This is a genomic window from Amycolatopsis sp. NPDC114503 (assembly GCF_055633655.1).
The window spans coordinates 469755-525577 of sequence record NZ_JBVKDT010000001.1; the positions used below are offsets into that span (position 1 = coordinate 469755).

The window sequence follows — 55823 nt, forward strand, 5'->3', positions numbered from 1 at the left end:
GGCGTGAAGCGCGAAAGCCTCGACGACGCGCGCAAGTACATCGACGATTTCCTGCGTCTCAAGAAGAAGCTGTCGGACTGCAAGCCGACCTCTTCCACGGGCGTCCCGCAGTCGGGTGCGCCCTCGTCCAGCGTGGCGCCGCCCGGCGGCACGCCTTCGTCGGCGAACCAGCCTGCGGGGAGGGACTGCTCGACGGCGGGTACGCCGCCGACGGGGGGCGGTAACTGATGGGCCAGCCGCTGGCCGACCCGACGTCCGCCCAGTTCGCCACGAATCCGCCGCGAGACCTCCCCAAGCGCAGGGGCACGGAGCTCGCGTTGCTGGCGTTCGCGGCGGGCATCGTCACCCTGGCACTGGTCATCGTCGAAGCCAACCAGGAGCAGGAGCTGACGCTCTCGATCCTGTGGGTGGGACTGGCTTACCTCGGCGTGCTCGCCACGACGCACCTCGCCGTGCGCCGGTGGGCCCCGTACGCCGACCCGGTGCTGCTGCCGTGCGTCGCGCTGCTGAACGGGATCGGGCTGGTGATGATTCACCGGCTCGACCTGGCGAAGGCCGAATCGGCGTTGCAGCGCGGCAAGGAGTACTCGCCGGAGATCACCAAGCAGCTGCTGTTCACCGCGGTTTCGCTGGTGCTGTTCGTGATCGTGCTGGTGGTGGTCAACGACCACCGCACGCTGACCCGCTACAGCTACATCGCCGGCCTGCTCGGGCTCGGCGCGCTCGCGCTGCCCGCGGTGCTGCCCGCCAGCCTGTCCGAGGCGGGCGGCGCGAAGGTGTGGCTGAAGCTGCCGGGCTTCTCGATCCAGCCGGGCGAGTTCGCGAAGCTGCTGCTGATGATCTTCTTCGCGTCGTTCCTGGTGTCCAAACGCGATTTGTTCATGGTGGCGGGCAAGAAGTTCCTCGGCGTGGAACTGCCGCGCGCGCGTGACCTCGGCCCGATCCTGATCGCCGCCGCCGTCGCGATCGGCGTGCTCGTGTTCGAGAAGGACCTCGGCACGTCGCTGCTGTATTTCAGCATTATCCTGGTGATGCTCTACGTCGCGACCGAACGCGCGATCTGGGTCGTGGTCGGGCTGACGTTCTTCGTCGGCGGCTGCCTCATCGCCTACAACCTGTTCGGCCACGTCCAGCAGCGCGTGGAGAACTGGCTCAACCCCACCGGCCCGCGCTACGACGTGCTGGGCGGCAGCTACCAGCTCGCGCAGGGCCTGTTCGGGCTCGGCACCGGCGGCGTCGGCGGCACCGGGCTCGGCGCCGGCCGCCCGGACATCCCGCCCGCCGCGAGCACCGACTTCATCACCGCCGCGATCGGCGAGGAACTCGGCTTCATCGGGCTGGCCGCGGTGCTGATGCTGTACGTGCTGCTCGCGATGCGCGGCATGCGCAGCGCGCTGGCCGTGCGCGACACGTTCGGCAAACTGCTCGGCGGCGGGCTCGCCTTCACCATCGTGATCCAGATCTTCGTGGTCGTCGGCGGTGTCACCGCGCTCATCCCGGAAACCGGTGTCACCGCGCCGTTCCTGTCCTACGGCGGCTCTTCGCTGCTGGCGAACTACATCCTGGTCGCCCTGATGCTGCGCATTTCGGACGCGGCGCGCAGGCCGGCCTCCCGGCCGAAGCCGCAGCAGCCGCAGGCTCCGATCGCCGAGGCGCACACCGTGCTGGTGCGGCGTCCGCCCGCCGAAGGCGACCCGAACGGGAGGACCGCGTGAACGCCCCCCTGCGCAAGGTCGGCATGGCGATGCTCGTGATGATCGTGCTGCTGCTGGCCAACGACACCTACGTCCAGGTCATCAAGGCCGACACGTACCGCACCGACCCGCGCAACCAGCGGGTGCTCTACGACGAGTACTCGCGCCAGCGCGGCCAGATCGTCACGCCGGACGGCACCGTGCTCGCCGGCGTGAAGCCCTCGACTGACAAGTTCAAGTTCTTCCGCACCTACGCCGACGGCCCGATGTACGCCCCGGTCACCGGGTACTACTCGATCAACTACGGCGCGGGCGGGCTCGAGCGCACCGAGGACGACGTGCTGAACGGGTCGGACCCGCGGCTGTTCGTGCGCAGGCTGTCGGACATGGTCACCGGTCGCGATCCGCGCGGCGGCAACGTGAAGCTCACCATCGACCCGAAGGTGCAGAAGGCCGCCTACGACCTGATGACCGACCGCGGCTACACCGGCGCGGTGGTCGCGATGGAGCCGAAGACCGGCCGCATCCTGGCGATGGTGTCGACCCCGTCGTACGACCCGAACCAGCTGGCGACGCACGGCACCGACCAGAACAAGGCGTGGGACGCCTACTCCAAGGACAAGAACAACCCGATGCTGAACCGGGCGATCTCGGAGAACTACCCGCCGGGGTCGACCTTCAAGATCGTCACCGCCTCCGCGGCGCTGGAGAGCGGGATCGGCCCGGACACCCAGATCAGCACCGCGCCGAACGTGCAGCTGCCGGGCACGAACACGACGCTGGAGAACTACGGCGGCGAAACCTGCCCGGGCAACACGTTCAAGGACGCGCTGGCGCATTCGTGCAACGTGCCGTTCGCGACGTTCGCGGGCCAGCTCGGCGCGGACAAGATGAAGGCGACCGCGGCCAACTTCGGCATCGGGCAGAACGACCTGACCGTGCCGATGCGGGTCGTCGGCTCGACCGTCGGCCCGCTCGACTCTCCGGGCGCGCTCTACCAGAGCGGCATCGGCCAGCGCGACGTCCGGCTCACCCCGCTGCAGGACTGCCTGCTCTCGGCGACCGTCGCGAACAACGGCTACGCGATGAAGCCGCAGCTGATCCAGTCGATCCTGGCCCCGGACCTGTCGACGGTCGAGAACGTCGACCCGGAGCAGCTCACCGGCAAGCCCGCGCTGTCGCCGGAGAACGACAAGATCCTCACCGACATGATGATCGCGTCGGAGTCCTTCACCAAGGGCGGCGGCAAGAATGACGCGCTGAAGATCGCGTCGAAGACCGGTACCGCCGAGCACGGCGCCGACTCGAAGAACACCGCGCCGCACGCGTGGTACACCGCGTTCGCGCCGTCGGACAACCCGCAGATCGCCGTGTCGGTCATCGTCGAGAACGGCGGCAACCGCGGTCTCGCCGCGACCGGCGGCACGGTGGCCGCCGAGATCGGCCGTGCCGCCATCGCCGCCCGGCTCGGGGGTGGATAGCAGATGCTGTCCTCGGGTCAGCTGCTGGCCGAGCGCTACAAGCTGACGAACCGGATCGCCGTCGGCGGGATGGGCGAGGTCTGGCAGGCGAGCGACACCCGGCTCGACCGGATCGTCGCGGTGAAGGTGCTGAAGGCCGAACTGTCCGGCGACGCCGAATTCCTGCACCGGTTCCGCACCGAAGCGCGGATGACCGCGTCGCTCAACCACGCCGGAATCGCCGCGGTGCACGACTACGGCGAGACGGTCAACGAGGATTTGTCCATCGCGTACCTGGTGATGGAGTACGTGGAGGGCGATCCGCTGGCGGGCATCCTCGCCAAGCACGGGCGGCTCACCGCGGACTACACCCTCGACCTGCTCGAGCAAGCGGGCATCGCGCTGCAGGCCGCGCACGAGCAGGGCCTCGTGCACCGCGACGTGAAACCGGGCAACATCCTGGTCACCCCGGCGGGCAAGGTGAAGATCACCGACTTCGGCGTGGCCAAGGCCGCCGACGCGGCACCGGTCACCCGTTCCGGCATGGTCATGGGCACGGCGCATTACATCGCGCCGGAGCAGGCGCTCGGCCAGGACGCGGAACCGGCCAGCGACGTCTATTCGCTCGCCGTGTGCGGGTACGAATGCCTCGCCGGGCACCGGCCGTTCCTGTCCGAGAACGCGGTGACAGTCGCGATGATGCACATCCGCGACGTCCCGCCGCCGCTGCCGCCGGACGTGCCGCCGGGCGCGCGGGCGGTCATCGAGGCGACGCTCGTCAAGGACCCCCGCCAGCGGTACGCGAGCGGCGGAGAGTTCGCCGGCGCGATCGCCGCGGTCCGGGCCGGACGCCCGCTGCCCACCCCGCTCGGCCTGGTGAACGCCGCCTACGCGGCGGGGCAAGCCCCAGTGCCGCCGGTTCCGCCCCCAGTGCCGCAGGCGGGCGCCGGCGCGCCGATCGGGCCCAGTTCCAATCCGGCGTTCCGGCCGCTGTCGGCTCCGCCGGGCCCGCCGGTACAGCCGGTCCCGCCGGCCCCGCCGCCGAGGCGGAACCAATGGGGCTGGTGGGTGCTGCTCGCGGTGGTCGTCGTGGTGGTCTTGGTGGCCGTGGCGTTCCTGATCGCGAGAGTGGTGTCGCCCGGCAACGGCGGGACGCCGCGAAGCGTGGACAGCGGGAGCGGACCGACCTCAGCCACCCCGGCCGGTACGAGCGAGGCCCAGGGCCTGCAAGGCATGATGACCACACCTTGGACGGAATGGAACGGCACGAAGCGATGACGACACCCAGACTGCTCTCCAATCGGTACGAGCTGGGCGACACGCTCGGGTACGGCGGTATGTCCGAGGTCCACCACGGGCACGACGTGCGGCTGGGCCGGGAAGTCGCGATCAAGGTCCTGCGCGCGGACCTCGCCCGCGATCCGCAGTTCCAGGAGCGGTTCCGGCGCGAGGCGCAGAACGCCGCCGCGCTGAACCACCCCGCGATCGTCGCCGTGTACGACACCGGCGAGGCGAACACCGACGTCGGGCCGCTGCCCTACATCGTGATGGAGTACGTCGAAGGCCGGACGCTGCGCGACATCGTCAAGACCGAGGGCCCGCTGTCGCAGAAGCGCGCGATGGAGGTCATGGCCGACGTCTGCGCCGCGCTCGACTTCTCGCACCGGCACGGCATCGTGCACCGCGACGTGAAGCCGGCGAACGTGATGATCACGAAGAACGGCGCCGTCAAGGTGATGGACTTCGGCATCGCGCGCGCCATGCACGACGGCCAGTCCGCGATGACGCAGACCGCGGCCGTCATCGGCACCGCCCAGTACCTCTCGCCGGAGCAGGCGCGCGGCGAGTCGGTGGACGCCCGCTCGGACGTCTACGCGGCGGGCTGTGTGCTGTACGAACTGGTCACCGGCGAGCCGCCGTTCACCGGCGATTCCCCGGTGGCGGTGGCGTATCAGCACGTGCGGGAGGACCCGAACCCGCCGTCGTCGGTGAACCCGGCGGTGTCGCCGGAGCTGGACGCGGTCGTGCTGAAGGCGCTGGCCAAGGGCCCGGCGAACCGGTACCAGTCGGCCGCCGAGATGCGCTCGGACCTGGTCCGGACGCTGTCCGGGCAGCGGCCGTCGGCCCCCATGGTGATGTCGGACGACGAGCGCACCCAGGTGATGAACGCCGACCGCCGCCAGCCGGTGGCCTACGACGACTACGCCGACGAGCCGGAAGAGGACCCGCGGGCCAAGCGCCGCCGCCGGATCATCTTCGGGGTGATCGCCGCGCTGCTCGTGGCGGGCGTGGTGCTGCTGATCTTCTGGCTGAGCGGATCGTTCCGCGCCAAGTCCGAGAACGCGCAGATCCCGCCGGTGGTCAACTCGCCGGTGCTGCAGGCGAAGGCGCAGCTGCAGCAGGTGGGCTTCTCGTCGTTCGCGCCGAACAAGACGGTGGTGTGCGGTCCCGAGGCGAACAACCCCGGCGGCCAGACCTGCACCGAGGACCAGATCGACAAGGTCATCGCGATCGACCCGCAGGTCGGCGCGTCGGTGCCGACCACGTCCACGATCACCCTCACCATCGGCGTGAAGCCGGGCAGCACGACGGTGCCGGACCTGCAAGGCAAGTCGGCGGACGAGGCGAAGTCGGCGCTCGAGCAGGCCAAGCTGAAGCTGGGCAACACGACCTCGAAGACCGTCGACAACCCGAGCGACGTCGGCAAGGTCGTGTCGCAGAACCCGACCGCGAACTCCTCGGCCACCGAGGGCACGCCGGTGGACATCGTCGTCGGGTCGGGCGTCTCGCAGAAGAAGGTGCCGAACACGGTCGGCCAGGACTACGCGTCGGCGAAGCAGACGCTGGAGAACGCCGGTTTCCAGGTCCAGCGCAGCGACCAGAACTCGGACAAGCCGAAGGACCAGGTCATCGACCAGCAGCCCAACGGCGGCAACCTGCCCCCGAACAGCACGGTGAAGCTGACCGTGTCGTCCGGTCCGCAGCAGATCCAGATGCCGGACCTGACCGGGATGACCCAGGACCAGGCGACGCAGAAGCTGCAGAGCGTGGGCTGGTCGGGCAGCATCCAGACGCAGACCACGCACAGCGGCAGCGCGCAGCCGAACACCGTGGTGAAGCAGAACCCGCCGGCCGGAACCCAGATCAGCCCGAACCAGACGATCATGCTGACGATCAAGGCCGATGACGGCAGCGGCTCGACGACGTCGAGCTCCGGCGGCATCTTCCCCCCGGGCGGGATCCACAACAACGGCTGATCCGCTCGTAACGGAGGGCCCGCACGGTGCGCACCGTGCGGGCCCTTTTTTCGCGCCGGCCGATCAGTCTTGGTCGAGGAAACTCCGCACGCTGGCAAGCACCTCGTCTACGTCGTGCCCGCCGCCGCAGTCGACGTCCAGCTCCTCTACGGCCCCGGAGCGCTTCACCGTGAGCGACACCTGCCGCCCGTCGCGCTGCCCGCGCAACCAGCCGAAAAGGGACCGGCAGAAGGTGCCCGCCGACCGGCTGCTCACCATCACGACGACGCCGCTTCCGGGCCCGGCGAGCCGCACCCGGCCGGCGAGTTCATCCTCGGCGCCGAGCCAGGAAACCAGCTGCTGCAACTCGTCCGCGGAGCCGTCCACGCTGATCGCGGCGATCCCTGCCGTCACGGATGCTCCCCTCCCGGGCCGAACAGACGGCGCGAGGGTAACCGACTCGCTGCCTAATCTGGAACCCCCAAATCGGCATTTGCCGAATGCAATTTGCGAATTACAGTGCGTGCGGTCGCCGGAAATGCTGCTTGACCAGGGCGGATACGCACATTACCGCACCAAGTGACAGGCGGTCGAAATCGCTGAATTCGCTGTCCGGTGAGAGGTGGATGCCCCAGCCAGCCGGATCGAACAAAGGGGGGAATATTCCAAACTGTGCGGTGCCCGAGTGGTTTGCGTCGAAGAGATTCAAGACCGGCGTGCCGAGACCGCGCCGACCACAATCATGCTCGCCGCCAGCAGCACCACCGACATGCCAATCGCCAACCCCAGCGGGCCGCCATACGGAGTGCCGCTCATGAGCGCCTCCAGCAGCGGATGCACCAGCGGAACCCATTTCCCCAGCAACACCACGCCAAGCACGACAACCGCCGCGAGCACCGTCCACCCGATACGCGACACCAGCAGCCGCGAGCACGGCAGGCCAATCGCGATGCCGACCAGAGCGCACGCCAGATGCGTCGCCAGTCCAGCACTGACGATCTGCCAATGCAGCTGATTCCGATGCGTCCCGGCCCACGCGACGGTCACCAGCGTGCTCACCAAGGTGCAGCCGAAAACCGTAAGCACCGCGCCGCCAATGGTTGTGCGGTTTCCTCCAGCATGGTTGAGGGTGATCAAGCGCTGCACCGGGTCCTCAATGTCCAGCAACGCGATCGTGAGCCAGCACCCGAGTACGAGAATCCCCGCGCCGCTCACGCCGAACAACGGAAGCACTGGCGAACTCGGGTCTGCGTAAAGGATCGAGCACAACGCGAGGTACGCGAGCCCAGCTGGCAGGTACCGCTGCGAATGTCCCAGCAGCGCCAGGTAGTAGCGGCTCACTGCGAGCACGGCGCCACCTCCCGCACCGACCAGCCGCCGGACAGAGCGCGCAGCAGTACGGCGTCGGCGTGTTCGGCATCGACCGTCAGGACCACGCCGCCCGCCTGGTCGGCGACCGTGTGCACGCCGGGTTCGGCGGACCAGTTGTCGACGCTCGACGAAACCGGCAGCAGCGTGATCCGCTTGCGCTCCGGATGGGTTTCCAGCGGCGCGATCCGGCCGGATTCGAGCCGGTACACCTCGTCGGCGTGGCCGCGCACGACGTCCGGGCGGTGGTCGGTGAACACGACGCTCGCGCCTCGGGCACGGGTTTCCGCGACCAGTTCGCCGAGCACCGCGTGCGTGCCGGCGTCGAGACCGGACCAGGGTTCGTCGAGGATCAGCAGGTCCGGCCGCACCAGCACGGCTTGGGCGAGGCCGACCTTCTGCGCGTTGCCTTTCGACAGCGTGCGCAGCTGCGCATCCGGGCTGCCGACCAGCGCGAGCCGCTTCAGCAGCGGATCGATCCCGGACAGGTCAGCCAGCCCGCGGATCCGCGCGAGATGCCGCAGGTACGCCCGCGCGCTCAGCCGCTGGCCGCCGGGGAACCGGTCCGGAAGGTAGCCGACCGCCGGGCTTCCGGCGATGTCCCCGTACGACGCTCGCGACACCCCGGCGAGGATCCGCAGCAGGGTCGATTTGCCCGAGCCATTGGCGCCGAGGATGCCGACGACCTGTCCGGCGGGCACCTCGAAATCGACGTGCGTCAGAACGGGTTCGCCGCTGCCGTAACGTTTTCCGACTCCGCTGAGCCGGATCAGCGGAGTCGGCGCGGTCACGCAGTCGCGGCCTTCTGCAGGGTGCGGGTGGCCCGCTCCAGGTCGTCGACGACGGACGGCGCGACCGGGTGGCCCGCCGAGGCCATCCAGTTCGCCAGCATCCGGTGGCCGCATTCGGTGAGCACGGATTCGGGGTGGAACTGCACCCCCTCCAGCGGCAGCTCGCGGTGGCGCATGCCCATCACGATGCCGCTCTCGGTGGTCCCGGTGACCTCGAAAACGGCCGGATCGATCGTCTCCGGCAGCACGGTGAGCGAGTGATAGCGAGTGGCGGTGAACTCCTCCGGCAGCCCGGCGAGGATGCCGACTCCGGTGTGGTGCACCCGGCTGGTCTTGCCGTGCAGCAGCTCGTCCGCGCGGTCGACGGTGGCTCCGAAGTGCACGCCCAGGGCCTGGTGGCCGAGGCAGACGCCCAGCATCGGCGTGCGCGTCTCGGCGCATTTCGCGATCACTTCGATGCTCTGACCCGCACGTTCCGGCGTTCCCGGGCCCGGGGAGACGAGCACCGCGTCGAATTCCGGCACGCGGTCCAGGTCGACGACGTCGTTGCGCCACACCGTGCAGTCGGCGCCGAGCTGCGCCAGGTACTGGACGAGGTTGTAGACGAAGCTGTCGTAGTTGTCGACGACGAGAACGCGCATGCCGCCAGCTTAGCGGCTCCCACCTGCTGGACCGTACGCCAGATCACAGTGATTGTTAGGATCACCTAACTTACCGTGGACCGGTGAGCCGAATCCTTCGTGTCGCCGTCGTGGGCGCCGGTCCCGCCGGCATCTACGCCGCCGACCTGCTGGACAAGTCCGACGCGAGCGTCGAGATCGACCTGTTCGAGCGCATGCCAGCGCCGTTCGGGCTGATCCGCTACGGCGTCGCGCCCGACCACCCGCGCATCAAGGGCATCGTCAACGCCCTGCACAAGGTGCTCGACCGGCCGAACATCCGGCTGCTCGGCAACGTCGACTACGGCACCGACCTGAAGCTCGACGACCTGCGCGAGTTCTACGACGCGGTCATCTTCGCGACCGGCGCGATGGCCGACCGCGCGCTCGATCTCCCCGGCATCGACCTCGACGGCAGCCACGGCGCCGCCGACTTCGTGTCCTGGTACGACGGCCACCCGGACGTGCCGCGCACCTGGCCGCTCACCGCGTCCTCGGTCGCGGTGCTCGGCGTCGGCAACGTCGCGCTTGACGTGGCGCGCGTGCTCGCCAAGACCGCCGACGAACTGTTGCCGACCGACATCCCGGCGAACGTCTACGAGGGTTTGAAGGCCAGCCCGGTCACCGACGTGCACGTGTTCGGCCGCCGCGGTCCGGCGCAGGCGAAGTTCTCGCCGCTGGAACTGCGCGAACTGGACCATTCGCCGAACGTCGAGGTGATCGTGCACCCCGAGGACATGGAGTTCGACGCGGCGAGCGTCGCCGAACTGCGGTCCTCCAAGCAGACCGACATGGTCGTGAAGACGCTGCAGGAATGGGCGATCCGCGACGAGGGCACCCGTCCGCGACGGCTGCACCTGCACTTCTTCCACTCGCCGGTCGAGGTGCTCGGCGAGGACGGCAAGGTCGTCGGCCTGCGCACCGAACGCACCGAGTACCGCGACGGCAAGGTCGTCGGCACCGGCGAGTTCCACGACTGGGACGTGCAGGCGGTGTACCGCGCGGTCGGGTACCTGTCGTCGCATCTGCCGGAAATCCCGTTCGACCACACCGCTGGCGTGATCCCGAACCAGGGCGGCCGCGTGCTGGACCTGGACGAGAACCAGGTCCCCGGCGTGTACGTGACCGGCTGGATCAAGCGCGGCCCGGTCGGCCTGATCGGGCACACGAAGGGCGACGCGGCCGAGACCGTCGCGAACCTGCTGGCCGACGCGGACACGCTCGCCGCGCCTCGGCATTCGTCGCCGGACGCGATCCTGGACTTCCTTGCCGCGCGCGGGATTTCGTTCACCACCTGGGAAGGGTGGGGCAAGCTCGACGCGCACGAGAAGTCGCTCGGCGAGGCCGAGGGACGCGAGCGGGTGAAGGTCGTGGAGCGGGACGAAATGGTGCGGGTTTCGCGCGACTGAGTCAGTTCAGGTAGACGATCTTCCCGCGGGCGTGCCTGCTCTCGCTCAGCTCGTGCGCGGCCGCGGCTTCGCTCAGCGGGAAGGTCGCTGCGACGGGGATCTTTAAGCGCCCTTCCTCGGCGAGTTTTACTGCTGTGGCAAGGCCATGTACTGCCAACGGATCCGCGCCGGGGATCGCGGCGCTGTGCGAGAAGTGCACGCCGTGCTGCGGCGCGGTGGCGTCGGTGATCGTGACGACCCGTGCGGGGTCTCCGGCGATCTCGATCAGGTCCGGCAATGCTCCCCCGGCGCAGTCGAAGACCGCGTCGACGCTGCGGACTCGATCGACCAAGCCCGGGCCGTATGTCGTCGGCTCGGCACCGAGGGAACGCAGGAAATCGTGGTTGCGTGGGCTCGCCGTGCCGATAACGGTGGCACCGCGGGCTACTGCCAGCTGAACGGCGACCGTGCCGACCCCGCCCGCCGCGCCGTGCACCAGGATCGTTTCGCCAGGAAGCTGATCCAACACCCGGGTCGCGGTTTCGATCGCGCCCGCGGCACCGCCTGCCTCAGCCCAGCTCCACGCGTCCGGTTTGGCTGCCCAGTGCACCAGAACGGCGTATTCGGCGTTGGCTCCGCGGCGATTCGCGTCGGTCATCCCGAAGACGTGCGCACCGGGCTCGATCCCGGCCACTCCGTCGCCGACCTCGTCCACCACTCCCGCAGCGTCGTACCCGGTCCGGAACGGGAAGGTCACCGGTATTTTGCGCGCACCGGACCGGATGGCGGTTTCGCCCGCGGAAAACCCGGACGCGCGCACGGAAATGCGAATCTCTCCCGGTCCGGCGTGCGGTTCGGCAACATCGGCGACGTGCACGACGCTCGGCGGGCCATACTGGGAAAACTGGACTGCTTTCATGCATCCGAAGGTATTCCAGCAGGTCAGCGGCACAGCCGGAAGTGAGAGGGGTGGCGGCCGAAGTGAGACGGACCGACGCCTCCCACAACCACGTCCGCATTCTCGCTGCGTCCCGGGTGGCTTTCACCGTCCGCGGATACGGCGTACCGATGCGGGAGATCGCGCGGCAAGCCGAGGTGAGCGTCGCGACGGTTTATCGGCATTTTCCGTCCAAAGACGCGCTGATAGCCGAAGCGTTCGCCGAGGAACTGGCGTTGTGCTCGTCGATCGTCGAGGAGGGCCTAGCCGCGGCTGATCCGTGGCAGGGTTTCGTCCTGGTGCTGGAGAAGCTCACCGAGGTACATGCCCGCGAGCAGGGCTTCCGCGCATTCGTCGCACAACTGCCGCGACGGCTCGACTTCGCCGCCGACCGCGCCCGCACGCTGCGGCTGCTGCTCGAACTCCTCCGCCGGGCGAAGGAAACCGGCGATCTGCGTCCGGATTTCGAGCTGGAAGACCTCGTGCTGGCGTTGGTCGCGAACGAGGGGATCCGGGTGGAACCGGCTTCCGCACGGGTCGCGGCGGTGCGACGGTTCACGGCGTTGCTGATCCAGTCGTTCCGGGCCCATCCGGATGCCGAACCGCTCCCGCCCGCGGTGCGGGTGCCGATCAGCTAGAACCGAGGAATTTCAGCACGGCCAGCACCCGTCGATTCGTGTCGTCCGACGCGGAAATCCCGAGTTTGGCGAAGATATTCGCGGTGTGTTTGCCGACCGCGCCTTCGCTGAAGTGCAACCGGCTGGCGATCGCGGCGTTCGAACAGCCTTCCGCCATCAAACCGAGCACCTCGCGTTCTCGCGGAGTCAAGGCCGCCAACGGGTCGGAAGCGTTGCCAGCCACCAGTTTCGCGATCACTTCCGGGTCCATCGCGGTCCCGCCCGCAGCGACCCGGCGAACCGCGTCAATGAATTGCTCGGCGTTGAATACCCGATCCTTCAACAGATAGCCGACCGCGCCGGTGCCGTCCGCCAGCAGTTCGCGCGCGTACAGCTGCTCGACGTGTTGCGACAGCACGAGAATCGGCAACCCCGGCGTCTCCCGGCGAGCGGCGAGAGCGACCTGCAAACCCTCGTCCGTGTTAGTCGGCGGCATTCGTACGTCCACAATGGACACATCAGGCCGGTGTTCCCGGAGCGCGGCGGCGAGTTCGGGCCCGGAGCCGACGGCCGCGACGACGTCGAAGCCGTGCGCGGCGAGCAGGTGGGTCAGACCGTCTCGGAGGAGGTACTGGTCTTCGGCGACGACGGTCCGGGGTCGAGCTGGCACGGCACCTCCACAATCGCCTCCGTCGGGCCGCCCGGCGGGCTGGTCAGCGCCAACCTACCGGCGAATCCCGACAGCCTCCGCTCAATCCCGCGCAAACCCGTGCCGCGCGCGGCGTCGGCACCGCCCCTGCCGTCGTCGGTGACCGTGGCGCGCAGCAATCCGTCGAGGTACTCCAGCGCGACGGTCGCCCGCCGAGCCTCGCCGTGTTTCGCCGCGTTGCCGAGCAATTCGCACACCGCGAAGTACGCGCAAGCCTCCGCCGGCTGTTCGAGCCGCCCCGGCACCGACGCCGTGACCTCCACTTTCAACGGACTGTCCAACGCCGCCGCCCGCACCGCGTCGACCAGTCCACGCTCCGACAACACCGGCGGATGAATGCCGCGCACCAGCGACCGCAGCTCGGTGAGCGCCTCCGACGACGCCTCCCGCAACTCCGCGGCCAGCTGTTTCGCCTTGTCCGGATCGTGGTCGATCAACGCTTCCACCGCGCCGAGCTTCATCCCCATCGCGACGAGCCGGGACTGGATGCCGTCATGCAGGTCCCGCTCGATCCGCCGCAGCTCAGCGGCCTGCGCGACGTTGACCTCGACCCGGGTCTGGTCCAGCCGGTGCACGCGCTGCGCCAGCCGGTGCACGCGCTGCGCCAGCCGGGACGCTTCGGTCGGACCGAGCAGCCACCGTCCGAGTTTCGCCTGCCACCTGGCGAGCCACGGCGTCGGCAGCAATCCGGCGAACACCGCCGCCAACGTCACGGGCGTCATCGCGAACGCGCCTCCGGTGCTGGTCACCGCGGGCAGCCCGACCATCTCGAACCAGCCGTGCTGGCCAGTGATCCACAACGCGACCAGGCCGTAAATCCCCCAGAAGACCAGCGCCGCCGACGGCACCCACAACACCGGCGTCACCACCGGCAACACCACCGCGGCGGCCATGTCCCGCCAGGTCGCACGGTCGTGGAGCACCCAATGGATCCGGGCGCGCAGCATCGGCCACCACGGTTCCTCGTACAGCTGCTTGCCGAACTGGTACAGCCCGTCGCCGCGCGGCACCGGCAGCGCGGGCGGCGGCAAGTACGGCTGGGCGATTCGCACGCCGGTCCAGCGCTCGGCTTCGCGGCGGAAAGTGTCGGTGACCGCGCGGCTGGCCAGCGTGAGAGTCGGAAACACCACCACCGCGCCGGTCAGCACGATGATCTGGGCGACCGCTATGCCCAGCTGTGCCAGGGAAATCGCCCACAGCCCGAGCTGATACCCGAGCGTCTCGAACCGGCGGCTGAGCCAGCGCTTCCCGCGCGGCACGTGCGGGCCAAGCCAGTACCCGGTCCACCGGGCGTACCCGCGCAGCGCGATCGGCCCGGCGACCAGCGAAAACACCGCGAAAGCCAGCGCGACCAGCGGGTTCAGCAGCTGCCAGCCCAACTCGCGGCCGGTCGCCGGATCCTCCATGATCCACGTGAAACGTCGATTCCAGCGGATCCACCACGCGCGCCGGTAGAGCTGGGTGCCGTCGCGATACCAGCCGTCGCGCTCGCGTTCCGGCTCCGGCGGCTCCGGCCGGTACGGGCTCGGAATCTCCCGCCCGGTCCACCGGCCGACCAGCTCCCGGGTGCGCCGCGACCGAACGCGCGCGAGTTCCACCGCTGGGGAGAAGAAGAGCACGAGGCCGACGCACAACAACGCGAACGCGATCAGTTCGAGCAGAACGTCGACCCAGCTCACCACCGCGAGCCCGGCGAGTGCCCACGCGCGCCGCACCGACGTCATGGCCACCCCCTTTCACGCCCCAGTCTCGCCGCTCCGGCCGCGTCGGACCCTGGCCGCAGCTCCCGGACCGGGGTGGCCCTAGCCCCACCCCGGCACCCGCAAAACCCCACCTCAACTGGGGTTTCCGGCTCATTCTGCCGGACCTCGGGCGCTTCTAGCGTCGTTCGCATGCCACTCATCGAAGTTTCCGAACTCCGCAAGGCCTACGCGGGCCGGGTCGCGGTCGACGGGGTCTCCTTCTCCGTCGAACGCGGCGAGATCTTCGGCATTCTCGGCACGAACGGGGCAGGCAAGACCACCACAGTCGAATGTCTCCAGGGCCTGCGTTCGCCCGACTCCGGCACGATTTCCGTACTGGGCCTGGACCCGGCGCGCGACGCCGCCGAACTGCGCCGCCGCGTCGGCACCCAGCTGCAGGACGCTCGTCTGCCGGAGAAACTGCGGGTCCGCGAAGCTCTCGCGCTGTTCGCGTCCTTCTACCCGAACCCGGCCGACATCGACGTCCTGCTGACCCAACTCGGCCTCGACACCCACCGCGACATCGCCTTCGGCAAACTCTCCGGCGGTCTCCGGCAACGGCTGTCCATCGCACTCGCCCTGGTCGGCAACCCCGAACTGGCCATCCTCGACGAGCTGACCACCGGCCTCGACCCGCACGCCCGGCAAGAAACCTGGCAACTGGTCGAGAACGTGCGCGCTTCCGGCGTGACGGTCGTGCTGGTCACCCACTTCATGGACGAGGCGCAACGGCTGTGCGACCGCCTGGTCCTGCTCGACCACGGCCGCGTCATCGCCAGCGGCACCCCCGCCGAACTCCTCGCCAACACCGGTCAGCCCACCCTGCGCGACGCATTCGTCGCTCTCACCTCTCGAGGAGTTCTCTGATGCGCACTTTGCTTGCCACCGAAGCGAAACTGTTCCTGCGCACGCCGCTGTGGGCGATCCTGGGCGTCTGCCTGCCGACCGCGATCCTGCTGGGCGTCGGCTCGATCTCCGGCATGCGGGAGCCAAGCCCGGTCACCGGCGGCTACCGATTTGTCGACCTGTGGGTGCCGTCGCTGGTCGTGATCTCGCTGGCGATGCTGGGCCTGCAGGTCATCCCCGCCGCCGTCGCCACCTACCGCGAGCACGGCATTCTGCGCCGCCTCGCCACCACCCCGGTGCCGCCCGCGTATCTCCTGCTCGCCCAGGTGCTGATCCACGCCGCCGTCGCGCTGGCCGGGGTGGCGCTGATGCTTGTCACCGCCAGAATCGCCTTCGATGTGCCGATTCCTCGCCACCCCGGGCTCTTCCTGCTGGCCCTGCTGCTGGGCCTGGTCTCGGTCTTCGCGCTGGGCCTGATCGCCGCGTCCCTCGCCCGCACCGGCAAAGCCGCGGGCGGACTGGCGATGATCGCGTTCTTCCCCATCATGTTCCTCGGCGGCGTCTACCTGCCGCGCCCGCTGCTGCCAGCGGTGATCCAGAAAATCGGCGCTTACATCCCGCCGGGCACCCAACCGCTGCAAGACGCCTGGGTCGGAGACGGCGGGCAGCCGCTGCAGTTCGTCGCCTTGGCCGCCTTCGCGCTGGGCGGAACGGTGCTCGCCGTGCGGCTGTTCCGGTGGGAGTGATCCACCAAAGTGGTGATGAAACTCGTTTTCTCTTGTGGCCGGGTCCGGCGGGCCGGTAGCTCTGAGGGGTACCGCTGACCATGGAGGTTGTCTTGTCCTTGGACGTATCGCCCGCGCTGCTGGAAAAGGCCGAACGCGGGGAAGTCTCCGACGCCGAGTTCGTGGCCTGCGTGCGGGAATCGCTGCCGTACGCGTGGGAGGTCATCACCGGAGTGATCGCGGAAGCAGACACCGCCGCGGACGGATTCGCGGACAACGAAACCCCGCCGCCGAGCGAGGCCGAACGCGGCCAGCTCCTGCGCGCGCTGGCCTCGGACGCGATCCGGGGCGGGCTGGAGCGGCATTTCGGGGTCAAGCTGGCATTCCAGAACTGCCACCGGGTGGCGGTGTTCCGGGCGGCGGAAGGGGATCGGTACCAAGCGTTCGTTTCGCCGCGAGGGCAGTTGCTGAACCAGAGCCCTGAGCTGCGGGACTGCTAGCCAACGCTGCCTCGGGGTTTGCCCGCCGCCGGGCAAACCCCGAGTTCAGTCCTCGTCTTCGCGGCCGGCGCCGCGGAAGTTCATCTCCGAAGCGATCACCTTGCGTTTGACCGGGGCGACCCGGTCCATCACCCGCATCGCCGTGCGCATGCCGGCCCGGGCGAACGCGCCGCCGACGCCGGCCTTGTGCAGGATCGAGCGGCCGTCCATCTGGGCCCGCGATTTGACGACCGCGTCCCAGGCGTAGCGGGCCATCTTGGTCTCGTACTCGTGCACCGCCGCCAGCAGGGAAACCTCGCCGCGGGCGGCCTTGGCCAAAGTGCGCGTGAGCAGGCGGGCGTCCCGCAGCGCCGTGTTGGCTCCGACGCCGCGGCCCGGCGTCATGGTGTGCATGGCGTCGCCGATCAGCGTCACGGTGCTGGTCTTCCATTCAGGGATCGGCTCGGACGTCCGGATCGTCAGCGGGAAACTGCTGCCCGGGTCGCCGAGCGCGAAGATCCGCCGGAAATCCGGATGCCAGTCCTTGGTCAGGTCCAGCACCACCTGCTGGATCTCCTTGCCGCGCAAGCGAGTCACGTCGTCCGGCAGCCAGGTGTCGGCCGCCGCGAAGCCCCACATGATGTAGTCGCGGCTGTTGTCGTAAAGCAGACCGGGCCAGTTCTTGATCAGTTCGGCATCCGTGGCTCCGATGCCGTTCTTGACCTCGCCGTCGTCGTCCCACTTGAACTGCATGACGTGGAAGACGCACATGCACCCCTTGCCGCCGTGCACCAGGCTGACGCCGCGCAGCATCTTTTCCGGGAGCAGCGCGCGGGTCTCGGACGTGAGCGGGGTCTTGCCGGTGATGCCGATCAGACCGGTGTCGACCAGCTTGGCCTGCGGCAGGTATTGCTTGCGCACCACTGAGTTCGTGCCCTCCGCGCCGATCAGCAGGTCACCGGTCGCCGAGCTGCCGTCGGTGAGGAAGGCGGTGACCCGGCCGTCCGGGGCGTACTCGTAGCGCGAGAACGTTTTGCCGAAGACGACAACGTCCTCGACCCCGGTCAGCAGCACCTGCCGCAAGGTCATCCGGCTGACCGACTCGTCCTGGTCCTCCTCCGGCGGCAGATCCCCCGGCTTCAGGTCCGACGGGGAGGAGGAGAACAGGAACTTCTTGTCCTTGGTCATCTGGTTGCCGTAGATCGGCCGCAACGCGCAGGTGGCGAGAAAGGTCCGGTACAGCTCCGGGCTCAGGTTGTCCCTCAGGGCGCGCTTGCCGTCGGCGTCGATGCCGACCCGGTAGCCCTGCAACCCGTCGCGACGGGCGCGGTCGCGTTCGTAGACCGTGACGCTGATGCCGGCCCGCTTGAGGCCCTGGGCCAGGCACAGGCCCCCAGTGCCCGCGCCGATGACGATCACGTGAAAAGACGAATTGTTCATAGTGTTATGGATACTAGTGTTAGTAACTCTAGTCAACCGGCAACGGAACGTTCGGCTAGTCTGTGCCCGTGACCAGCAAGTACCGGCGTTCGCCGCTGGCCCTTGCCGTGCTCGCGCTGCTCGCCGAGCGGCCGCTGCATCCCTACGGTGTGCTGGCGATGCTCAAAGAGCGAGGCAAGGGCGAGGTGATCAACATCAGCCAGCGCGCCACGGTGTACAAAACCGTCGCGCGACTGGCCGACGCGGGACTGATCGCGGTGCGGCAGACCGAGCGCGACCAGCAATACCCGGAACGGACTCTGTACGAGCTGACCGGAGAAGGCCGCGCGGTGCTGGACGAATGGCTGGCCGAAATGCTCGCCGGCGGCGACCGCGAGTACCCGGAATTCCCGGCCGCGCTGTCGTTCCTGATGCTGCTGACCCCGGACGAAGCACTCCGCCTGCTGACCCGGCGGCGCGACCAGGTGACCGCGCGCGCCGCCGAACTGGAAGCCGAGTTGGCCGAGACCGCCGCGATGCCGGAATTCCCGCAGGTGGCTGTCGTGGAGATGCGCTACCTGCACGCGATGGCAGCGGCGGAAGCGGCCTGGTTGAGCCAGACCATCGACGATCTGGCGAGCAAACGGCTCGACTGGGAAGCGGCGCAGCTGGCCGCGTACGCCGAGGCGCACCTGCCGGCGATCGACTAGCCCCGCAGCGCGGGCACCACCTCAGCGCCGATCCGCGCGATATTCGCCAGCGTCCCCTCCACCGTGCCGGACGCCTCCACGAACATGATCACGTGGGAAACCCCCGTGCGCCGGACGCTCGTCCGCAGAGTCTCGACACAATGCCCGACCGGGCCGACCGGATGGATCGCGCACAGTTTTTCGGTGTACTCCCCAGGATCCCGAGCCGGACCAGGCCGATCGTCCACCGGCACGTGGGCGGCCAAGCCATCCGACAACCACCCGGGCAACGCGCGACGCACCACCGCACCGGCATCGTCGCCGACCTGGCACAGCACGGTCGACACGTGGGACGCCGGTTTGCCGTAAGCAGCAACAGTTGCCGCCTTCTCCGCATCATCCGCGTGCAGACCCAGTAACAACGGCAACTCTCGTTCGGCAGCTAGCCGGACGGCGGAGGAAGCAGGTCCGCCGCAGGCCACCACCACTTGCAGGGATCGTTGCGGAGCAGGGCGCAACGCAACCTCGCGGAAGGCGAAATGCGAACCGCTGGCCGAGACCCGACCAGTCGCAGCGGTCAGCAAAACATCCAGCGACTCGGCGAAACCCGTTTCGTAGCGCGGCAATCCGGTGCCGAACACCTCCAGGTCCTGCCACGGCCCACCCCGTCCGACGCCCAACCGCAGGCGACCGTCGGAGAGGGCGTCGAGCATTGACCACTGTTCCGCCAACGCGACCGGATGCGTCGTGGACAGCACGCTCACCGCCGTGCCAACGCAGATCCGCGACGTCTGACCGAGCACGTGCGCGGCAAGCGTGATCGCCGACGGGCACACGCCATACGGCATGAAGTGGTGCTCGGCCAGCCACACGTCATCGAAACCGGCAGCCTCGGCCGCGGCGGCGGCACAGACCGTACGCCGCAGGACGGCGGCGTCGTCCTGGCCCGGGAAGCGGCCCGAGACCAGGAAGACGCCGAACCTCAGTTGTTCACCGACACGTTGTTGAACCACAGCAACGGGTCCAGCCACGGGAACACCACGAACATCAGCAGCGCCACGATTCCGAGCACCAGCACGAGCGCGATGGCGAACTTCACCGCGAACGGACCGGGCAGATGCCGCCAGAGCCAGCCGTACATCAGGAACCGACTCCGATCTTCTTCAGCAGCGTCGTGTAATCCGGCACCTGCGTCTTCGGCACCTGGCGGGTCAGCACGGAGGTGATGATCAGCCGCTCCTTCGCCGAGAACTGCGGGTGGCACGTGGTGAGCGTGAGCAGCGAAGCCTGCTGCGCCTTCGGCAACGCGTCAGCCGGCTTGTACGGCACGGCGTTCACCGCGTCGCCCTGGCTCGGCTGGACGACCTTGCGGCCGAACGTCTCGTCGTACGGTCCGCCGCCGGGAATGCTCGCATTGCGCAGCGTCGAGACGCCCTTGCACTCCGGCTGCGCGCCCTTGCCGCTGCTCCAGCCCTTGATCTCGTCGTCGTAGGGCAGCACCTGGTAGATGAAGAAATCGGAGTGCGTTTCGATGACGATCTGGTCGCAGGAGCTCAGGTTGTCCAGGTCGTTGAACGGCGCGCCCTTGCCGACGCGGTGCCCGGCGATGCCGAAGTTGCCCGGTTCGCCCGGCAGCGCGGTGCCCTTGTAGTGGCCGGGGCCGACGGCCAGCGAATCCTCGCCGGTGCCTTCCTGGATGGTGAAGTTGAAGTCCGCGCCGAACGACGGGATGTGGATCCGCGCGAACGCCTTGCCGTCGATCAGCTCGGGGTGCAGCGTGCGGTCCTTCTGCCAGTCGCCGTCGAGCTGGTCGCTCGCGGTGTGCTGTTTCTCCGCGGAGAACAGGTCGGTGACCCAGACCTCGTAGACCATGAACAGCAGCACGACGACGCCGAGCGTGATGAAGATTTCGCCCGCGGTGCGGATCGCGATTCCGCCCTTGCCCAGCGGCGGCGGGGTTTTCTTGGCCTTCTTCTTGTCGTCCTCGTCGGCGACGGCCACCGCGGAGAACACCTCGGTCGGCTGCTCCGCGAATTCCGGCCCGGTCATCCGCCGGGACGGATCCGGGGCCGCGGCGCCCACCCGGCGAGGCATCTGACGGCCTTCTTCCGGCTGACGGCGGGGATCTCCGCCGCGGGGACGTCGGCCAGGGTCTCCTGACGGGGGACGATCGGCGCGGAACTCTCCGGTACGGCCGCCTGCCGCACGCGGGTCGGCCGGCCGTCGTTCGCCGCGCGGCGGGGTGCCTTCGGCGCGCCGGGGCTGTCCGGCGCCGCGAGGATCCGCTCCGCCGAAATCACCGCCGCGGGGGTCACCCTCGCGGGGCCTGCCCTGGCCCGCTCGCCCTTGCCCAGGCCGGTTTTCGCCGCCGCCCTGGACCGGTCCGCCCCGGTCGATCGGCGTGCGCTGTTCGGGTGATCTCCGACCCGGATCGCCGGCCACTCTTCGCCGCGGCGGCGTCTCCCCGGACTGCCTTCTCGGCGGCGGGGGCTGTCGGCGGACCGGGCGGTCAGGTCCCGTGCCGGGGCGGCGGTCGTCCTCGCCCGGCCAATCTTGCGGCGTCACGCCAGCTCCTCCCGCGCCCGGCCGGAGCCCTCCTCGGCACTCCAGGTGGCGCTATTGTCACAGTCTGAGAACCCGACCGCTCCCGCCCGGTGCTGCGGAGCCGTCCTTTACGTTAACGTGTGCACGTGGCGCTGGTTGCGCACCCCGACAGCGGGACCTCGTCCAGGATGCCGCCACCAGGAATGCCCGAGAGCACGCGAGGAAACGATGCCGAAGTCGAAGGTCCGCAAGAAGACCGCGTACACCCCGCCTGTCGACCGCCGCACCCCGGTGAAGGTCCAGGCCGCGGGACCGTCGAACCTGTTCTACAAGATCGTCATGTTCGGCCTCATGCTCCTCGGGCTGGTGTGGCTGGTCGTGAACTACATCGCGGGCGACAAAGTTTCGTTCCTCAGCCAGCTCGGAAACTGGAATTTCGCCATCGGATTCGCCGCGATGATCGCCGGCCTTCTGATGACGATGCGGTGGCGCTGACCATCCGCCGGATCAGCATTGCTCCGGTCGGCCGATTGACACCGAATCACACCGGTGTGACTCATCCCCAGTGTGGATAACCCCTGTGGATAACCACCCGGCCTCGTGGGCTCCGCGCCGAAACCTCGTGGTAGTGGCGTGGGGCCTGACCACGCTGTTGCTGGTCGGAACCGTCCTGGACGCGACCTTCGGCGACGGCAAGGGCGCGGTGCTCACCGGCCTCGCCACGCTGGCCGTCGGCGCGTTCGCGGTCCATTGGACGCTCGTACGGCCGCGTCTGGCCGCGGATCTGGACGGTTTGCGCGCCCGCACGCTCAACGGCACGCACCGGCTCCCCTGGGCCGGCACGACGGTCCGGCTGCGCAGCACGCGCCGCCTCGGCCGCGACAGCGTGACGCTCGAGCTGGAGCACGACGATCAGCTCTTCATTTTCGGGCAGACCGACCTCGGCGAGGATCCTCGCGACGTGCTGGACGTGCTCACCGAGCTGCGGGCCCGGTCAGCTGGAGCTTGACGGCCTGCAGCCGTAATAGGTCTGGCCCTGAGACTGGTGGAAACTGCAGTCCACCGTGGGGATCTGCGTGGCTCGCCAGCCGATCAGCCCGGCGAGCGCGACCGTGACGATGACGGTGCCGATCGCCTGCCACCGGACCAGGTTCCGGGCAGGCGCGTAAAGCATCGCGGCCGTCACCAGTGCCCCGGTGACGAGGCCGCCCGCGTGCGCATAGAGCGAGATGCCTGGGATAGCGAAGGTGACGTAGGCGTTGATCACCAGGTTGACGAGCAGCGCGCTGGGATTCAGCCGAAGCTTCAGCACGATGACCGCGTAGCTGCCGAGCAGCCCGAAGATCGCGCCGGACGCCCCTGCGGTGCCGCCGTCGATGTCCTGGAAGAGCAGCACCGCGGTGGAAGCGCCGAGCATCGACACGAAGTAGAGCGCCAAGTACCGGATCTTGCCGAAGACCTGCTCCAGCGCACGGCCCATCATCCACAGCGAGAAGGCGTTCGCCGCGATGTGAATGGGCCCGTAGTGCAGGAAACCCGACGTGAAGATCCGCCACCATTCGCCGCCGCCGAGAGTGGCCGAGGGCCATAGGACCCCCGCCTGCTCGACGGGGGCGAAGCGGTTGTCGAACAGGCTCTTCGCCTGGATGACGGTGATCAGGAAGATCACCACGTTCACCGCGATCAGCGTGGCGGTGACGGTGTAGGAATTCGACAGCCGGGCCCCCGCGATCGTGCGAGAACCCATCCCGGCGTTGCGGTACTGCCGTTGCTGCTGCTTCTGCTGTTGCGCCCCGGTCTGCACGCAGTCGGTGCACTGGAATCCCACCGGGGCTTCGCGCAGGCAGTCCGGGCAGGCCGGACGCCCGCAGCGGGCACAGCTGAGGCCGGTCTGGCGGTTCGGATGCCACCAGCAACCGGGAAGAGACGGCGCGGACGGGTTCGGCGGTTGGCTCACGATGACTCCAACCTACCGAAACCCCGTCCCTGCCTGCGGCTCGTCAGTCTTCGACGGTGATCTTCTCGATGACCACGTCGGACAGCGGGCGGTCCGCCGGACCGGTCGCGGCCGTCGCGATGGCATCGACGACGTTGCGGGAGTCCTGGTCCGCGACCTCGCCGAAGATCGTGTGCCGGAAGTTCAGGTGCGAGGTCGGCGCGACGGTGATGAAGAACTGCGAGCCGTTGGTGCCCGGCCCGGCGTTCGCCATGGCCAGCAGGTACGGCTTGGAGAACTGCAGCTCCGGGTGGAACTCGTCGCCGAACTTGTAGCCGGGGCCGCCGCGGCCGGTGCCCGTCGGGTCACCGCCCTGGATCATGAAGCCGTCGATGACCCGGTGGAAGATCGAGCCGTCGTAGAACGGACCGGAGTTGCCGCCCTTCGCGTTCGGCTGGGTGTACTCCTTGGAGCCGGTGGCCAGCCCCACGAAGTTCGCCACGGTCTTCGGCGCGTGGTCGGGCAGCAGGTTCACGTGGATGTCACCCTGGTTGGTGTGCAGGGTGGCCTTGCGGGCGCTTTCAGTCACGCCGCCATCGTGCCACCCCTTCGCACAAATGGGGGGTTCAGGGGGCTGTCCCGGCCCGTCGCGCTGGACGTCGTCCCAGGAAGAAGGCACTTTCTTGAGGTTTCCGAGCCGCCTCGAACGGGAAGCCGCAGCGGTGCGGGCGGAAAAAGGGCAGGATAGATGTCAAGCAACAGATCTGTTTCACAACGATTGATGAGGTGAAGACCATGACCCGGGCCGTGGAATCGGTCGGTGAGTCGGCCAAGTCCGGCTCGGCGGACCTGCGGAAGCTGGTCGTCGAGGCGGGCAAGGCGGGCGCGAAGGCCGCCGAGGCCGGCGCGGAGGAGCTGGGCAAGCGGAGCCGCCGGGCCCGGCGCAAGCTGGCGAAGAAGACGGAGCTGACTCGCAAGGAGCTGAAGAAGAGCTCCGCCGCGGCGCGCAAGGAAGCGCTCGCCCGCATCGCCGAGATGAAGAAGCCGGGCCGCAAGGCCAAGAAGGCCGCGATCAAGGCGGCCGCGTCGGCCGGTGAGTCGAAGCGTCGCGGCAAGAAGGACTTCAAGGCGGCCAAGAAGGAGTTCCGCGTCGCGCTGGAGGAGGCGAAGAGCGCGGCCAAGGGCACTCGCAAGCGTCGCCGCTGGCCGTGGATCCTCGGTCTCGGCGCGGTCGCTGTCGGCACCGCCGTCGCGCTGAAGTCGCGTCAGCAGGAGCCGCCGGTCGCCCCGGCTCCGCCGAAGGCCACCCCGCCCGCTCCTCCGGCTCCGAAGCCGGCTCCGGAAGCCAAGGACGCGAAGGACGCCAAGCCGGGCGAGCCCAAGACGAACGGCAAGGCGCCGAGCACGTCGGCTGCGGAGAAGAAGAACTGAACGCGCGAAAAGGGCCCCGGGAAGTGCGTCCCGGGGCCCTTTTTCGTGCTGTCGCTCAGTCGGTTCAGACCGCGGCGGCGTGCTTGTCGATCAGCTGGCCCAGACGGGGCAGCGCCTCTTCGACGTTCTTCTTGCCGTTCGGGCGCAGCTTCGAGTAGACCTTCTTGATGCTGTCGCGGCTGCTGCGGTCCGCACGGCTGTCGGTAACCCCGAGCAGCGCGTCCGAAGCCTCGTCCGAGCGGCTGGTCAGGTACGCGCCGAAGTCGTTGCCGCCCTTCGCGCGGTAGTCGCCGTAGAACGGCTCGAGGGCGCCGGCGAAGTCGTCCAGCAGGCTGTCGACCGCGGACGGGATGATGCCCGGCTTGATCTTCTTGACGGCGGCGAAGCCGGTCTTCACGACCGCGCCCGAGACCCCGCCCTTGTCGGAGACCTCGGCGTCCACGAGCTCTCCGAGGTCGGTGACCACGCTGGGGCGACGGCTCGAGTCGAGCAGGATTTCCTTGAGGGTGTCAGCCACGAATCTGTCCTTGTCGTCGAAAAGGGGTAACCAAGTATTCGGTGCCGGACGGGCACCCGCCGCGCGAGTGTTGGGGGGACTGCGCGTGCTGCTTAGAGTAATACAAGATCAACTTCACTCACCCGTGCGGAGCCCGTTACTCAGAGCTTCAGGGCAGCGATAGCCTTTTTCGCCACTGTGCGTGCTTTGATGCTCTGCTTCTGGTTGCTCGTCACGATGACGGCGGCCTCGCCCTTCGCGACGGCGTAGACCACCCCGTCGCCCGCGGGCTGGTAGCCGCCCTTCCAGCCCGCCGGATCCGAAGCCGGATTCGAGGTGTCGACCGGCGCGGCCTTGTTGACCAGCGCGGTCGCGACGTCGCTCTTGCCCACGTACACCCGCACGGTCAGCTGGACGCTGCCGTCCGGGCGGTAGAAAAAGCAGGTCGGATGCGGTTCGTCGTCGGACACGCTCACCTTGGTGACGTGCTGTCCGTTCGCGTCCTGCACCGTCTCGTTCGACAGGTACGGGCACTCCGCGGTGCGCGCGGGCTGCGGATCGGGCGGCAGCCCCGCCGACGCCGACGCGGAGCTTGCCGGCGCCGAAGACGGAGTCTCCTTCGCCGGGCTCGACGGATTGCAGCCGGCGAGCAGGACCAGGGCTGGGGCGAGAACGAGAAGTCGGCGCATGGCGGGCACAGTCAACCATGCCCGGTGAAGTCCGCGCGAAGGGCGGCGCGTGCGACGATTGCCGCGGATTCCGCTCAGCCCGGGGAGGTCGCGGACGTGCTCACGCCCGAGCAGTACCTGCAGGTGGTCGCCGAACGCGTGGTGCGCAGCGGCGGCAGGCTCAACACCGTCCAGATCGGACCGGTGACCGCCGCGGTCGGCCTGTTCACCGAGTCGATCATGTTGTCCACGATGAACTACTGCGTCGTGGCTGGGGCTTATCCGGAGGTCGACGCGGCGACGCTGCACCAGTTCACCGGCATGGCCACCCAGCACGCCCGCGCCAACGTGCAGGGCACGATCGGCTGGACCGCCGCGTCGGTGGTGATCTGCGGGCTCGTCGGGCGCGTGCACCCGGACGCCGCGCAGCTGGCGAGCGCGAAGACGAGCAACCAGTTCGGCGGCGAAACCCGGATGGTCGCGGTGGATCCGTACGCGGGCATGACCTACGCCTTCACCGGCGGGAAGCTCTGGGGCGCGGCGATGCACGGCGCGATCAACGCGAAGCTGACGTTCTGTTTCCCGCAGCCTGCCGAGGCTTTCCAGCAGGTGCAGTGGCAGGCCCAGCAGGCTGCTTACCAGCAGCCCCCGCAACCGGGTCCCGGCGGCTTCCCCGGGCAGATTCCGTCCGGGCCGATGCCGCAAACCGGTCCCCCGCCCGCCGCGGGTCCGGCCGGGCCGCAGCCGCCGCATTACCCGCCGCCGGGGCAACCGCCGTACGGTCGGTGACATGGTCTCGTTGCGCGGCTGGCAGTCGTTTCCCGAACAGCTCCCGGAATTCGACCCGGACCGCACCCCGGAAACGCCCGAGGAGCTGTTCCTCGCCTGGCTGACCGAAGCAGGCGAACACGTGCTGGCCCCGCACGCCGTCACTCTGTCCACAGTGGACGCCGACGGCGCGCCGGACGCTCGCGTGGTCATCCTGAAGAACGTCGACGAGGGCGGCTGGGCGGTCGCGACGAGTTCGGAAAGCCCGAAGGGCCAGCAGCTGACGGCGAACCCGAGGGCGGCGTTGACGTTCTTCTGGCCCGGCCGCGGACGACAGGTGCGCGTGCGCGGTCTGGTGGTCCCGGCCGCGGCTGAGGTGTCCGCCGACGACTTCCTCGCTCGACCGCCGGCGTCGCGGGCCGAGGCGTACGTCGGGCATCAGTCGGAGGTGCTGTCGGACCCGGCGAAGCTGGTCGAAGCTGCCGAAGCGGCCGCGGATTGGGTGGCGGAAAACCCGGACGTGGCACCGGAAACGTGGACGCGCTACCTGATCCAGCCGGAATCGGTGGAGTTCTGGCAGGCCTCGCACGACCGGCGGCACGTCCGGCTCCGCTATCGCCGCGAACCCGCGGGCTGGGTCCGCGAACGCCTCTGGCCCTAGAGCCGCGAGTTGGCGCGCAGCTTGGAGATCGCCCCGACGGTGGCGTAGCCGCGCCATTCCAGCGCGGCCATCGGGGAGAAGCTGGCGAAGTCGACCGTCCAGCCGCCGTCGGGCTGCTGGCCCTGTTCCAGCCGGATCAGGTCCGCTTCGATGGCTTCCGGAGTGAACAGCCGCCGGGACGGGCCGGGCACCGGGCTGAAGTCCAGCGGACGCAGCACCTCGCCCTCGGAACCGCCTTGGACCGGGACGATCCCGTTGTCCGGCAGGAACCTCACCAGGCCAGTCAGCAGTTCGTCGGCTTCCGGATACCGGTCGTAGCAGGCGTCGAGCAGGTGGATCGCGAAGCTCAGCTCGATGACGTGCGGCATCTCGTCGAGGTCCCGGATCGCCCGCAGACACGTCTCGGTCGCCCGCGCGAGCCACGGATGCTCCGCGACCGCCTCGTCGTGTTCGGCGACCCGCCACGCCGCCGACGTGACGAACGCGGTGCTCTGCAACGAGAACGCCGTCGGATCGGCTCCGGTCCAAAAGGGAGCGCACGCGGTCGGGTCCGCGACCGGGAACGCGAACGGCAGCCCGCCGTCGGGGAACGACACCGACTCCAGCCAGTCGCACAACTGCGCCGCGTGCGGCGTGGTCACCGGCGCGATGTCGGCGAACATTTCGAAAGCGTGCAGCGCGCCGCCCGGCTGGCTTTCCGGCGCGCGCAGGTCCGGTTCCAGGCCCCAGCCGTAGCCGCCGTCCGGATTCCGGTAGGCCGCGACCGCCGCGAGCACCTCCTCGGCCCGCCCGTTTCCGTGCAGCAGCTCGAACCGCCGCTGGTCCAGCAATCGGCCGTGCCCGGCGAGGAACGGGGCGACGGCCTCCAATTTCACAGTCACCCGGAAACCGTCGCACGGGCGCGCCACGGCGGTCTTGAACGAATCGGCCACCAGCCCGAAAGAGCGGATTACTGGGACCGCGGCGATCGTCATGGCACGATTTCGGAGTGACCAGCAAACCGGACGACGCACAGCGATTGGCCGATCTCGCACGGTTGCGCCGGGTGCGCGACCGGATCGACCGCGAGTACGCGCGTCCCCTGGATGTGGAGGCGCTCGCGCGGAGCGTCAACGTATCCGCCGGGCACCTCAGCCGGCAGTTCCGCGCCGCTTACGGAGAGTCGCCGTATTCGTATCTGATGACCCGTCGCATCGAGCGCGCGATGGCGTTGCTGCGCCGAGGCGATCTGAGCGTCACCGAGGTGTGTTTCGAGGTCGGGTTCTCGTCGCTGGGAACGTTCAGCACCCGGTTTACCGAGCTGGTCGGGAAGCCGCCAAGCGTTTACCGCCAGGAGGAGACCGGGGCGACCGAGGGCATGGCGCCGTGCGTCGCGAAACAGGTCACGCGACCGATCAGGAATCGAGAAGCACCCCGTTCGGCGCGAACCTAGTGTGATCGGCATGGAGATGACCATTCACGCGAGCTTCCTCCCGCACACCGATCCGGAAGCGACGCTGACCTTTTACCGCGACGTCCTCGGCTTCGAGGTGCGCAACAACGTCAAGTACGGCGACATGGCCTGGATTACCGTCGGCCCGCCCGGACAGCCGGACACCTCGCTCGTGCTGCAGCCGGTCGCCGCGTTCCCCGGCCTCACCGACGACGAACGCCGGATGATCACCGAAATGATGGCCAAGGGCACCTACGCCGCGCTGAACCTGGCCACCAAGGACGTCGACGCGACCTTCAACCGGTTGCAGGCCAGCGACGCCGAGGTCGTGCAGGAGCCCACCGACCAGCCCTACGGCGTGCGCGACTGCTCTTTCCGCGACCCCGCCGGGAACCTGATCCGCATCCAGCAAGCGAGCTGAAGAAGTCCGAGCCGGACCTCTGGGGAAAGAAAACTGGGAGAGACGATGACCAAGGCCAAGGGGAAGACCACGCCCTCGCCGGAGCACGCCGCCGACAGCCATGACCTGATCCGCGTGCAGGGCGCCCGCGTGAACAACCTCAAGGACGTCAGCGTCGAACTCCCGAAGCGCCGGTTGACGGTGTTCACCGGAGTGTCCGGCTCGGGCAAAAGCTCGCTGGTGTTCAGCACGATCGCGGCGGAATCGCAGCGGCTGATCAACGAGACCTACAGCAGTTTCGTGCAGGGTTTCATGCCGACGCTGGCCCGGCCCGAGGTCGACGTGCTCGACGGGCTGACCACCGCGATCATCGTCGACCAGCAGCGGATGGGGGCCGATCCGCGCTCGACGGTCGGCACCGCCACCGACGCCAACGCGATGCTGCGGATCCTGTTCAGCAGGCTCGGCACGCCGCACATCGGGTCGTCGCAGGCGTTCTCGTTCAACGTCGCCTCGGTCAGCGGGGCGGGCGCGGTCACCGTGAAGCGCGCCGGCAAGGAGATCAAGGAACGGCGCAGCTTCAGCATCACCGGCGGCATGTGCCCGCGCTGCGAGGGCCGCGGTTCGATCAACGACATCGACCTTTCCCAGCTGTACGACGACACGAAATCGCTCGACGAGGGCGCGCTGACCATCCCCGGCTACACCCCGGGCGGCTGGAACTACCGGCTCTACAGCGGTTCCGGCCTGGTCGATCCCGCGAAGCCGATCCGCAAGTACACGAAGCGCGAGCTGCAGGACTTCCTGTACAAGGAACCGACGCGGATGAAGATCGAAGGCATCAACATGACCTACGAGGGTCTGGTGCTGAGGATCCAGAAGTCGTATCTGGCCAAGGACGTCGAGGCCATGCAGCCGCACATCCGCGCGTTCGTGGACCGGGCGGTCACCTTCGCGACGTGCCCGGAATGCGACGGGACGCGGCTGAGCGAACTGGCGCGGTCGTCGAAGATCGACGGGATGAGCATCGCCGACGTGTGCGCGATGCAGATCAGCGATCTCGCCGACTGGGTCGGGAAATTGTCCGAACCGTCGGTCGCTCCGCTGCTGAAATCGCTGCACGAGACGCTCGAATCGTTCGTGGAGATCGGTCTCGGCTATCTGTCGCTGGACCGGCCGGCGGGCACGTTGTCCGGCGGCGAGGCGCAGCGGGTGAAGATGGTCCGGCATCTCGGATCGTCGCTCACGGACGTCACGTATGTCTTCGACGAGCCCACCATCGGCCTGCACCCGCACGACATCCAGCGGATGAACGACCTGCTGCTCCGGTTGCGGGACAAGGGAAACACCGTCCTCGTCGTGGAGCACAAGCCGGAGGCGATCGCCATCGCCGACCACGTGGTCGACCTCGGACCGGGCGCGGGCACGAACGGCGGCACGGTGTGTTTCGAGGGGACTGTGGACGGTCTTCGCGCGAGCAAGACGTTGACTGGCAAGCACTTGGACGACCGCGCCTCGCTCAAGCCGTCGGTGCGGGAGCGCACGGGCGTGCTGGAAATCCGCGGCGCGAACACCCACAACCTGCAGGACGTCGACGTCGACATCCCGCTCGGCGTGCTGTGCGTGATCACCGGCGTCGCCGGATCGGGCAAAAGCTCGCTGATCCACGGGTCCATCCGGGAATCCGATGACGTGGTGTCGGTGGACCAGACCCCGATCCGCGGTTCGCGGCGGAGCAACCCGGCGACCTACACCGGGCTGCTCGAACCGATCCGCAAGGCCTTCGCCAAGGCCAACAACGTGAAGCCCGCGCTGTTCAGCGCCAACTCCGAGGGCGCGTGCCCGAACTGCAACGGCAACGGCGTCATCTACACCGACCTCGGGATGATGGCCGGGGTGGCCACCACCTGCGAGGTCTGCGAGGGCAAGCGGTTCGACGCCTCGGTGCTGGAGTACCGCTTCGGCGGACGGGACATCAGCGAGGTGCTCGCGATGTCGGTCGCCCAGGCCACCGCGTTCTTCGCCGACGGCGACGCGAAAACCCCGGCCGCGCACCGGATTCTCGAACGGATGGAGAAGGTCGGGCTCGGCTATCTAACCCTCGGCCAGCCGCTGACCACCCTGTCCGGCGGCGAGCGGCAACGGCTGAAGCTGGCGACGCACATGGGCGGAGGCGGCGGCGTGTACATCCTCGACGAGCCGACCACCGGCCTGCACCTCGCCGACGTGGAACAGCTGCTCGGGCTGCTGGACCACCTGGTCGAATCGGGCAAGTCGGTGATCGTCATCGAGCACCACCAGGCCGTGATGGCGCACGCCGACTGGATCATCGATCTCGGTCCCGGCGCCGGACACGACGGCGGCCAGGTGGTCTTCGAGGGGACGCCCGCCGAGCTGGTGAAGAAGAAGCGGACGCTGACCGGGAAGCACCTGGCCGCCTACGTCGGCTAGCCGAGGTCGAGCGGCGGCCGCCGGTCCGTCCAGGGAAGCGCCTGCTCCAGGGTGCGGGAGACCTGCAACAGCAGGTCCTCCCGCCAGGGCGCGGCGACCAGCTGGACGCCGACCGGCAGGCCGCTGGCGTCGTCGTGGTGCAGCGGAAGCGAGATCGCCGGCTGGCCGGTCACGTTGAACAGCGACGTGAAGACGCCCATCGGGTACGCGGCCACCACGGGGTTTCCGCTTGCTCGCCACGCGCCGACCTTCGGTGGCAGGCACGCCATGGTCGGCGTGACCAGCAGGTCGAAGCTGTCGGTGAAGGCCTCGACAATGCGTCGCGACAACACCTGGGTTTTGTGCACGCTCTCCGCGTAAGTCCAGGAATCGACTGACTTCGCGGCTTCGCGCTGTGCCCGGTTATGCGGTTCGACGCGGTCCGGGTCGACCAGCGGGATGCCTGCGCTGGCGATGTTCCAGACCTTCATGAACGTCGAGATCAGCTCCTCGGACGTCGGCAGCGGAAGCGGTTTGTCGACGATCTGGTGTCCGGCTTCTTCCAGCGCGCGGAGGGTTTTGTCGACCGCGGTCAGACAAGCCGGGTCGACGGTGATGCCGTCGATCAGCGAGGTGGTGAGAACGCCGATCCGCAGGCCAGCCGGCGGTTCTTTGGTCAGCGCTTGGGCAAGAGACCGCGTGGGCGTCGGCTGCGACCACCACGCGCCCGGGTCGTGCCGCGCGATGACGTCCAGTACCCCCGCGGTGTCGAGGAGCGTCCGGCTCACGACGCCGCTGGTCGCGAAGCCTTCGACCTCCACCACGGCGTTCGTGATCAAGCCGCGGGTCGGCTTCAGCCCGACAAGCCCGGTGCACGACGCCGGGATCCGGATCGAGCCGCCGCCGTCCTCCGCGTGCGCGACCGGAGCCATCCCGGCGATTACGGAGATCCCGGCGCCGCTGGACGAACCGCCGGGCGTGCGATCCGGGTCCCACGGGTTGCGCGAGATGCCCTGCGCCTCGCTTTCGGTGAACGGGACCGCTCCGAATTCCGACGTCGTGGTCTTGCCGAGCGGAAGGAAGCCCGCGTCGGCGAACCGCCGCACGATCGGATCCGACTTCGGCTGCGGAGCGCGGTCGGTGGCCAGCGAGCCGTAGGTGGTCGGCCAACCGGCGACGTTGGCGAGATCCTTGATCGGCAACGGGACCCCGTGGAACGGCGGCAGGTCCTCCGGCGGGCACTGGACTACCGCGTCGGCGGCGGCTCTCGCGGCGGCGCGGACCTCGTCGTCGGCGCGGAAGCAGAAGGCGTTGAACTTCGGATCCAGCTCGGCGATGCGGTCGAGATAGCAGTCGGCGACTTCGACCGGGCTCACCTCCTTCGCCCGGATAGCGGCAGCGACTTCGACGGCGGAGCTGAACGGATTGACCATGACGGATCCCCTTTCCGATGTCCGTTCAGCCTGGTCGAGGCCGATGTCGCCGGTCTTGGAGAAATGTCGCGCCGCCGTACGATGGCGGCATGCGACCAGCCGAGTGGGCTCGCGACGGGGCAGCGGTGTGGGGCATCGCCGTGCCGTCCCGGCCGAGCCGGTTGCCGGGCGTGCAGATGGCCGGGTTCGTCGGCGACACCGTCGACCTGGTCGACCTGACGGTGGTCCCCTACCCGGCGGTCACGCTGTTCCTCAACCTCCGCGAACGGCTGCTCGTCAACGACGTCGCTCGCGGCAGCGTCGTGGCCGGGCTCGCGCCGCAAGGGATGCGTGTCCGGGGACAAGACATCGAATGCATGCAGATCCGGCTGTCCCCCGAGGTCGCGCACTCGGTGCTCGGGACGGATCTGAGCGGCGAGGTCGTGTCCCTCGATGACGTCTGGCCGACCGAGCTGCCAGACCAGTTGCGCGCCATTAGTTCCTGGAACGACCGGTTTGCGCTGGTAGAAGCCGTGTTAGGAAAACGGTACGAGGCCGGTCGCACGGTCGACCCCGAAGTCGCCTTCGCCTGGCAGCGAATGGACTCGCACCACGGTCAGGTGCGGATCGAGCAGCTGGCCGACGAGACCGGATGGAGCCGGAAACGGCTGTGGTCCCGGTTCCGCGGCCAGCTCGGCTTGAGCCCGAAACGCGCCGCGCAGCTGGTTCGGTTTGACCACGCGGTGCACCGGCTCGCCGCTGGTGAAAGCCCGGCGTCGGTGGCGGCGGAGAGCGGTTACGTCGACCAGTCACACCTGCACCACGAGGTCAAAGCCTTCGCCGGGGTCACCCCCGCAGCCGCCGCGAACGCACCGTGGCTCGCGGTCGACGAAGTGGCCTGGTCCCGCCCCCGCTGCGCGAACGGGTGATCGCAGTAGGCATGATCGCGGAGTGACTTCCCTCCGGCCCCCCGCTGTCGCGCTGTGCCGGTGGCTAGACGACGCCGGCGCCCGCCGTCGGACGGTGTTCGCGCTGGTCATCGCCTCGGTGGCGGCGGCAGCGGTGATTCTGTGGCTCGTCTGCACGATGTGGCCGCTCGACCTGGAGATCTACCGCTCCGGCGCGCGGGCGCTGGCACAGGGCGAGGACGTCTACGGCCCGCTCCCGCCGACCCGCGCCGGACTGATCCTGCCGTTCATCTACCCGCCGTTCGCGGCCGTCGTGTTCCTGGTGTTCGCCGCGATGCCGTTGCCGCTGGGCGCGATCTTGATGCTCGCCGTCTCGCTGGCGGCGCTCTGCGGGACCGTCTACGTCGTGGTCCGGCCGCATGTCCGGCGGCGGACCGCGTTGCTGGCCGCGCTGCTGATCGGCGCCGGGTCGCTGGCCTTCGAACCGGTCCGCGAAACGATGTGGTTCGGGCAAATCAACCTGATTCTGATGGCGCTCGTGGTGATCGACTGCCTCGGCCCCCGGACCCGGCTGCCGCGCGGCGTCCTGCTGGGCCTCGCCGCCGCCATGAAGATCACCCCGGCCGGGTTCCTGCTGTTCTTCCTGCTGAAAAAGGACTTCCGCGCGGCCGTGACCACGGTGGTCACCTTCGTGCTCGCCGGCGTGGCCGGGTTCGTGATCGCGCCGGAAGCGTCGATGAAGTACTGGTTCGGCGGCGGGCTGACCGGCGCGTCCGGGATGAGCGGCTCGATTTTCGCGACGAACCAGACGATCCAGGGCGCGGTGCACCGGTTCGGGCTTCCCGATACCCCGACGCTGATCCTGGTCGCGGTGCTGACTTTGGCCGCGCTCGCGCTGACCGTCCCCGCGATGCTGCGCGCGGATCCGCCGATGGCGTTCCTGCTCAACACCGCCGCGATCCTGGTGTGCTCGCCGATTTCGTGGTCGCACCACTGGGTGTGGATCGTGCCCGCGATCGTGCTGTTCGCCGCTCGCGCGCACACCCGGATCGCGGTCGCCGGTTTGGCCGCGGTGGCCGCGATTTTCGTGATCGCACCGCATTCGTGGCTGCCGAAGAACGGGTACCTGGAGCTGTCCTGGGGTCCCGTCGAGCACCTGGTAGGCAACAGCTATTTGCTGTTAGCGCTGGGTTTTCTGGGCTGGCAGTTCTACTCGACGCGCCGTCACACCGCCGCGGTCTGAGCCAGCAACGGCTCCGGCAACTGGTCAGCGTGGAGGACGTGCAACGTGCTGACCGCCCGGGTGAGCGCGACGTACAACCGTTGCAGCCCACGCTCTTCCGCCGCCACAATGCGCGCCGGTTCGACCACCAGGACCGTGTCGTACTCCAGCCCCTTCGCCAAACTCACCGGTGCCAAGGTGATCCGCGCGGTCCCCTCGGTGCCCAACACCGCGTGGTCCAACCCGCGCTCGGCGAGAGCCTGGCTTAACTCCGGTACATCAGCGTCCGCAGCCAACAACCCGATCGACCCTTCTTGGACGAGCGCTTTCGCACAAGCGTCGACCGCAGCAGCGACCGTCTCGTCCGTTTCGGTCAGGTGCAAGGCGTCCGCGGAATGCCGGAATGACGTGGGACTGCGCAGCTCCGGCGCGATGTGCGGGAGCAGCCGAGCCGCGAAATCGAGGACGTCCGCCGGGACGCGGTAGCCGTGCGTGAGTTCCTCGATCCGCCCGCCGGGCCGGTCAAGATGGGTCAGCACCGTGGTCCACTCGCGGACCGCCGACGGACTGGTCGCCTGCGCGACGTCGCCGAGAACCGTGCACGCACCCGCCAACCTTCGCGCGATCGCCCGCAGATGCATCGGGCTGAGGTCTTGCGCCTCGTCCACCACGACGTGCCCGAGCTTCGCCGGACGCTCGACCAGCGCCGCGACCTCGTCGAGCAACGCCAGGTCGAGTGTCGACCAGGTCATCGCCTTACGACTGCGCGGCCGCGGCCGGATCAGCGCTTCCTGCTCCTCGGCGGTGAGGATTCCTTCAGCCGCTTCGGCAAGCGTCGTTCGATCGGTGAGCAGGTCATAGACCAACCGCGCAGGCTCAACCGCGGGCCACATGTCGCGGACCGCCTTGTTGATCGCGGCGTTGCGGCGAAGCTGATGCAGCGTCGCGCTCGTCCCGCCGGACCGCTCCATCTCCCGCAAGACCCGATGCGCGAGCCGCTGGGCCAGCAATTCGCGCCCCGCACTGTAATCCGCGCCGCGACTGAGGATTTCTCTCAATTCCTCGGCGATGTCCTCGGGATACAACCGCCAGGTCCGGTGCTGGTACTTGACCTCCAGCGTCCGGTCGACCGGTTGGATCCGCGCCCACAGCTGCCTCCGAACGACCTCCGCCATCCGGACGTCACCCTTGATCCGCGCCGTCCGCGGCTCGTCGACGTGCTCGGCCCGCAGTCCCGCTCCGGTCAGTTCGTCAATCGTGGCTTGGGAAACCGCCACCTCGCCGAGCGCCGGAAGCACGCCCGCGATGTAAGCGAGAAACGACCGGTTCGGCCCGATCACCGCCACCCCGCCAGCCTTCTGCAGCCGCACCCGCTCGGTGTAAAGCAGATATGCGAGCCGATGCAGCCCCACCGCCGTCTTGCCAGTCCCCGGCGCACCTTGAATGCACAACGTCCGATCCACCGGCGCCCGAACGAGCCGCATCTGGTCCGGCTGAATCGTGGCGACGATGTCCCGCATCGGCCCTTGCCGAGGCCGTTCGATCTCCGCGGTGAGCAGCCGGTTAGCCGACGACCCGGGCCGATCGAGCGGCTCGTCCTCGTACGCGCTGAGCACTCCGGCTTGGTCGAAACCGTACCGGCGCCGGACCCGCACGCCCATCGGATGATCGTGATCGGCTTCGTAAAACGCCCTGGCGAGCGGCGCCCGCCAATCGATCACCAGAGGTTCGCCGTCGTCGTCGCGAATTCCTCTGCGCCCCAGGTAAACCAGGTCATGCTCCGGCGACCGAGTATGCGACCCGCGCGCCGCCTCGTAGACCTCGCCCGGCGGATAGTCGAGACGGCCGAAGAAGAGCGGCGCCTCGTCGATATCCGCTAGCTCCTCGGCGATCTCGGTGCGAAACTGCCGGAGGACGTGGTTGAAGTACTTGTCGTCGACCGCGTCGCCCTCGCCCATCCCCGTCGCGATCGCGGTCTTGATCTCCTCCCGCATGCGGTCCAGTTCCGCGTGACAGGCCTGGAGATACTCGCGCTCCGCCCGGATCTCTGGTTCCACTCCCGCCCCCTGTTTCTTGACTAGGTTAAATATACAACTCAGTCAAGTTTTTATCCGGGTTCGAGTTCCGGCTAGGCTGACGCCCGTGTCAGGACTGCGCGAGCGCAAACGCCGCCGCACGAGGGAAACGATCGCCTCGGCGGCACTGCGGCTGTTCCGGGAATCCGGCTTCGACGGGGTCTCGGTAGCCGACATCGCCGCGGAGGCTGAGATCTCGAAGCCGACGCTGTTCGCGTACTTCCCGACGAAGGAAGACCTGGTCATCCACCAGTTCGCCGACGAGAACGGCCCCGCGGAGCTCGTCCGCGCCCGGGCAGCCGGGGAATCCGCGCTGTCCGCGCTGGAGAGGTCTTTCCTGGCGCGACTGGCCGACCACGACCCGCTGACCGGCCTGAACGACTCGCCGGACGCGATCACGTCCCACACCCTGCTGTACTCCACGCCGGCGCTACTGGCTCGGCTTGCCACGTACCTGCTGGAGAAGGAGCAGGAGCTGGTGGAGGAACTGCAGGCCTCGTGCGGTGTTGAGGACGAGTTCACCGCGCGATTGGTGGCGGCGCAGATTTTCGGCGCGCAGCGGATCTTGGGGTTCCACAATGCGCGGGAGATCCGCGGTGGTCGGAGCGCTGAGGAGACGTACCCGGACGCGGTCGCGCGAGCGGAGGCGGCTTACCGGGTGTTGCGGGAGGGGCTGTCTTCGGTGCTGGGTCAGTCCGCGGGCCATTCGTAGGACAGGCGGTATCGATCGGCGGCAAGGACTATGTCGTTGGCCTCCAGCGGTAGGCCGTCCTCGCCGCTGACGACTCGAGTCACCGTCAGGACGGGCGTTCCTTCGGAGAGGTGCAGAAGCGCCGCCTCGTCCGGGGTCGGCATCCGTGCGCTGACGTGTTCAACGAACGATCCGAGCGGATGACCAGCCTCTTCGAGCCGCGTGTACGTTCCGCCGAGACCGGCGTCGGCCTCCTCGATCGCCGTGCCACGCGTCAGCTCGCGCGAGAGACGTGACACCGAGAGCTGAACCGGCTGCCCATCCGCTCGCATGACCCGATCTCGCACCGTGATTTCGGCTCCTTCGTCCAGTGCGAGATGCTCCGCCACATGGGCATCCGCCTGTTCGAACCGGACTTCCACGGACACGGACGGAACGAACCCGCTGGCCTCGGCGTCCGCGAGAAACGCGGCCCGGTTCTCCGCACGGGCCGCGCGCGACAGTCTGGCCCGGGAGCTGCGCCGGATGTTGCCGGCGGACTGGACGAAATCGGCCATGCACCCATCTTCGCCTCGACACCCGCCGCACGAAAAGGGCCAGGCCCCCGCGAGGCCTGGCCCTACTTCCGCATCCAACGCCGGATCAGCGGCTCACCTTGCGTTGAGCCAGCTCAGTTCTGGTCCGGATTGTCGATCGGCGCGCCGTTGTACCCAGTCCCCTGGTCCTGCGCGGCCGGCGGGTCAACCGGAACCCCGTCGTACCCCGTGCCCTGGTCCTGCGCCGTCGGCGGGTCGATCGGAACCCCGTTGTATCCCGTGCCCTGTTCCTGCGGGTCCGGAGTGTTCTCGTCCTTGGGCGGAGTCGTGTGCATCTTGAGACCGTCCTTCGCGCAACGGACCTCGTGCGTGCCCTCCGCGCCGGTGTCGGTCAGGCACTTCCAGCCCTGGACGGTCATCATGTAGTTGACCCCGACCGCCTTGTCGATATTGTCGAAGTATTCGGTCATGACATTGAATGCCTCAGTGCAGCCAACGGTACCGGCCTTGGTCGCGTCCGCGATCAAAGAAACCTTGCGCGGCCCGACAGTTCCGCCGTGTTCACTGCAATTAACGTCCTCAGAGCTGGCCCCGCCACCGCCGCTGCCGCCCTTTTTCACCGGCGTATTCGGCTGCTGGGCCTGGCTCTTCGCCGCGACGTTGACCGGGGCGGATTGGTTGCTCGCCGGGGCTGCCGAATTCTGGCCAGAGCACGCGGAAAGCAGCGCGACCGCGCCGAGTGCAGCTGCGACGGTGGCCATTTTGACAGTCTTCATGAGCATTTCAATTCTCCCCTGACCCGCTCTTGGCTTTCCCTTTGCCTATAGAGACGCACACCGCCGGAGGGGGTTGCGAAGAAATTCCGCCGGACTTCCCCAGCAGAGAGTCTCAGCCCCAAAAGCGCACTTCAGGAAACCGCGGCGACGGCCCGTCCAGCAGTCGCTGGTGCCACCCGCGCAGGTGCTCGTCGAGGAACGCGGTCAGATACGCCTCGCCGACCCGGATCCCCCGCAACGGATCGATCTCCACCCCCGGCAACTTCGCCCCGGCCTGCTGGAACAGCAGCAGCTCATCGGTGAACATGCTGTGGTCGCCACCGTCGACGGTGATCCATCGCTTCCACCCGGTCATCTCGCGCCACGCCGCGTCCCACGACGGATCGACCGTCCCGCCCGGCTGATGCACCGGAGCCCCGAACTGCAGAAACGGCCGATCCAGCCCGGTCACCGGGTAGTAATACATGCCGTCCAGCATCGCTCCGGCGCGGATTCGCCGGTCGGCCAGCATCGCCGGCGCCGTGCTGGCTCCGCCGATCGAATGCCCGATCATCGCGATCCGCCGCGCGTCGATCAGCTGTCCGCCGCCCCACACCGGATGCGGTCCGACGAACCGATCGAGCACGAACGACACGTCCGCCGCCCGGGTGGTGACGAGCTTTTTCCAGTCCTTGATGGCACATGCCACGCATTGCGTCGTGTGCCCGTCCGGGAAGGCGGTCGCGATCGCCTCGTAGTTGTGCCCGATCCCCGCCACGACATACCCGCGACTGGCCAGCTCCTCCGCCAGCGACGACAACGTCGCGCGCGGCAACGTGAACCCGGGCGAGAGCACCACCAACGGCATCCGCCGATACTGCGGCAGAGCGTCCACAGTGGAATGGATCCGCACCTTCGTCAGCAGATCCTTGGGCAGTGACTTATCGCCCGTCTCCTCGACCATCAGATCCGATTCCCGCTGCGTGAGGTACTGCGTGGCCCGCCATCCCGGATACTGCGCCGGGTACCACAGCGTGACCATCATTTCCCGCCGCTGCGAAGGAACCCACGGGTCCGCGCGGGAAGTGTCGGTGAAGTGAAAGCTGGCAGTCCCGACCGGACTGATCCCGCCAGGCCGCGGCAACGCCAATCTCGGCTCCGCCTGCGCGGTCCCCGCCCCGACGACGACAAGCATCGCCGCGATGATCGCTATTACGCGTAGTCTCATGACTTCAGCTTGGAGCCGCCCGGTACCGGGAACATCGGTGAAGTACCGGATGAGGCCCCGATGTCGAAGTCATCTTCCTGGACGATGCTCAGCCGACGACGTCCGCCAGGCGAGCGATTTCGTCCACGTCGTCAGTCACCGGTACGAAAATCAACTCGTCCACGCCCAGCTCAGCGAAGTCCGCGGTGGACTTCTTCACCATCTCCGCAGACGCGCAGGGCACCACGCTCTCCGCGACTTCCTTCGGAGCCAACCGATAGAAGTCCCGCACATTCGCCAACCCAGCGTCGACGTCTCCCAAAACGAAGTAAGCCAACGAAACCAGCCGAGGCACCCCAGCCCGGCCACCCTCGGTCCAGGCGCGCTTCGCCGCCGCGAACCGAGGCGCGCTGGCCGCCACCGAGCCCGAACCGGCGATATAACCCGTCCCCCACCGCACCATCCGCTGCAACGCCTGCTCGGTGTAGCCACCGAACAACATCGGCACCTGCCGAGTCCCGCTCGGCACCGCCGCGTTCTCCCCGACCGGCTTGCCACTCCACACGTCGCGGTAAATCTCCAGGTCAGCATCGAATCGCGCACCCCGGCCACGCGCCCCAAGCCCAGGCACGGTGAATTCCTCCTCCCGAAGCCCCACGCCGACCCCGAACGTCAACCGGTGCCCGGAAACGCCGTCGATGCTCGCGATTTCCTTGGCCAGCAACGCAGCCGGCCACGTCGGGGCAAGCAACACACCGCTGAGCAGCCCGATCCGCTCCGTCGCTCCAGCCGCGGCCGCCAGCGAAACCGTGTCGCTCACCCCCGGATACGCGTATCTGCCGATCGTCGCCAACGAAGAAAAGCCCGCCTCCTCGGCCCGCGCCGCCCACCGCGGCACCACCGTGGGGTCGACGTCGCGCACTTGATTCGGAAGTCCCATGCCGATCCGCACCAGATGATCCTCTCGAGCTGTTGCATGACTCAGCGCTGAATGACAGCATGCTGTCATGTCCGACAAACTAGCAATACGACAGCATGCTGTCAAGAAGGCCTGCGACGCCTACAACGACCTGATGGACGAGGTCATCCGGCTTTCCGACGTCCTGGAAACAGTCGGCAACGGCATCGCCCGCCCGACAGGCCTGAGCGTCGCGCGGTACCAAGTCCTGGCCGCGGTCGAAGCGGAAGCCGCCCCGGTCGGAACCATCGCCACGCAGTTGGGCCACACGAGGCAAAGCGTCCAGCGAGTCGCCGACCTGCTGGTCGACGATGATCTGGCTCGCTACCGCCCGAACCCCGCGCACCAACGCGCCAAACTGCTCGAAGTCACCCCGAACGGCCGCGCCGCTTTGCACCGAATGCAAGCGGCGTACGAAGATCTGGCCCTGCGCACCACCGACGGCCTAGACCTGGAACGCCTGGAGCTGGCTCGGCAGACGCTCATCGAACTGCAACATCGGCTGAAGTCCGAACTTCCTTCCTGATCACTAAGCTGGCGTCGCCGGATGCCGAGGAGAAACCCGCGATGCGCAAGCGAAAAACACTGCCGAAGAACTTCAGCGAAATGCTGACGTCCGCGTCGCTCACCGATCTCCAAGCCGTGTTCGAACGCACCGAACTGGACGCCCGCGGCGACTACGGCAAGCAAACGGCGATCGGATACCTGGACTGCCCGGACGAACTCGTCGTCTGGCTGGCCGGCCAAGGCCTCGACGTCGATGCGCCCAACCAGTACGACGAAACTCCACTGTGGACTCGGGCCGCGAGAGGCAGAGCAGCACAGATCCCGCTGTTGCTCTCCCTAGGTGCTGACCTTGAACGGCCGTCCGCCCGCAGAGGCACCCCGTTGCACGGCGCCGTCAGCAACCAGCAGCCGACAACGGTGCGAGTATTGCTCGAACATGGTGCGAACATCGAGCCGGGCTCCGACCTTCTCCTGACCGGTTTGCGGCGCACCTCGAACATCGGCATCCCCAGCATGGCCGAAACTGCCGCCCTCCTCCTCGACGCTGGCGCGGCCGTGACCGGCAAGGCTCGAGAGCAAGTACGCCGGATCGGTGCCGACTTCGAGTTCCACCGCACGGGTTTCAATCCCGATTACCTCGAAGAGACCGACGCCGGGCTGAGCAAGTTGTACCGCTTGTTCGACGTCGAACCGGTCCCGCCGCGGCTGATCCACGACGGCACTTCCCCGATCACGGTGCCCGACGGCACCTGGCAGAAGCAGCACCACCAGCTGTGGGAGCTGCTCGTACCGTCCTCCGGTGCCGCGGAAACCGTGCAGGGAGAAGCGATCCGCTTGTCCGGAAAGCTCGCTCGCGAGATCCTCGACAACGGCAGCGTGAACTGGGATCGCGACTTCCGCGCGATGACCGACGCACTCCCCGGCTACTTCGCGTCCGGCACCCCGCTGCCCGAGCTTCAGGAAGCACAGACCCTCGCCAAGCGCATCCGCTCCGGCAACGGCGATGACGAAGAACTGGCGAGGCTGTCCGAACTCGCCGTCGCGTGGGTCCGGCTCAACCCGACCCCCTTTCCGTTGCCTTCGCCCGAATACGGCCGCTAACCGGACAGCGCCGCGCCCAGCTGATTGGCCAGCCACCGCTCATACGCCGCCGGTTCCCAACCGCAACGTTGGACAAGCCGGTCGTACACCTCGGGCGCGGTCAGGGTCCAGACCGCGTCGACAGCTTCGTCGAATTCACGCGACGCCAGTTGCCCGCGTTCAGCGATGCCGCGCAGGCTGTGCGTGTTGCCGTTCCTGCGTTCGGAATCGATGGTCGCCACGAACGCTTCCAACACCGGATCGCCGCCGGGACCATGTGCGACCAGCACCCCGAGCAGAGGCCCGACCCGGTCGTAGATCGCCCGGGTCCAGGCGGCGTAGGCGGCCGCATAGGACGGCACATCAGCCGCGTCGGCCACTCGGCGAAACTCGGGACGCTCGCTCATCGGCGTCCGTTCCTCGTCGCCGGCGAGCATGACGTCATACACCGCCTTGATGACCTCGGCCTTTCCGCCGACTGAGTTGTAGACCGTCTGCGGACTGACCCCGGCCGCCCCGGCGAGTCCGGTGATCGTCATTCCCGCATAGCCTCCGCCGCCAAGCAGCAGGCCACGCGCCGTCCGCACGATGTGCGCGCGCGTGGCCTGGGCTTTCTCCTCCCGCTGCGGGGCGCTGTACTGCCTTGCCACGACCCTTCCAATCAGCTAGATTCTCATTCCACTGGATTCTACTTCCAGTCAAGTTCCGAGAGGAGCGTAGCCGTGAACAACCCCGCACGCACCGCCGCCCTGGCCGTGTTCGACGCGATCAACACCGGAGAACTGGCAATCCTGGACACCCTGGTCACCAAGGACTTCGTCGACCATGGGTCTCCGTTCCCCCTCCCGCCCGGCCCCGCGGGCTACCGGCAGATTCTCACCTTCGTGCACCAGGTGCTGAGGATCAGATACACCGTCGACGACATCTTCGACACCGACCAGCGCGTCGTCGTCCGCGCGACCGCCACCGGAACCGGCGTCGACGCCATCCACGGCCAGGGCACCGAAGGCAAGCCATACCGGATGACCACTGTGCACATCTACCGCACGGAAGGACTTTTGCTCGCCGAACACTGGGGTGTCCGAGACGAACTCGGCGCACGCATCCAACTCGGCGCCCTTCCCGCACCCGACGCGACCGCCTTCGCTCCCCAAGACGCCTGAGCGACTGTGCGGCAGCCTTGATCAGGCTGGCTCCTTTTCGGACAGTCCAAGCGAAAGGCTGCGCACCATCCGATACCTCCGGAGCCCGCTGCCACGCACTCCAGGAAATTCCTGCACCTTCCGCCACTCGTCAGACACTCCGACCGTGCCTCGACCGGATCGCGCCAACGCGTCGCGATGCGACTGTTCGTCGGTCCACTCCGCATAGTTGAGCACTCGGGTCCCGTCGGTGCTGGCATGGAAATGCCCGGATATCCCGCCCGGGGCAGGCATTTCTTCACTGCCCAATGCGCCGAACACGGTGTCGATCCAACGTCGCTGCCGCTGCGCATCAGCACCGTCGAACTCAACACTCACCACGACAATGCATCCCGGAACCGCGGAGTTGTCCCGATTTCCGCTGCGGTACAACCGATATCGCACCGGATCAGCTCCGGAAACCCGACGCACGAAGCCGGGGTCAGCTGTTTCCTCCGCCCACTGGGTGTAGACCAGCGACGAATCCCCATCAGTGCTGGCCAACGCATTGAACGAAACCAGCCCAGCAGGCCATGCTTCTTTTTCCAGCCGGGCAAGCACTTCGGTCGCCTCGACGGTCGTCTCGGCAACCAGCACCACATCGACGTCCGTGCGCGCGAAGTCAGGCCGCACAACCTGCTTGATACTCATGAATGTCCCTTCGAGATCACTGCTGACTCTCGAAGGATGAAACTTCAAGAAGAGTTGAAGTCAAGCCAGCAGCCGCCGCCCTCGATCGCGGGCAAGCTCTTCCGGCCGACACACCGGAGGCGAAACAGGCCGAGTCCGGGATCGCACTGCAGAACCTGACCGCCGCCCCCGCCAAAGCGAAAACCTATGCGGGACAATCGGTCTACGACGCCTGCGCCGTCATGAACCCGTTCCTGATGCAGCAAGCGGGATTCGTGCTCGGCCCGAACAGCGCCCTAATGCAGCACAAGTTCACCGGCGACGACGGCTTGCCCGCTCCCAGCACTGCCTACCAATCGACGGGTCCCAGCATCGGGCCGGAGCCTGCGTCGATGTGCTTGCTGACCGGCAAGGACGAAACGTACAAATCTTCTGGGGCGGAGACCAGTACTTGGCCACGCTGGCCATGCACGCCGGCACCTCCGAGGACGGGCCAGGTCTCACCGAGAAGCCGGAAGACGCGCTCAAGTTCTTGATCGACCAGGTCGCGGCCAAGCTGGCGGCCGGACCCGATCAAACCGGGCTGTCCCACTTCCGCTTCGGACCGCCCTGGAACGTGCCGAACGCCGAACCCGGCGAGCACGGCAAAGGCCCTTGGCAGTACGTATGGAGCAACTGCTTCCGCACAAACCACGCCGACGCCGGCGACAAGGCCGAACAGGACGGTTTGACGGTGCGCGTCGAGACGTACGAAAACCTGGACGGCGCGACGTACGCCAACCCCGCGACCTGTCACCCACGCGTCGCCGGCCGCCCGCGCTCAACCAGGTGTTCGAGTAAGCCGTCTTCAAGATCATCGACCGGGTGGAACAGATTCCCTGACGCACGAATCCCCGCTCGGCCTCGGCCGAACGGGGATTGCGGTGGACCTGAGGGGAATCGAACCCCTGACCCCCGCCTTGCAAAAGTAGTGGTCCGTCCACTCTCGGAAGTACTGCGCTGGTCAGAGTGAAGGGGCCAGTGCCTGCAGTGGCTGGATTGGATGCTGCCGACGAGCGTTCGCACCCATCGTGGCCCCCATTGAACAAGACACTGCCGCGTGCCTGCTCTCCCGCTTCGGTCAGCGGCCCGACCGGGGAGCCTGGCCGCTGACCGACACGCCTAAACGGCTGACGCGACCGCGGTGGCGAATGAGACGCAGGTTGCCGAGACTGACAGAGCGAGCGGGAGGTAGTCTCGCCAGCCCGGACGGAAGACCAGCGGCCGCAGGCGCTGGAGGTCACCCCAGGTGGTCGGCTGCGTGGCCGCAGCGTGGCGGCGTCGCAGGTTGTACCCCGTCATGATCGAGGCCCCCAGGGACAGTCCAAACATCAGCAGGAAAAGGATAAGCATGCTGTGCTCCGTTCATTCGAGGTAAGAGTTGTTCCCCCTCACCTCTTGATCGGGCCTCGCATGCTGCGCGACAGGCGTGTCGTTCGACCTCCGGCCTGCCCCGTCAATCCGCCCGGCTGGGCTCAGGCTTGCTGACGTGGTCGAGCACGCCGGAATCGCAGACGAGACGCCAGGCGTCCGCGACGTTCTCCTCCCGGGCCTGCATCTCGACTTCCCTTACATCCGCATCAAGTTGGCATGCCCCTCGTCCACAGGTCGAATGTACTCCGCGCGACACGCCGAAAAACCTTTCTCCCGCGACACGCCGGACGAATTACATCGATGTAGTCCCCAGGTTGCGCACAGCGCTGACCTGCTGGTACACGAAAATCCGAGGTCCCGTCCCCATACATGTGGGCAACTCGGGGGGCAATATGCGCAGGAGGAGCCGCTTGTCCACAGGTTGTCCACATTCTGGTCCACATGCGGATTTGCCATCGAGCTTCCGGGGGATCCAACATGTCGCCCAGGCGTTCGAAGGGCCACAAGCTCCGAAGCGCTCGACAACCGTTGTGGCGTAGCCGGCTGCGCCACATCACGTTCGCCTCGAACCCGAGGCTTCCCGTTCGGGAGATCCGCTGTGTGTGACCGGGCTAAACGACGGAGTAAGCGCCGAACCAGGGGTAAGGGCCCTGGCCGGCGCCGCTCCGTCGAACTCCAAGCGCAGTACCTGAAGCTGATGATCGCGCTGATCCCATTGATCATCCCGATCACGCAGCACTACTTGCGCTAGCAGCAGAGCCCGCCGGGTGGAGCCGCAGAGCGGCTTCACCCGGTCAGGGTGGTCGTTCAGGCCGAATCCGGCAACATCCGAAAGTTAACGATCACGCCCTTGATGGCGGCACTGTTCCGAGAACAGCCAGGACAAACCCCGCATCAGTTACGCCGCTTCGCCCAGGATCGCCGCGTAGATCTCGCTCGGCGGACGGTTCGCGAGGTAGTCGAAGCACGGCGCGCACGGAACTCCGCCGCCGCCGGGCGGGTTCTTGCCGCACCGGTAGCAGGTGTCCTCTTCGGTCGCTTGCTGGTCGTCAGCCATTCCGCCCCCTCCGCTCTCGTCGCCGGGCTGCGGCGAGGCTAATCCGCCCGCATGCCGGAGTCGCGGCGCCAGAAGCGTGGTGTCGGTCGCTCACGCGCGCGGCCGGTACCGCTGCGGCTTCGGCTCGAGCCCCATCTCCTGCAAGAGAGCGAGCGCGCGGTCCCGCTCGGGAGCGACCTCCGCCGTGCTGGCCGACGCGCGGATCAGGTCGGCCAGCGCCATGCCAGGCATCCGGTCGAGCTTGTCGAGCCATCGCGCCATGTCCTGCGCCCAGGGACCGTGGAACGTGACGAGCAGTTCGCCGTCGGTGCCGCGCATCACTGGTGCCGGGCCGGTGTCGTCGACGTGCCAGAACGGCACCCGCACCGCCTGGGCGTGCACCGCGGAGGCGTGCTCCCGGATCCGCTTCGCGACCTCGACGCGCTTCAGCTTCTTCTCGTGCTGGGTGACCATGACGTGCCCCTCAAGACAGAGCCGGGCGGATGCTTCCCCCACCCGCCCGGCATACCCGCACAGTAGAACACATGTTCGAGTACGGGCAAGCGTTGAGGCGGTCCGCGCGACGGCCCGCGGGGGTCGTCGAGAACTCGAACCTTGAAGCCCAGAGGGCAGCGCGCAGACTTCTGACCAGGCGTTTTGTCAGAAAATAAAAAAACACGCCCGAACCTCTTGCAAGAGACGGGCGTGCAGGTATATTCTGGCCGGTGCACCTCTAACTCAATAAGTCAGGGCACCGCCAGACGTTGAAACTCGCACTTTTAACGTACACCTCCCCCGGGGCAATCTGTCAACAGGTTTCACCCGGTAGACGCTGGTAGGACGGGTGATCCCGCCCACGGTGCCCTTCGTTCCGACACGGAAGGCATTGCATGGACTTCGACCCCACGGACGCCAGCACGCCCACTTCTGCAGAGGCCAGTCGCTTCGTGCCCGCCGACCGCGAGCACGCGGAACTACTCCGTCGCCGCTCGCGGCCCGGACGACCGATCCCCAGCCCATCGAGTCGCCCGGTACCCGCGCGCCCAGCAACACCGAACACTCGGGGACGCACGAGGACCGGGACCGTCCATCTCCTCACCGCTGACGGGCTGACAGCGTGCGGTACCGGCCTGAACAGCTGGGACCCTAGTTCGATCCGACCGACCAAGCATGCGGTGACGTGCAAGCGTTGTGCCGACGGACTCCCCCTCGCCGGCCAGCTCATGCTGTTCTGATACGCGCGCCCGGGTCGGCGGTGATCTCCCGTCGACACGCGGGGTCGATGCCTGTCATTGTCCCCGTTGAGTAGCGATCCGGGCGTTCAGGCCTGTGTGCCTGAACGCCCGGATCGCAGCATCAGCGACGCTAGTTAGTTCGCATCGGGCAGCTCCTCGCCGCTGATCGCCTCGACAAGGGCGGAGACGAGGATTTCGGCGGCTGGCGGGGTGACGGCATTGCCGTAGCCGCGGACTTGGTCGCGGCTGGAGCCTTTGACCTGGTAGTCCTTGGCGAATCCCATGCCGGCGGCGATTTCGTGCGGGGCGAGCATCCGGAACGTGCACTGCTCCACGGCGGCGCTGGTGTCGCCGACCAGGGCGTAGCGGTCTTTCGTGGTGAGCGTGCCGACCGGTTCGCTGACCGGCCGGGCCGGGCCGTTGGAGTAGTACGCCAGCAGCATGCTCGTTGCTTTGCCGTCAGGCCGGACGAGGCCGTGGTGGTTGCCTTGCGCGGACACGGTCGGCAGCGGTCCGTGCACGGGGTAGGCGGCGGTTTTGGAGCCTCCGCCGCGCAGCAGGGACACGAACGGCGGGATCACCATCGCGGTTTCGCGGCGGCAGGTCTGGGTTCGCAGCGGCTGCTCGACGCTGGTCGCTGTGTCGACGCCGGCGCGTTTCGCGACCGGCACCACCAGCGGCGGCACCACCAGGGCGTCGGTGTCGCGGGTGGTGCGCGTGGGCATGGGCGCGTCGATGCTGGTCGCGTCCTGCCGCCACGTCCCGCCCGCCGGAGCGAGCAGGGGCCGCGCGTGCCGTCGGAGTCCGGCTTCGATCCGGGCCAGCGTCGCTTCGGCCAGCGGGTCCGGGCGGCCTTTGCCGTCGACGCGTTCCCCGATCCGTTGTCCCGGGTCGAGCGACCAGTCGATGACGGTGCTGGCGGGCAGCACTTCTGGCTTGACCACCCGGTGGCGGCACGAGCTGCGCGGGCACCGGTACACGTACTGGCCGGTCCGGATCCCGTAGCGGCCCATGTCCGTCCCGGCCTTCTTGAACACCTGCACCGCGTTCACGACCTCGTCGCAGCCCGGGCACCAAGCGCGCGGGCGCAGCCACTTGTCCCAGTCCGGGTCCCGGCCGAGTTCGGCCAGCCAGAACGGCATGTAGAAGCGGTCGCGGGACTGCGCGACCCGTCCGGTCCCGGCGGCGGTGACGTGCATCGAGTTCAAGGCGACCAAGCGGGTGCGGTAGCCCAATGCCTCAATCTCGCGACGCCAGCGCACGAACTGGTCCCACTTGCGGACCTGGACCACGTTCTCCACCACTCCGGCGAGGACTGGATGGCCTTTGAGTCGCATGGCCAGCAGGTAGCGCGGCACCTCCTCCATCAACGCGCGGGAGCGGGCGACGCTCGGGTCGGTGGCGACCGGGCCGCGGGCGACGTCGAACAGCACGCCCTGCGTGGAGCGGTCGAAATCGCGTTTCACGCCGCGTGCGTCCGTCCACGGCGGGCACGAGGGCGAGGACCAGAACAGGTCCGCGCGCGGGAACCCGGCGATGTCGGCCTTCGCGATGTCCCCGCAGTAGTGGTCGGCCTTCGGGAAGTTCAACGCGTGCACGTCCACGGCGAGCGGGTTGTGGTTCGCCGCCAGCATCAACTCCACCCCCGCCACCGCGGCCGCGCCCTGGGAACTGCCGCCGAACCCGGCGAACTCGTCGTAGAGAGTGAACGTCATCGCGCGTCCTCGGTGTCCGCGCGGTCGTCAAGGAGCTGCTCGACCCGTGCCACCGCGTCGAGCACCCCGGCGCTGTGGTCGGTGAGCACGGTCGTGCCCTGCTTGTCGGCGACGCACTCGAGCGAGCCGCGCAGGTCTCGCACCAGAGTGAGCAGCTGTTCGCCGGTGACGGTGTGCGTGCGGGCGATGGCGTCGACCAGTGGCATCAGGTGGTCGCGGCCCCATTCCTCGGCGGCCTGGTTACGGCCCTCGTCGTCGGGCGGATAGACGGCGGTTCCGCGCCATCCGCAGCCGCAGCGTGCGCGGTGGCCGGTGAACTCGCGGGTGGCGTGCGTCCAGGTGCCGGTTTCGGTGCCGTCGGGCAGGATCCGGGCTGCGTAGCCTTCGTGGTCGTCGGCGAGTTCATCGGCGTACGGGCCGCAGTAGACGATCCCCATTGGAAAACTCCTTGTGCTGCAAAGAAAGTATCGGCGTGTGGTGCTGGGTCTCAGATGTGCCACTGGTGGCCGCAGTCGAGGCAGGTGGCGAGTCCGGCGAGAACGAAGAAGCTCCAGTGCGCGCAGCTCATGACGCGGCCTGTCCCGGTTCGCAGGCGAACAGTTCTTCCTGTCCCTCGACCGCTCCCCAGCCGGCGAGTTTCGCTTCGGCTCCGGCGGTGCCGGCGGGGCGCTTCCCGCGGCTCTTCGCGGCGCGGGCCTGTCCTTTGAGTTCGCGGAGGTGTTCGACGGGGATGCCGAGTTCGTCGGCGGCGAGTTCTTCTTTGGTCTTCTTGTTTCCCTGTGCTGCCATGGCGATCTCCCGTTGCGAGTGGTGCCGGTTGGCTGTGCCGGGTGGTTTTCTTCGCTGCCCGGAGGGCGGGCGACGGCTGTGCCCGTCGCCCTTATCGGCGCCTCGCGCGGCCCCGGAGGCTCGCGGTCAAGGGATCAGGCCGAAAAGTTTCTGAAGCCACGCGCTTTTTGTGGGTTCGGAAAGTTTTCGGACCCCTTGATCGTGAGGTGGGGCCGTGCTAAGCCGGGCCGCGAAGCGAGAAAACGCTGTCCGCGCTTGCGCGGACCTTGTTCCGCCCGCAGAGGGCGGTGGCAGTGAACTCCTGCAGTCGCAGGCGGGTTGGCCCGTTCGGGCCGCTGTTTTTGTCGGTGCCGCGTGTCACGCTGAGGCGCATGGAGCTGACGGGACAGGATTTCGACCGGATTCCCCGCAGGAACCTGCGCGTGCCCGTGGTCGATTTCGCGCGGTTGTGGTTGACGGCTGAGCGTGCACTGGACGCGGAGCCGACCAGTTGGCGGTATTGCGGCGTGGTCCAGCCGTGCCGGTGGCTGGCGCGGGCGACGGTGCGGCCGACCGACGGCCGCTCGCCGTATGTGGCTCCGGCACCGGTGACGCGACGCTTCGGCGGGGCGATCCCGGAAACGATCGAGGCGGAGGCGCTGGCGGCGGAGAAGCTGCTGGGCCAGTGCCCTGTTCCGGCGTGGCTTGAGGAGCGGCCGGGCTGGCTGCTGTCGATCCACGAGACGTTCGCGTGGGCGTGGCACCGGTCCGGGCAGCCGCCGATCGCGGTCCCGGAACCGGCACGGGGCTGAGGCCCGATCACCGCGCCGCCGCCGCGCCGTCGTCGGCCGCCGCGGCCTCGGCCGCGTCGACGGTGTTGCGGCGGTGCATCTCGTCCGCCTGTGCCTCTTCGGCCGCGCGGGCGGCGTCGGCTGCGGCGCGGGCCTCGACTTCCCGCAGCGCCCGCTGGGCGCGGTCGACTTCGGCGGCGGTCTCGGCCGCCGACGGCACCCGGATCTCGTCGGAGTGTTCGACGGCCGGTTCGGCGGCTGCCACGTCCCGCACGTCGGCCACTGCCGTCTCGGCGGTTTCGGCGGGGTCGTCGACCGTCACGGCGGCGAGGTCTGCCTCGCGTTGCCGTGCGACGTCGGCGAGGTCGTGCTCGGCGGTGACCTCCCGGTAGGCGTCTTCGTCGGTGGTGTGCCGGTGGTGGACGTCGAGCCATTCGTCGGAGGTGACCATCTCCGGCGGCTCCGCGTTCGCGGTGCGTTTGGACAGTTCCTGCCGTGCGCGGTCGGCGGCCGCGCGGGTTTCGGCGGTGTGGGCCAGCCACGTCCCGCGTGCCTGGTCGGCGGTGTCCAGCTCGGCCGCGCGCTGGTCGAGCATGTCGGCGAGGGCGTCAGCCTCGGCGGCTTCGGCCAGCAGGCGTGCCCGGTCCGTGTCGTCGGTAGCGGCGTCGGCTTCGGCGCGGCGCATGGTCGCGTCGCGGCGACGGGCGTCGCGGGCCTGGTAAGTCCCGGCGAGTTCGTTGCCGACGAACTCCGGGCCCCAGACCTCTTCCCGTTCCCAGGCCCGTACGCGCATGAGCAGGCGGCCGTCGGTCATTTCCCGTTCCTCCAGCCCGGATTCGGGCTGTCCGAGCGCGCGCCACGCGGCGCGCCACGACGCGTACGCCTCGGGCTGCCCGGCCTGCGGGGCGCGCCCGAGCGCGGCGGCGTCGTCCTCGTGGCCGGTGAGTTCGCGGTGCGCGGCGACCACGGCGGCGCGGGCGGTCCATTCGCCGCGCGCATCGGTCTCGTCCGGCACCGGTCCGAACGCTTCGAGGGCCCATTGCGGCGGGTTGTCCGCCAGCTGGCGGCCGAGTTCGCTGCGGCGATGGTCGGCGGTGGCGGCCAGCTCGCGCAGGTAGGTCGCGATCTGCGGGTCGTCCACGGTGGGCAGCCAGTCGGCGTAGGAGTCGCCGACCGGGTCCAGGCGGACGGACTTGGTGATCCGGTCGTGGATCACGTTCGACAGTTCGCGGGCCCCGGCGAAGTCCCGGACGGTGACCGCGTCCTCCAGGACCTGGCGCGGGTCGTGCCCGGCCAGTTCCGCCCGCCGCAGCAGGCGGGCCAGCGTCGGGCCGCCGTCCTCGGCGGCGATCCGGGCCCGCTGGTTGTCGGTCAGCTTCTCCTGTTCGGCCAGTTCGTCCAGCCAGCGCGCGGTGCGCCCGGCGGTCGCGAGGTCGGTCGCGTCGGCGAGCAGTTCGGCCGGGGTGCTGATCGCCTCGTTCGCGGCGCGGGCTTCGGTCGCCTCCTGCACGGCTGAGCGTTGCTGCTCGGCATTGTCGAACGCGTCGGACAGCACCGCGGCGGGCGTCTTGCGCACCGCGTCGGCCGCCGCGCCGTCCGGCGCGTCCTTCGGCACCGCGACCGTGGCGACGTGCGCGGTGTTGCCGTGCCGGCCGCGGCTGAGCCCGACGTAGATCGCGCTCGGTCCAGTGGACCCGGTCACCACGGCGTGGCTGGTGTCGACGGTGAGGCCCTGCGCGGAGTTCACTGTGGACGCGTAGCCGAGGGTCAGGTGCTCGTTGACGTAGGAGCCGGGCAACGTGATCCGCTCCCCCAGCACCTCGCCGACGCCGTCCTCGCGGCCCAGCACCCGGGCGACGATCAGGCCGCCGTCCTCGCAGGTGTCCAGGACGCGGTACTGCTTGCGGTTGATCGGCGCCTCGGCGTTGCCCTCGAAACCCGCGAGGTCCCACCGGTTCTTCCGCGCCTGCACCAGATCGCCGACCCCGGCCCAGGTGCCCTGCATCCCCAGTGGCACGCCGTCCTCGGCGACTTTGCCCAGCCGCACGAGTTCGCGACGCAGCTCGGCGGACAGGTGCGCGGCCTGCTCGTTGGTGTCCACGATCAGGATCGAGTGCTTGCCCTCCAGCGTGTCCGCCAGCCACGCCCGCCCGGCGGCGGCCTCGGCCTGCTCGCGGGTTCCGCCGTCGGTGATCCGGCCCCGCTTGTGGTACTCGGCCAGCACCGACTCGTCCCCGTCGCGCAGCCGCAGCGACGCCCCGCGCTCCCACTCCGCGGCGAAGCGGCGGACCTCGGTCAGCTCGTAGGCCGCGCCCGCCGCGGCCATCATGTCCATGCCGCCGCCCGCGCCGACCGCCGCGAGCTGCCGGTGGTCGCCGGTCAGCAGGAGCTTCGCCCCGGCCCGTTCGACGTGGCGGTGGATCGCCGCCAGGGCAGCAGTGTCGGCCATCGCCGACTCGTCCACCACCACCAGGTCCCCCGCGTTCAGCCGCCACTCCTCGTGCTCGGGGTGGGTGCTGCCGGATTCGAGGCGTTCCTGCGCGGTCAGCCACCGCGCGATGTTCCGCGCCGTCAGGCCCTCGCCCGCGAGGACGTCGGTTGCGACCTGGCTGGACGCCAGCCCGACCACGTTCCGGCCGTGCCCGTCCCACAAGTCTTTGTCCTGCCATGCTTTCGCGAGCGCGCCGACCACAAAGGACTTCCCGGTCCCGGCCGGGCCGACCACCGATTCCACGGCCGCGCCGGAGGTCAGCACGCCGCGCACCGCCGCCGCCTGGTCCGCGCCCAGGACCACGCCCGCGTCGGCGAGCGCGGTCACGAATCCGTCCACGTCGGACACGGTCAGGGTCGGCGCCCCGCCCCGGGCCGTGGCCGCGACCAGCGCCCGCTCGGTGCGGACCTGGTCCGGCGTCGCGAACAGCGCGCCCCCGGGAGCCTCAAACGGCGAGCGGCCGTCGGCCAGCTTCCATTCCTCCGGCAGCACCGCCGCGCCCGGCTTGGCCGGAGTCAGCCGCGTCGCCAGCTTCAACCCTTCTTCGGTGAGCGTGTCGAGCAATGCGGCAACCTGGCTCCCGTCGAGGTCACCGAGCTGATCCGGCAGCGCGTTGCTGATCGCGGCGGTCAGGTCCGGCGCGTTCCAGCCCGCTTTCTTCGACTGCACCTCGGCCAGCGCGGTTTTCAGCACCTCGGCCGGAGACCACTCCGCGGCCTCGCGCGGTCCGTGGTCGAGGTCGAGCACCTTCCGCGCCACCCCGGCCAGCCCGTCGGAGACCTCCGCGCGCAGCTCCCGGTCCCAGCGCTCCAGCCGTTGCTCGGTCGTTTCCCCGTCGTGGGACTTGGCCTTGCGGGTGGCCAGCGTCGCCTGCATCTGCAACCGGCTCAGCTCCAGCGAGTTCGGCTCGCGGCCGAACTTCGTCTCGAACGCCTCCACCAAGGTCGCGGTCTTCTTCGTGATCGCTCGGCGGCGCGAGGAGAACAGGTCCATGACTTGCTGGTCGATCCCGACGATCTCGCGGGACTTGCCGTCCGGGCGAGTCGCGAACCGCACCGCCATCGCCCGGGACAGGTGCTCCTCCATCGTGCGCTCGCCGACCGCCGCTGCGGCGCGCTTGAACTTGTAGAGCGCTTTCGAGTCCAGCGTCCGCCACTTCCCGTCCGCACTCTGCACGCGGTTGAGGATCGCGTTGTGGATGTGCAGCTGCGGATCGTGGTCGCGCGAGTCGTGCTGGAAAAAGCTGGCCACGACGAAGTCGTGCGCGTCGACGAACCGGCCCGCCGCGCCGCCGTGGTGCCCGACCCGGCTGTAACCGGCGTGCTCGGACAGGTAGTCCAGCGCCGCGCGGTTGCCCGCCCAGATCGCGTCCTCGACTGCGTCCCGGTGCGCCTTCCACGACCGCGCCGCCGCTGCCGCGTCCTCGTGCTGGCGCGCGAGTTCCGCCGTCTTGCCGCCCGCCGCAGTCGCAGCGGCGACCGCGTCCGCGAGGCGTCCAGCCGTCCGTTCAGCCTTCACCTGCTGCGCCTCGAACGCCGTATGCAGGACGGTCACGGACTTCTGGACGCTGAACGTCGCGTCCAGAAAGGCCACGTTCTGCCGCGCCGCCTTGCTCGCGTCCAACCGCAACTGCTGACGGCGTTCAGGCGTCGCGTGCGGCTCCGCGTCCAACGCCGCCGCGTACAGT

56 protein-coding genes and 1 pseudogene (2 of these 57 cut by a window edge) are annotated in these 55823 nt (G+C 68.5%); 27 read left to right on the forward strand and 30 right to left on the reverse strand.

From position 1 onward, the window contains the following. The 5 genes in view from ACZ7OI_RS02340 to pknB are tightly spaced (at most 3 nt apart) and all read left to right on the forward strand, a layout consistent with a single transcriptional unit that may run on beyond the window. Positions 1–228 carry the final stretch of a PP2C family protein-serine/threonine phosphatase gene (locus tag ACZ7OI_RS02340; RefSeq protein WP_470262430.1) on the forward strand. It extends 1149 nt beyond the left edge of the window, so only the last 228 of its 1377 coding nucleotides appear in the window; its start codon lies off the left edge, out of view; it ends in the stop codon at positions 226–228. After that, complete coding sequence (locus tag ACZ7OI_RS02345; RefSeq protein ID WP_470262431.1) at positions 228–1715, forward strand: FtsW/RodA/SpoVE family cell cycle protein; 1488 nt, start codon at positions 228–230, stop codon at positions 1713–1715. Before ACZ7OI_RS02340 ends, ACZ7OI_RS02345 begins: the two co-directional genes overlap by 1 nt. Continuing rightward, positions 1712–3175 carry a peptidoglycan D,D-transpeptidase FtsI family protein gene (locus tag ACZ7OI_RS02350; RefSeq protein ID WP_470262432.1) on the forward strand — a complete coding sequence of 488 codons (1464 nt, stop codon included), beginning with the start codon at positions 1712–1714 and terminating at the stop codon, positions 3173–3175. Before ACZ7OI_RS02345 ends, ACZ7OI_RS02350 begins: the two co-directional genes overlap by 4 nt. Before the next feature lie 3 nt (positions 3176–3178). Then, a complete protein-coding gene (locus tag ACZ7OI_RS02355) occupies positions 3179–4432 on the forward strand; it encodes a serine/threonine-protein kinase (RefSeq protein WP_470262433.1) in 1254 nt (417 codons plus the stop codon). Further along, a complete protein-coding gene (gene pknB, locus ACZ7OI_RS02360; RefSeq protein WP_470263422.1) occupies positions 4429–6411 on the forward strand; it encodes a Stk1 family PASTA domain-containing Ser/Thr kinase in 1983 nt (660 codons plus the stop codon). The genes ACZ7OI_RS02355 and pknB overlap by 4 nt, the downstream gene beginning before the upstream one ends. A gap of 63 nt (positions 6412–6474) precedes the next feature. Here the strand turns inward: pknB and ACZ7OI_RS02365 are convergent, their stop codons facing one another. The 4 genes from ACZ7OI_RS02365 to ACZ7OI_RS02380 all read right to left on the reverse strand — a co-directional run bounded on the left by ACZ7OI_RS02365 (position 6475) and on the right by ACZ7OI_RS02380 (position 9190). Next, positions 6475–6804: an effector-associated constant component EACC1 gene (locus ACZ7OI_RS02365; protein WP_470262434.1), complete on the reverse strand. Its 330-nt coding sequence runs from the start codon at positions 6802–6804 to the stop codon at positions 6475–6477. A 291-nt stretch (positions 6805–7095) separates the two neighbouring features. Beyond that, entirely contained in the window at positions 7096–7740 is a 645-nt protein-coding gene (locus ACZ7OI_RS02370; RefSeq protein ID WP_470262435.1) for a hypothetical protein, read from the reverse strand. After that, a complete protein-coding gene (locus tag ACZ7OI_RS02375) occupies positions 7728–8531 on the reverse strand; it encodes an ATP-binding cassette domain-containing protein (protein WP_470263423.1) in 804 nt (267 codons plus the stop codon). The genes ACZ7OI_RS02370 and ACZ7OI_RS02375 overlap by 13 nt, the downstream gene beginning before the upstream one ends. Positions 8532–8545: 14 nt before the next feature. Further along, positions 8546–9190 (reverse strand): aminodeoxychorismate/anthranilate synthase component II, encoded by a 645-nt coding sequence (locus ACZ7OI_RS02380; RefSeq protein WP_470262436.1) that lies wholly within the window; start codon positions 9188–9190, stop codon positions 8546–8548. Between the two features lie 110 nt (positions 9191–9300). On the opposite strand from ACZ7OI_RS02380, the gene ACZ7OI_RS02385 reads away from it, so the two are divergent. After that, a complete protein-coding gene (locus tag ACZ7OI_RS02385) occupies positions 9301–10617 on the forward strand; it encodes an FAD-dependent oxidoreductase (protein WP_470263424.1) in 1317 nt (438 codons plus the stop codon). A 1-nt stretch (position 10618) separates the two neighbouring features. Here ACZ7OI_RS02385 and ACZ7OI_RS02390 read toward each other — a convergent pair whose 3' ends face one another. Further along, complete coding sequence (locus tag ACZ7OI_RS02390; protein ID WP_470262437.1) at positions 10619–11515, reverse strand: NADP-dependent oxidoreductase; 897 nt, start codon at positions 11513–11515, stop codon at positions 10619–10621. Positions 11516–11577: 62 nt separating this feature from the next. Here ACZ7OI_RS02390 and ACZ7OI_RS02395 point away from each other — a divergent pair, with 62 nt between their 5' ends. Next, entirely contained in the window at positions 11578–12171 is a 594-nt protein-coding gene (locus ACZ7OI_RS02395; protein ID WP_470262438.1) for a TetR/AcrR family transcriptional regulator, read from the forward strand. On the opposite strand, the gene ACZ7OI_RS02400 is transcribed toward ACZ7OI_RS02395, so the two are convergent. Continuing rightward, entirely contained in the window at positions 12164–12820 is a 657-nt protein-coding gene (locus tag ACZ7OI_RS02400) for a response regulator transcription factor (protein WP_344282293.1), read from the reverse strand. The two genes, ACZ7OI_RS02395 and ACZ7OI_RS02400, sit on opposite strands and share 8 nt — an antisense overlap. Continuing rightward, positions 12760–14583, reverse strand: coding sequence for a sensor histidine kinase (locus tag ACZ7OI_RS02405; protein ID WP_470262439.1), 1824 nt, complete (start codon positions 14581–14583; stop codon positions 12760–12762). The genes ACZ7OI_RS02400 and ACZ7OI_RS02405 overlap by 61 nt, the downstream gene beginning before the upstream one ends. A gap of 168 nt (positions 14584–14751) precedes the next feature. Between ACZ7OI_RS02405 and ACZ7OI_RS02410 the strand changes: the two genes are divergently transcribed. The 3 genes from ACZ7OI_RS02410 to ACZ7OI_RS02420 all read left to right on the forward strand — a co-directional run bounded on the left by ACZ7OI_RS02410 (position 14752) and on the right by ACZ7OI_RS02420 (position 16672). Beyond that, entirely contained in the window at positions 14752–15468 is a 717-nt protein-coding gene (locus tag ACZ7OI_RS02410) for an ABC transporter ATP-binding protein (RefSeq protein ID WP_470262440.1), read from the forward strand. Beyond that, on the forward strand, positions 15468–16193 hold the full coding sequence (locus tag ACZ7OI_RS02415) for an ABC transporter permease (RefSeq protein WP_470262441.1): 726 nt from the start codon (positions 15468–15470) through the stop codon (positions 16191–16193). The genes ACZ7OI_RS02410 and ACZ7OI_RS02415 overlap by 1 nt, the downstream gene beginning before the upstream one ends. A gap of 92 nt (positions 16194–16285) precedes the next feature. Beyond that, positions 16286–16672, forward strand: a complete 387-nt coding sequence (locus ACZ7OI_RS02420; protein WP_470262442.1) for an SCO5389 family protein — start codon at positions 16286–16288, stop codon at positions 16670–16672. Between the two features lie 45 nt (positions 16673–16717). Here ACZ7OI_RS02420 and ACZ7OI_RS02425 read toward each other — a convergent pair whose 3' ends face one another. After that, positions 16718–18091: an FAD-dependent oxidoreductase gene (locus ACZ7OI_RS02425; RefSeq protein ID WP_470262443.1), complete on the reverse strand. Its 1374-nt coding sequence runs from the start codon at positions 18089–18091 to the stop codon at positions 16718–16720. A 68-nt stretch (positions 18092–18159) separates the two neighbouring features. Here ACZ7OI_RS02425 and ACZ7OI_RS02430 point away from each other — a divergent pair, with 68 nt between their 5' ends. Next, complete coding sequence (locus ACZ7OI_RS02430) at positions 18160–18780, forward strand: PadR family transcriptional regulator (protein ID WP_470262444.1); 621 nt, start codon at positions 18160–18162, stop codon at positions 18778–18780. Here ACZ7OI_RS02430 and ACZ7OI_RS02435 read toward each other — a convergent pair. Genes ACZ7OI_RS02435 through ACZ7OI_RS02445 form a run of 3 tightly spaced genes read right to left on the reverse strand, consistent with a single transcriptional unit; the run spans position 18777 to position 20853 of the window. After that, positions 18777–19772, reverse strand: a complete 996-nt coding sequence (locus ACZ7OI_RS02435; RefSeq protein WP_470262445.1) for an LLM class flavin-dependent oxidoreductase — start codon at positions 19770–19772, stop codon at positions 18777–18779. The two genes, ACZ7OI_RS02430 and ACZ7OI_RS02435, sit on opposite strands and share 4 nt — an antisense overlap. After that, complete coding sequence (locus tag ACZ7OI_RS02440; RefSeq protein ID WP_093572273.1) at positions 19742–19900, reverse strand: hypothetical protein; 159 nt, start codon at positions 19898–19900, stop codon at positions 19742–19744. Before ACZ7OI_RS02440 ends, ACZ7OI_RS02435 begins: the two co-directional genes overlap by 31 nt. Continuing rightward, a complete protein-coding gene (locus tag ACZ7OI_RS02445) occupies positions 19900–20853 on the reverse strand; it encodes a class E sortase (RefSeq protein ID WP_470262446.1) in 954 nt (317 codons plus the stop codon). The genes ACZ7OI_RS02440 and ACZ7OI_RS02445 overlap by 1 nt, the downstream gene beginning before the upstream one ends. Before the next feature lie 678 nt (positions 20854–21531). Here ACZ7OI_RS02445 and crgA point away from each other — a divergent pair. Further along, positions 21532–21798 carry a cell division protein CrgA gene (gene crgA / locus ACZ7OI_RS02450; protein ID WP_101436684.1) on the forward strand — a complete coding sequence of 89 codons (267 nt, stop codon included), beginning with the start codon at positions 21532–21534 and terminating at the stop codon, positions 21796–21798. 85 nt (positions 21799–21883) lie between these two features. Next, on the forward strand, positions 21884–22312 hold the full coding sequence (locus tag ACZ7OI_RS02455) for a PH domain-containing protein (RefSeq protein WP_470262447.1): 429 nt from the start codon (positions 21884–21886) through the stop codon (positions 22310–22312). Here ACZ7OI_RS02455 and ACZ7OI_RS02460 read toward each other — a convergent pair. Further along, entirely contained in the window at positions 22298–23260 is a 963-nt protein-coding gene (locus tag ACZ7OI_RS02460) for a rhomboid family intramembrane serine protease (RefSeq protein WP_470262448.1), read from the reverse strand. The two genes, ACZ7OI_RS02455 and ACZ7OI_RS02460, sit on opposite strands and share 15 nt — an antisense overlap. Before the next feature lie 43 nt (positions 23261–23303). Beyond that, the gene (locus tag ACZ7OI_RS02465) at positions 23304–23828 is read right to left on the reverse strand and encodes a peptidylprolyl isomerase (protein WP_470262449.1); all 525 of its coding nucleotides are present in this window, start codon (positions 23826–23828) and stop codon (positions 23304–23306) included. Between the two features lie 206 nt (positions 23829–24034). Here ACZ7OI_RS02465 and ACZ7OI_RS02470 point away from each other — a divergent pair, with 206 nt between their 5' ends. Beyond that, complete coding sequence (locus tag ACZ7OI_RS02470) at positions 24035–24670, forward strand: hypothetical protein (protein WP_470262450.1); 636 nt, start codon at positions 24035–24037, stop codon at positions 24668–24670. A 64-nt stretch (positions 24671–24734) separates the two neighbouring features. On the opposite strand, the gene ACZ7OI_RS02475 is transcribed toward ACZ7OI_RS02470, so the two are convergent. Both ACZ7OI_RS02475 and ACZ7OI_RS02480 read right to left on the reverse strand, forming a co-directional pair. Further along, positions 24735–25187 (reverse strand): DUF6918 family protein, encoded by a 453-nt coding sequence (locus ACZ7OI_RS02475; protein ID WP_116206128.1) that lies wholly within the window; start codon positions 25185–25187, stop codon positions 24735–24737. A gap of 140 nt (positions 25188–25327) precedes the next feature. Then, positions 25328–25855, reverse strand: a complete 528-nt coding sequence (locus ACZ7OI_RS02480; RefSeq protein ID WP_470262451.1) for a DUF2020 domain-containing protein — start codon at positions 25853–25855, stop codon at positions 25328–25330. A gap of 96 nt (positions 25856–25951) precedes the next feature. Here ACZ7OI_RS02480 and ACZ7OI_RS02485 point away from each other — a divergent pair, with 96 nt between their 5' ends. Both ACZ7OI_RS02485 and ACZ7OI_RS02490 read left to right on the forward strand, forming a co-directional pair. After that, on the forward strand, positions 25952–26623 hold the full coding sequence (locus tag ACZ7OI_RS02485; RefSeq protein ID WP_470262452.1) for a hypothetical protein: 672 nt from the start codon (positions 25952–25954) through the stop codon (positions 26621–26623). A 1-nt stretch (position 26624) separates the two neighbouring features. Beyond that, positions 26625–27263, forward strand: coding sequence for a pyridoxine/pyridoxamine 5'-phosphate oxidase (locus ACZ7OI_RS02490; protein WP_470262453.1), 639 nt, complete (start codon positions 26625–26627; stop codon positions 27261–27263). On the opposite strand, the gene ACZ7OI_RS02495 is transcribed toward ACZ7OI_RS02490, so the two are convergent. Further along, a complete protein-coding gene (locus tag ACZ7OI_RS02495) occupies positions 27260–28144 on the reverse strand; it encodes a hypothetical protein (RefSeq protein ID WP_470263425.1) in 885 nt (294 codons plus the stop codon). The genes ACZ7OI_RS02490 and ACZ7OI_RS02495 overlap by 4 nt on opposite strands. Before the next feature lie 107 nt (positions 28145–28251). Between ACZ7OI_RS02495 and ACZ7OI_RS02500 the strand changes: the two genes are divergently transcribed. Genes ACZ7OI_RS02500 through ACZ7OI_RS02510 form a run of 3 tightly spaced genes read left to right on the forward strand, consistent with a single transcriptional unit; the run spans position 28252 to position 31546 of the window. Beyond that, the gene (locus ACZ7OI_RS02500; RefSeq protein ID WP_009085513.1) at positions 28252–28695 is read left to right on the forward strand and encodes a helix-turn-helix transcriptional regulator; all 444 of its coding nucleotides are present in this window, start codon (positions 28252–28254) and stop codon (positions 28693–28695) included. Between the two features lie 10 nt (positions 28696–28705). Then, positions 28706–29116, forward strand: a complete 411-nt coding sequence (locus ACZ7OI_RS02505) for a VOC family protein (RefSeq protein WP_470262454.1) — start codon at positions 28706–28708, stop codon at positions 29114–29116. Positions 29117–29161: 45 nt separating this feature from the next. Next, positions 29162–31546, forward strand: a complete 2385-nt coding sequence (locus ACZ7OI_RS02510) for an ATP-binding cassette domain-containing protein (protein WP_470262455.1) — start codon at positions 29162–29164, stop codon at positions 31544–31546. Here ACZ7OI_RS02510 and ACZ7OI_RS02515 read toward each other — a convergent pair. Further along, complete coding sequence (locus tag ACZ7OI_RS02515) at positions 31543–32958, reverse strand: amidase (RefSeq protein ID WP_470262456.1); 1416 nt, start codon at positions 32956–32958, stop codon at positions 31543–31545. The genes ACZ7OI_RS02510 and ACZ7OI_RS02515 overlap by 4 nt on opposite strands. 89 nt (positions 32959–33047) lie before the next feature. Here ACZ7OI_RS02515 and ACZ7OI_RS02520 point away from each other — a divergent pair, with 89 nt between their 5' ends. Continuing rightward, positions 33048–33866, forward strand: a complete 819-nt coding sequence (locus ACZ7OI_RS02520; RefSeq protein ID WP_470262457.1) for an AraC family transcriptional regulator — start codon at positions 33048–33050, stop codon at positions 33864–33866. 22 nt (positions 33867–33888) lie between these two features. Beyond that, entirely contained in the window at positions 33889–35088 is a 1200-nt protein-coding gene (locus ACZ7OI_RS02525; RefSeq protein WP_470262458.1) for a glycosyltransferase 87 family protein, read from the forward strand. Here the strand turns inward: ACZ7OI_RS02525 and ACZ7OI_RS02530 are convergent. Further along, complete coding sequence (locus ACZ7OI_RS02530; RefSeq protein ID WP_470262459.1) at positions 35070–37124, reverse strand: HelD family protein; 2055 nt, start codon at positions 37122–37124, stop codon at positions 35070–35072. The two genes, ACZ7OI_RS02525 and ACZ7OI_RS02530, sit on opposite strands and share 19 nt — an antisense overlap. Positions 37125–37209: 85 nt before the next feature. Here ACZ7OI_RS02530 and ACZ7OI_RS02535 point away from each other — a divergent pair, with 85 nt between their 5' ends. Beyond that, positions 37210–37854 carry a TetR/AcrR family transcriptional regulator gene (locus tag ACZ7OI_RS02535; RefSeq protein WP_470262460.1) on the forward strand — a complete coding sequence of 215 codons (645 nt, stop codon included), beginning with the start codon at positions 37210–37212 and terminating at the stop codon, positions 37852–37854. On the opposite strand, the pseudogene ACZ7OI_RS02540 reads toward ACZ7OI_RS02535, so the two are convergent. Both ACZ7OI_RS02540 and ACZ7OI_RS02545 read right to left on the reverse strand, forming a co-directional pair. After that, positions 37833–38360 (reverse strand): annotated as a pseudogene (locus ACZ7OI_RS02540) (GntR family transcriptional regulator); the annotation flags it as partial. The gene ACZ7OI_RS02535 and the pseudogene ACZ7OI_RS02540 sit on opposite strands and share 22 nt — an antisense overlap. Positions 38361–38503: 143 nt before the next feature. Continuing rightward, positions 38504–38839 carry a hypothetical protein gene (locus ACZ7OI_RS02545; protein ID WP_470262461.1) on the reverse strand — a complete coding sequence of 112 codons (336 nt, stop codon included), beginning with the start codon at positions 38837–38839 and terminating at the stop codon, positions 38504–38506. Here ACZ7OI_RS02545 and ACZ7OI_RS02550 point away from each other — a divergent pair. Then, entirely contained in the window at positions 38838–39167 is a 330-nt protein-coding gene (locus ACZ7OI_RS02550; protein WP_470262462.1) for a hypothetical protein, read from the forward strand. The two genes, ACZ7OI_RS02545 and ACZ7OI_RS02550, sit on opposite strands and share 2 nt — an antisense overlap. Before the next feature lie 90 nt (positions 39168–39257). On the opposite strand, the gene ACZ7OI_RS02555 is transcribed toward ACZ7OI_RS02550, so the two are convergent. Further along, positions 39258–40352, reverse strand: a complete 1095-nt coding sequence (locus tag ACZ7OI_RS02555) for an alpha/beta hydrolase family protein (protein ID WP_470262463.1) — start codon at positions 40350–40352, stop codon at positions 39258–39260. Between the two features lie 88 nt (positions 40353–40440). Continuing rightward, complete coding sequence (locus ACZ7OI_RS02560; RefSeq protein ID WP_470262464.1) at positions 40441–41283, reverse strand: LLM class flavin-dependent oxidoreductase; 843 nt, start codon at positions 41281–41283, stop codon at positions 40441–40443. Between the two features lie 55 nt (positions 41284–41338). Here ACZ7OI_RS02560 and ACZ7OI_RS02565 point away from each other — a divergent pair, with 55 nt between their 5' ends. Both ACZ7OI_RS02565 and ACZ7OI_RS02570 read left to right on the forward strand, forming a co-directional pair. Then, a complete protein-coding gene (locus ACZ7OI_RS02565) occupies positions 41339–41815 on the forward strand; it encodes a MarR family winged helix-turn-helix transcriptional regulator (RefSeq protein ID WP_470262465.1) in 477 nt (158 codons plus the stop codon). A 41-nt stretch (positions 41816–41856) separates the two neighbouring features. Then, the gene (locus tag ACZ7OI_RS02570) at positions 41857–42897 is read left to right on the forward strand and encodes an ankyrin repeat domain-containing protein (RefSeq protein ID WP_470262466.1); all 1041 of its coding nucleotides are present in this window, start codon (positions 41857–41859) and stop codon (positions 42895–42897) included. Here the strand turns inward: ACZ7OI_RS02570 and ACZ7OI_RS02575 are convergent. Further along, entirely contained in the window at positions 42894–43526 is a 633-nt protein-coding gene (locus ACZ7OI_RS02575) for a TetR/AcrR family transcriptional regulator (RefSeq protein WP_470262467.1), read from the reverse strand. The two genes, ACZ7OI_RS02570 and ACZ7OI_RS02575, sit on opposite strands and share 4 nt — an antisense overlap. Positions 43527–43598: 72 nt before the next feature. On the opposite strand from ACZ7OI_RS02575, the gene ACZ7OI_RS02580 reads away from it, so the two are divergent. Next, positions 43599–44039 (forward strand): ester cyclase, encoded by a 441-nt coding sequence (locus ACZ7OI_RS02580; RefSeq protein ID WP_470262468.1) that lies wholly within the window; start codon positions 43599–43601, stop codon positions 44037–44039. Positions 44040–44060: 21 nt separating this feature from the next. Here ACZ7OI_RS02580 and ACZ7OI_RS02585 read toward each other — a convergent pair whose 3' ends face one another. From ACZ7OI_RS02585 to ACZ7OI_RS02610, 6 genes are all read right to left on the reverse strand, one after another. Then, positions 44061–44708 carry a hypothetical protein gene (locus ACZ7OI_RS02585; protein WP_470262469.1) on the reverse strand — a complete coding sequence of 216 codons (648 nt, stop codon included), beginning with the start codon at positions 44706–44708 and terminating at the stop codon, positions 44061–44063. Between the two features lie 2290 nt (positions 44709–46998). Then, positions 46999–47157, reverse strand: a complete 159-nt coding sequence (locus ACZ7OI_RS02590) for a hypothetical protein (protein WP_470262470.1) — start codon at positions 47155–47157, stop codon at positions 46999–47001. Between the two features lie 90 nt (positions 47158–47247). Continuing rightward, positions 47248–47610 (reverse strand): hypothetical protein, encoded by a 363-nt coding sequence (locus ACZ7OI_RS02595; protein WP_470262471.1) that lies wholly within the window; start codon positions 47608–47610, stop codon positions 47248–47250. A gap of 895 nt (positions 47611–48505) precedes the next feature. Continuing rightward, positions 48506–50086, reverse strand: coding sequence for a DNA cytosine methyltransferase (locus ACZ7OI_RS02600; protein ID WP_470262472.1), 1581 nt, complete (start codon positions 50084–50086; stop codon positions 48506–48508). After that, positions 50083–50523: a hypothetical protein gene (locus tag ACZ7OI_RS02605; RefSeq protein WP_470262473.1), complete on the reverse strand. Its 441-nt coding sequence runs from the start codon at positions 50521–50523 to the stop codon at positions 50083–50085. The genes ACZ7OI_RS02600 and ACZ7OI_RS02605 overlap by 4 nt, the downstream gene beginning before the upstream one ends. A gap of 127 nt (positions 50524–50650) precedes the next feature. Next, positions 50651–50875 carry a hypothetical protein gene (locus tag ACZ7OI_RS02610; protein ID WP_470262474.1) on the reverse strand — a complete coding sequence of 75 codons (225 nt, stop codon included), beginning with the start codon at positions 50873–50875 and terminating at the stop codon, positions 50651–50653. A gap of 371 nt (positions 50876–51246) precedes the next feature. Here ACZ7OI_RS02610 and ACZ7OI_RS02615 point away from each other — a divergent pair, with 371 nt between their 5' ends. Then, on the forward strand, positions 51247–51666 hold the full coding sequence (locus tag ACZ7OI_RS02615; RefSeq protein WP_470262475.1) for a hypothetical protein: 420 nt from the start codon (positions 51247–51249) through the stop codon (positions 51664–51666). 7 nt (positions 51667–51673) lie between these two features. On the opposite strand, the gene mobF is transcribed toward ACZ7OI_RS02615, so the two are convergent. Continuing rightward, positions 51674–55823 carry the 3' portion of a MobF family relaxase gene (gene mobF / locus ACZ7OI_RS02620; RefSeq protein ID WP_470262476.1) on the reverse strand. Its footprint extends 287 nt past the window's final position, so 4150 of the gene's 4437 nt are visible here — the last part of the coding sequence; its start codon lies beyond the right edge, outside the window; its stop codon occupies positions 51674–51676.

Coding starts and splice junctions, on each gene's coding strand:
- ACZ7OI_RS02405 (WP_470262439.1), bottom strand. CDS start 14,583: ATGACGTCGGTGCGGCGCGCGTGGGCACTCGCCGGGCTCGCGGTGGTG.
- ACZ7OI_RS02595 (WP_470262471.1), bottom strand. CDS start 47,610: ATGGTCACCCAGCACGAGAAGAAGCTGAAGCGCGTCGAGGTCGCGAAG.
- ACZ7OI_RS02355 (WP_470262433.1), top strand. CDS start 3,179: ATGCTGTCCTCGGGTCAGCTGCTGGCCGAGCGCTACAAGCTGACGAAC.
- ACZ7OI_RS02585 (WP_470262469.1), bottom strand. CDS start 44,708: ATGAGTATCAAGCAGGTTGTGCGGCCTGACTTCGCGCGCACGGACGTC.
- ACZ7OI_RS02565 (WP_470262465.1), top strand. CDS start 41,339: ATGTCCGACAAACTAGCAATACGACAGCATGCTGTCAAGAAGGCCTGC.
- ACZ7OI_RS02505 (WP_470262454.1), top strand. CDS start 28,706: ATGGAGATGACCATTCACGCGAGCTTCCTCCCGCACACCGATCCGGAA.
- ACZ7OI_RS02440 (WP_093572273.1), bottom strand. CDS start 19,900: ATGTACGGCTGGCTCTGGCGGCATCTGCCCGGTCCGTTCGCGGTGAAG.
- ACZ7OI_RS02590 (WP_470262470.1), bottom strand. CDS start 47,157: ATGGCTGACGACCAGCAAGCGACCGAAGAGGACACCTGCTACCGGTGC.
- ACZ7OI_RS02380 (WP_470262436.1), bottom strand. CDS start 9,190: ATGCGCGTTCTCGTCGTCGACAACTACGACAGCTTCGTCTACAACCTC.
- crgA (WP_101436684.1), top strand. CDS start 21,532: ATGCCGAAGTCGAAGGTCCGCAAGAAGACCGCGTACACCCCGCCTGTC.
- ACZ7OI_RS02480 (WP_470262451.1), bottom strand. CDS start 25,855: ATGCGCCGACTTCTCGTTCTCGCCCCAGCCCTGGTCCTGCTCGCCGGC.
- pknB (WP_470263422.1), top strand. CDS start 4,429: ATGACGACACCCAGACTGCTCTCCAATCGGTACGAGCTGGGCGACACG.
- ACZ7OI_RS02410 (WP_470262440.1), top strand. CDS start 14,752: ATGCCACTCATCGAAGTTTCCGAACTCCGCAAGGCCTACGCGGGCCGG.
- ACZ7OI_RS02470 (WP_470262450.1), top strand. CDS start 24,035: ATGACCCGGGCCGTGGAATCGGTCGGTGAGTCGGCCAAGTCCGGCTCG.
- ACZ7OI_RS02445 (WP_470262446.1), bottom strand. CDS start 20,853: ATGCCTCGCCGGGTGGGCGCCGCGGCCCCGGATCCGTCCCGGCGGATG.
- ACZ7OI_RS02615 (WP_470262475.1), top strand. CDS start 51,247: ATGGAGCTGACGGGACAGGATTTCGACCGGATTCCCCGCAGGAACCTG.
- ACZ7OI_RS02545 (WP_470262461.1), bottom strand. CDS start 38,839: ATGACCGAATACTTCGACAATATCGACAAGGCGGTCGGGGTCAACTAC.
- ACZ7OI_RS02570 (WP_470262466.1), top strand. CDS start 41,857: ATGCGCAAGCGAAAAACACTGCCGAAGAACTTCAGCGAAATGCTGACG.
- ACZ7OI_RS02390 (WP_470262437.1), bottom strand. CDS start 11,515: ATGAAAGCAGTCCAGTTTTCCCAGTATGGCCCGCCGAGCGTCGTGCAC.
- ACZ7OI_RS02610 (WP_470262474.1), bottom strand. CDS start 50,875: ATGGCAGCACAGGGAAACAAGAAGACCAAAGAAGAACTCGCCGCCGAC.
- ACZ7OI_RS02510 (WP_470262455.1), top strand. CDS start 29,162: ATGACCAAGGCCAAGGGGAAGACCACGCCCTCGCCGGAGCACGCCGCC.
- ACZ7OI_RS02550 (WP_470262462.1), top strand. CDS start 38,838: ATGACATTGAATGCCTCAGTGCAGCCAACGGTACCGGCCTTGGTCGCG.
- ACZ7OI_RS02425 (WP_470262443.1), bottom strand. CDS start 18,091: ATGAACAATTCGTCTTTTCACGTGATCGTCATCGGCGCGGGCACTGGG.
- ACZ7OI_RS02490 (WP_470262453.1), top strand. CDS start 26,625: ATGGTCTCGTTGCGCGGCTGGCAGTCGTTTCCCGAACAGCTCCCGGAA.
- ACZ7OI_RS02555 (WP_470262463.1), bottom strand. CDS start 40,352: ATGAGACTACGCGTAATAGCGATCATCGCGGCGATGCTTGTCGTCGTC.
- ACZ7OI_RS02345 (WP_470262431.1), top strand. CDS start 228: ATGGGCCAGCCGCTGGCCGACCCGACGTCCGCCCAGTTCGCCACGAAT.
- ACZ7OI_RS02600 (WP_470262472.1), bottom strand. CDS start 50,086: ATGACGTTCACTCTCTACGACGAGTTCGCCGGGTTCGGCGGCAGTTCC.
- ACZ7OI_RS02515 (WP_470262456.1), bottom strand. CDS start 32,958: ATGGTCAATCCGTTCAGCTCCGCCGTCGAAGTCGCTGCCGCTATCCGG.
- ACZ7OI_RS02415 (WP_470262441.1), top strand. CDS start 15,468: ATGCGCACTTTGCTTGCCACCGAAGCGAAACTGTTCCTGCGCACGCCG.
- ACZ7OI_RS02605 (WP_470262473.1), bottom strand. CDS start 50,523: ATGGGGATCGTCTACTGCGGCCCGTACGCCGATGAACTCGCCGACGAC.
- ACZ7OI_RS02520 (WP_470262457.1), top strand. CDS start 33,048: ATGCGACCAGCCGAGTGGGCTCGCGACGGGGCAGCGGTGTGGGGCATC.